This window comes from Microbacterium testaceum StLB037, assembly GCF_900104345.1.
Taxonomy (GTDB): Bacteria; Actinomycetota; Actinomycetes; order Actinomycetales; family Microbacteriaceae; genus Microbacterium; species Microbacterium testaceum_A.
The window spans coordinates 165,818-222,911 of sequence record NZ_FNJN01000007.1 but is presented as its reverse complement, the minus strand read 5'-3'; the positions used below and the strand labels follow the sequence as shown (position 1 = coordinate 222,911).

Annotated in this window: 49 protein-coding genes and 1 tRNA gene (2 of these 50 cut by a window edge); 15 read left to right on the top strand and 35 right to left on the bottom strand. The window is 70.5% G+C overall.

What is annotated here, in order from left to right; translation table 11 throughout:
- The 3 genes from BLS25_RS15225 to BLS25_RS15215 form a co-directional block, all read right to left on the bottom strand.
- A protein-coding gene (locus BLS25_RS15225) for a ribose-phosphate diphosphokinase (protein WP_056228656.1) crosses the window boundary here: on the bottom strand, positions 1-434 show its 5' portion. Its footprint begins 601 nt before the window's first position; 434 of the gene's 1,035 nt are visible here — the first part of the coding sequence; it begins with the start codon at positions 432-434; its stop codon lies off the left edge, out of view.
- Positions 424-1,872, bottom strand: a complete 1,449-nt coding sequence (glmU, locus tag BLS25_RS15220; RefSeq protein ID WP_074696780.1) for a bifunctional UDP-N-acetylglucosamine diphosphorylase/glucosamine-1-phosphate N-acetyltransferase GlmU — start codon at positions 1,870-1,872, stop codon at positions 424-426. Before glmU ends, BLS25_RS15225 begins: the two co-directional genes overlap by 11 nt.
- A gap of 1 nt (position 1,873) precedes the next feature.
- Positions 1,874-1,945: transfer RNA gene (locus BLS25_RS15215), tRNA-Gln, on the bottom strand.
- A gap of 148 nt (positions 1,946-2,093) precedes the next feature.
- Here BLS25_RS15215 and BLS25_RS15210 point away from each other — a divergent pair.
- Entirely contained in the window at positions 2,094-2,546 is a 453-nt protein-coding gene (locus BLS25_RS15210) for a MarR family winged helix-turn-helix transcriptional regulator (RefSeq protein ID WP_056229771.1), read from the top strand.
- Entirely contained in the window at positions 2,543-3,055 is a 513-nt protein-coding gene (locus tag BLS25_RS15205; RefSeq protein WP_074696778.1) for a hypothetical protein, read from the top strand. Before BLS25_RS15210 ends, BLS25_RS15205 begins: the two co-directional genes overlap by 4 nt.
- A 47-nt stretch (positions 3,056-3,102) precedes the next feature.
- Here BLS25_RS15205 and BLS25_RS15200 read toward each other — a convergent pair whose 3' ends face one another.
- Positions 3,103-3,840, bottom strand: coding sequence for a hypothetical protein (locus BLS25_RS15200; RefSeq protein WP_074696776.1), 738 nt, complete (start codon positions 3,838-3,840; stop codon positions 3,103-3,105).
- A gap of 154 nt (positions 3,841-3,994) precedes the next feature.
- Between BLS25_RS15200 and BLS25_RS15195 the strand changes: the two genes are divergently transcribed.
- The gene (locus tag BLS25_RS15195; RefSeq protein WP_074696774.1) at positions 3,995-5,662 is read left to right on the top strand and encodes a PHP domain-containing protein; all 1,668 of its coding nucleotides are present in this window, start codon (positions 3,995-3,997) and stop codon (positions 5,660-5,662) included.
- A 67-nt stretch (positions 5,663-5,729) separates the two neighbouring features.
- On the opposite strand, the gene BLS25_RS15190 is transcribed toward BLS25_RS15195, so the two are convergent.
- The 7 genes from BLS25_RS15190 to BLS25_RS15160 all read right to left on the bottom strand — a co-directional run bounded on the left by BLS25_RS15190 (position 5,730) and on the right by BLS25_RS15160 (position 12,354).
- On the bottom strand, positions 5,730-7,523 hold the full coding sequence (locus BLS25_RS15190) for an ABC-F family ATP-binding cassette domain-containing protein (protein ID WP_056228673.1): 1,794 nt from the start codon (positions 7,521-7,523) through the stop codon (positions 5,730-5,732).
- A 230-nt stretch (positions 7,524-7,753) separates the two neighbouring features.
- Positions 7,754-8,671: an ABC transporter substrate-binding protein gene (locus BLS25_RS15185; protein WP_056228676.1), complete on the bottom strand. Its 918-nt coding sequence runs from the start codon at positions 8,669-8,671 to the stop codon at positions 7,754-7,756.
- Positions 8,672-8,709: 38 nt separating this feature from the next.
- Entirely contained in the window at positions 8,710-9,471 is a 762-nt protein-coding gene (locus tag BLS25_RS15180) for an ABC transporter permease (RefSeq protein WP_056228679.1), read from the bottom strand.
- On the bottom strand, positions 9,468-10,148 hold the full coding sequence (locus BLS25_RS15175) for an ABC transporter permease (RefSeq protein WP_056228682.1): 681 nt from the start codon (positions 10,146-10,148) through the stop codon (positions 9,468-9,470). The genes BLS25_RS15180 and BLS25_RS15175 overlap by 4 nt, the downstream gene beginning before the upstream one ends.
- The gene (locus BLS25_RS15170) at positions 10,145-10,969 is read right to left on the bottom strand and encodes an ABC transporter ATP-binding protein (RefSeq protein WP_056228686.1); all 825 of its coding nucleotides are present in this window, start codon (positions 10,967-10,969) and stop codon (positions 10,145-10,147) included. Before BLS25_RS15170 ends, BLS25_RS15175 begins: the two co-directional genes overlap by 4 nt.
- Positions 10,970-10,983: 14 nt before the next feature.
- Entirely contained in the window at positions 10,984-11,286 is a 303-nt protein-coding gene (locus tag BLS25_RS15165; RefSeq protein ID WP_056228689.1) for a DUF427 domain-containing protein, read from the bottom strand.
- 135 nt (positions 11,287-11,421) lie between these two features.
- The gene (locus BLS25_RS15160; protein WP_056228692.1) at positions 11,422-12,354 is read right to left on the bottom strand and encodes a 4-(cytidine 5'-diphospho)-2-C-methyl-D-erythritol kinase; all 933 of its coding nucleotides are present in this window, start codon (positions 12,352-12,354) and stop codon (positions 11,422-11,424) included.
- Positions 12,355-12,595: 241 nt separating this feature from the next.
- Here BLS25_RS15160 and BLS25_RS15155 point away from each other — a divergent pair, with 241 nt between their 5' ends.
- On the top strand, positions 12,596-14,176 hold the full coding sequence (locus tag BLS25_RS15155) for a stealth family protein (protein WP_056228695.1): 1,581 nt from the start codon (positions 12,596-12,598) through the stop codon (positions 14,174-14,176).
- On the opposite strand, the gene BLS25_RS15150 is transcribed toward BLS25_RS15155, so the two are convergent.
- Together BLS25_RS15150 and rsmA are read right to left on the bottom strand one after the other, a co-directional pair.
- Positions 14,127-15,062, bottom strand: coding sequence for a phosphodiesterase (locus BLS25_RS15150; RefSeq protein WP_056228699.1), 936 nt, complete (start codon positions 15,060-15,062; stop codon positions 14,127-14,129). The genes BLS25_RS15155 and BLS25_RS15150 overlap by 50 nt on opposite strands.
- Before the next feature lie 288 nt (positions 15,063-15,350).
- On the bottom strand, positions 15,351-16,193 hold the full coding sequence (rsmA, locus tag BLS25_RS15145; RefSeq protein WP_056228703.1) for a 16S rRNA (adenine(1518)-N(6)/adenine(1519)-N(6))-dimethyltransferase RsmA: 843 nt from the start codon (positions 16,191-16,193) through the stop codon (positions 15,351-15,353).
- A 67-nt stretch (positions 16,194-16,260) separates the two neighbouring features.
- On the opposite strand from rsmA, the gene BLS25_RS15140 reads away from it, so the two are divergent.
- Positions 16,261-17,721, top strand: a complete 1,461-nt coding sequence (locus BLS25_RS15140) for a sugar porter family MFS transporter (RefSeq protein WP_056228707.1) — start codon at positions 16,261-16,263, stop codon at positions 17,719-17,721.
- Between the two features lie 97 nt (positions 17,722-17,818).
- On the opposite strand, the gene BLS25_RS15135 is transcribed toward BLS25_RS15140, so the two are convergent.
- The 3 genes from BLS25_RS15135 to rsmI all read right to left on the bottom strand — a co-directional run bounded on the left by BLS25_RS15135 (position 17,819) and on the right by rsmI (position 21,356).
- The gene (locus tag BLS25_RS15135; protein WP_074696854.1) at positions 17,819-18,709 is read right to left on the bottom strand and encodes a TatD family hydrolase; all 891 of its coding nucleotides are present in this window, start codon (positions 18,707-18,709) and stop codon (positions 17,819-17,821) included.
- A 107-nt stretch (positions 18,710-18,816) separates the two neighbouring features.
- Positions 18,817-20,391, bottom strand: a complete 1,575-nt coding sequence (metG, locus tag BLS25_RS15130) for a methionine--tRNA ligase (RefSeq protein WP_056228710.1) — start codon at positions 20,389-20,391, stop codon at positions 18,817-18,819.
- Between the two features lie 146 nt (positions 20,392-20,537).
- Entirely contained in the window at positions 20,538-21,356 is an 819-nt protein-coding gene (gene rsmI / locus BLS25_RS15125; RefSeq protein ID WP_056228713.1) for a 16S rRNA (cytidine(1402)-2'-O)-methyltransferase, read from the bottom strand.
- 23 nt (positions 21,357-21,379) lie between these two features.
- Between rsmI and BLS25_RS15120 the strand changes: the two genes are divergently transcribed.
- Both BLS25_RS15120 and BLS25_RS15115 read left to right on the top strand, forming a co-directional pair.
- On the top strand, positions 21,380-22,951 hold the full coding sequence (locus BLS25_RS15120) for a dolichyl-phosphate-mannose--protein mannosyltransferase (RefSeq protein ID WP_074696772.1): 1,572 nt from the start codon (positions 21,380-21,382) through the stop codon (positions 22,949-22,951).
- Positions 22,952-23,057: 106 nt separating this feature from the next.
- Entirely contained in the window at positions 23,058-23,819 is a 762-nt protein-coding gene (locus BLS25_RS15115; protein WP_056228721.1) for an AAA family ATPase, read from the top strand.
- A gap of 6 nt (positions 23,820-23,825) precedes the next feature.
- On the opposite strand, the gene BLS25_RS15110 is transcribed toward BLS25_RS15115, so the two are convergent.
- Both BLS25_RS15110 and BLS25_RS15105 read right to left on the bottom strand, forming a co-directional pair.
- Positions 23,826-25,643, bottom strand: coding sequence for a thioredoxin domain-containing protein (locus BLS25_RS15110; RefSeq protein ID WP_074696770.1), 1,818 nt, complete (start codon positions 25,641-25,643; stop codon positions 23,826-23,828).
- Positions 25,644-25,662: 19 nt separating this feature from the next.
- The gene (locus BLS25_RS15105) at positions 25,663-26,499 is read right to left on the bottom strand and encodes an aldo/keto reductase (protein ID WP_074696768.1); all 837 of its coding nucleotides are present in this window, start codon (positions 26,497-26,499) and stop codon (positions 25,663-25,665) included.
- 104 nt (positions 26,500-26,603) lie between these two features.
- Between BLS25_RS15105 and BLS25_RS15100 the strand changes: the two genes are divergently transcribed.
- From BLS25_RS15100 to BLS25_RS15090, 3 genes are all read left to right on the top strand, one after another.
- Positions 26,604-27,857 (top strand): LCP family protein, encoded by a 1,254-nt coding sequence (locus BLS25_RS15100; RefSeq protein WP_074696766.1) that lies wholly within the window; start codon positions 26,604-26,606, stop codon positions 27,855-27,857.
- 64 nt (positions 27,858-27,921) lie between these two features.
- Positions 27,922-29,073, top strand: coding sequence for a glycoside hydrolase family 3 N-terminal domain-containing protein (locus tag BLS25_RS15095; protein ID WP_143017972.1), 1,152 nt, complete (start codon positions 27,922-27,924; stop codon positions 29,071-29,073).
- Between the two features lie 157 nt (positions 29,074-29,230).
- The gene (locus tag BLS25_RS15090; RefSeq protein ID WP_074696764.1) at positions 29,231-33,517 is read left to right on the top strand and encodes a DUF3418 domain-containing protein; all 4,287 of its coding nucleotides are present in this window, start codon (positions 29,231-29,233) and stop codon (positions 33,515-33,517) included.
- Between the two features lie 63 nt (positions 33,518-33,580).
- Here the strand turns inward: BLS25_RS15090 and BLS25_RS15085 are convergent, their stop codons facing one another.
- Entirely contained in the window at positions 33,581-34,072 is a 492-nt protein-coding gene (locus tag BLS25_RS15085) for a MarR family winged helix-turn-helix transcriptional regulator (RefSeq protein WP_074696762.1), read from the bottom strand.
- A gap of 39 nt (positions 34,073-34,111) precedes the next feature.
- On the opposite strand from BLS25_RS15085, the gene BLS25_RS15080 reads away from it, so the two are divergent.
- On the top strand, positions 34,112-34,999 hold the full coding sequence (locus BLS25_RS15080; protein WP_074696760.1) for a DMT family transporter: 888 nt from the start codon (positions 34,112-34,114) through the stop codon (positions 34,997-34,999).
- A gap of 15 nt (positions 35,000-35,014) precedes the next feature.
- On the opposite strand, the gene BLS25_RS15075 is transcribed toward BLS25_RS15080, so the two are convergent.
- The 8 genes from BLS25_RS15075 to BLS25_RS15040 all read right to left on the bottom strand — a co-directional run bounded on the left by BLS25_RS15075 (position 35,015) and on the right by BLS25_RS15040 (position 44,903).
- On the bottom strand, positions 35,015-35,839 hold the full coding sequence (locus BLS25_RS15075) for a hypothetical protein (RefSeq protein ID WP_074696758.1): 825 nt from the start codon (positions 35,837-35,839) through the stop codon (positions 35,015-35,017).
- Positions 35,836-36,501: a LuxR C-terminal-related transcriptional regulator gene (locus BLS25_RS15070; protein ID WP_074696756.1), complete on the bottom strand. Its 666-nt coding sequence runs from the start codon at positions 36,499-36,501 to the stop codon at positions 35,836-35,838. Before BLS25_RS15070 ends, BLS25_RS15075 begins: the two co-directional genes overlap by 4 nt.
- A complete protein-coding gene (locus BLS25_RS15065; protein ID WP_081349880.1) occupies positions 36,489-37,817 on the bottom strand; it encodes a sensor histidine kinase in 1,329 nt (442 codons plus the stop codon). The genes BLS25_RS15070 and BLS25_RS15065 overlap by 13 nt, the downstream gene beginning before the upstream one ends.
- A 213-nt stretch (positions 37,818-38,030) precedes the next feature.
- Positions 38,031-39,296, bottom strand: coding sequence for a multiple monosaccharide ABC transporter permease (gene mmsB, locus BLS25_RS15060; protein WP_176786392.1), 1,266 nt, complete (start codon positions 39,294-39,296; stop codon positions 38,031-38,033).
- Positions 39,283-40,809 carry a multiple monosaccharide ABC transporter ATP-binding protein gene (gene mmsA / locus BLS25_RS15055; protein ID WP_056229786.1) on the bottom strand — a complete coding sequence of 509 codons (1,527 nt, stop codon included), beginning with the start codon at positions 40,807-40,809 and terminating at the stop codon, positions 39,283-39,285. The genes mmsB and mmsA overlap by 14 nt, the downstream gene beginning before the upstream one ends.
- Before the next feature lie 160 nt (positions 40,810-40,969).
- Positions 40,970-42,073, bottom strand: a complete 1,104-nt coding sequence (chvE, locus tag BLS25_RS15050) for a multiple monosaccharide ABC transporter substrate-binding protein (RefSeq protein ID WP_081349887.1) — start codon at positions 42,071-42,073, stop codon at positions 40,970-40,972.
- A 329-nt stretch (positions 42,074-42,402) separates the two neighbouring features.
- Positions 42,403-43,428, bottom strand: a complete 1,026-nt coding sequence (locus tag BLS25_RS15045; RefSeq protein WP_074696849.1) for a LacI family DNA-binding transcriptional regulator — start codon at positions 43,426-43,428, stop codon at positions 42,403-42,405.
- Positions 43,429-43,580: 152 nt separating this feature from the next.
- A complete protein-coding gene (locus BLS25_RS15040; protein WP_074696754.1) occupies positions 43,581-44,903 on the bottom strand; it encodes a M20/M25/M40 family metallo-hydrolase in 1,323 nt (440 codons plus the stop codon).
- Between the two features lie 110 nt (positions 44,904-45,013).
- Between BLS25_RS15040 and BLS25_RS15035 the strand changes: the two genes are divergently transcribed.
- Together BLS25_RS15035 and BLS25_RS15030 are read left to right on the top strand one after the other, a co-directional pair.
- Positions 45,014-45,997: a Gfo/Idh/MocA family protein gene (locus BLS25_RS15035; RefSeq protein ID WP_074696752.1), complete on the top strand. Its 984-nt coding sequence runs from the start codon at positions 45,014-45,016 to the stop codon at positions 45,995-45,997.
- A gap of 47 nt (positions 45,998-46,044) precedes the next feature.
- Positions 46,045-46,905 (top strand): NYN domain-containing protein, encoded by an 861-nt coding sequence (locus tag BLS25_RS15030; protein WP_074696750.1) that lies wholly within the window; start codon positions 46,045-46,047, stop codon positions 46,903-46,905.
- Positions 46,906-46,915: 10 nt separating this feature from the next.
- On the opposite strand, the gene BLS25_RS15025 is transcribed toward BLS25_RS15030, so the two are convergent.
- On the bottom strand, positions 46,916-47,542 hold the full coding sequence (locus tag BLS25_RS15025; protein WP_074696748.1) for a hypothetical protein: 627 nt from the start codon (positions 47,540-47,542) through the stop codon (positions 46,916-46,918).
- A 4-nt stretch (positions 47,543-47,546) separates the two neighbouring features.
- A complete protein-coding gene (locus BLS25_RS15020; RefSeq protein WP_074696746.1) occupies positions 47,547-49,094 on the bottom strand; it encodes an ATP-dependent DNA ligase in 1,548 nt (515 codons plus the stop codon).
- 203 nt (positions 49,095-49,297) lie between these two features.
- On the opposite strand from BLS25_RS15020, the gene BLS25_RS15015 reads away from it, so the two are divergent.
- A complete protein-coding gene (locus BLS25_RS15015) occupies positions 49,298-50,947 on the top strand; it encodes a RecQ family ATP-dependent DNA helicase (RefSeq protein WP_074696744.1) in 1,650 nt (549 codons plus the stop codon).
- 9 nt (positions 50,948-50,956) lie between these two features.
- Here BLS25_RS15015 and BLS25_RS15010 read toward each other — a convergent pair whose 3' ends face one another.
- Positions 50,957-51,364, bottom strand: a complete 408-nt coding sequence (locus BLS25_RS15010; protein ID WP_074696742.1) for a DoxX family protein — start codon at positions 51,362-51,364, stop codon at positions 50,957-50,959.
- Positions 51,365-51,400: 36 nt separating this feature from the next.
- Positions 51,401-51,997, bottom strand: a complete 597-nt coding sequence (locus BLS25_RS15005; RefSeq protein ID WP_074696740.1) for a DUF1349 domain-containing protein — start codon at positions 51,995-51,997, stop codon at positions 51,401-51,403.
- Positions 51,998-52,060: 63 nt separating this feature from the next.
- Here BLS25_RS15005 and BLS25_RS15000 point away from each other — a divergent pair, with 63 nt between their 5' ends.
- A complete protein-coding gene (locus tag BLS25_RS15000) occupies positions 52,061-52,552 on the top strand; it encodes a GNAT family N-acetyltransferase (protein WP_176786391.1) in 492 nt (163 codons plus the stop codon).
- A gap of 22 nt (positions 52,553-52,574) precedes the next feature.
- On the opposite strand, the gene BLS25_RS14995 is transcribed toward BLS25_RS15000, so the two are convergent.
- The 4 genes from BLS25_RS14995 to BLS25_RS14980 all read right to left on the bottom strand — a co-directional run.
- Entirely contained in the window at positions 52,575-53,351 is a 777-nt protein-coding gene (locus tag BLS25_RS14995) for an LLM class flavin-dependent oxidoreductase (protein ID WP_074696738.1), read from the bottom strand.
- Positions 53,348-54,229 carry an LLM class flavin-dependent oxidoreductase gene (locus BLS25_RS14990; RefSeq protein WP_074696736.1) on the bottom strand — a complete coding sequence of 294 codons (882 nt, stop codon included), beginning with the start codon at positions 54,227-54,229 and terminating at the stop codon, positions 53,348-53,350. The genes BLS25_RS14995 and BLS25_RS14990 overlap by 4 nt, the downstream gene beginning before the upstream one ends.
- A gap of 235 nt (positions 54,230-54,464) precedes the next feature.
- Positions 54,465-56,981 (bottom strand): ATP-dependent Clp protease ATP-binding subunit, encoded by a 2,517-nt coding sequence (locus BLS25_RS14985; protein WP_074696734.1) that lies wholly within the window; start codon positions 56,979-56,981, stop codon positions 54,465-54,467.
- 87 nt (positions 56,982-57,068) lie between these two features.
- A protein-coding gene (locus BLS25_RS14980) for a hypothetical protein (protein ID WP_074696732.1) crosses the window boundary here: on the bottom strand, positions 57,069-57,094 show its 3' portion. 805 nt of this gene lie beyond the right edge of the window; 26 of the gene's 831 nt are visible here — the last part of the coding sequence; the start codon falls outside the window, past its right edge — the gene reads right to left on this strand; the stop codon is at positions 57,069-57,071.

The window sequence follows — 57,094 nt, the reverse complement described above, 5'->3', positions numbered from 1 at the left end:
GCACCCGCGGTCTTGAGCAGGTCGGCGACCAGGCGGGCGCTGATGGGCTCGCGACCGCGGCCCTTCTTGTCCTGACGCGAGTACGGGAAGTACGGCGCGACGACCGTGATGCGCTTGGCCGAGGCCCGCTTGAGGGCGTCGAGCATGATGAGCAGCTCCATGAGCCACTCGTTGACCGGAGGACCGAACGACTGGACGACGAACACGTCGCAGCCGCGGATCGACACCTCGAAGCGGGTGTAGATCTCACCCGAGGCGAAGGTGCGGTGCTCGGTGGGGGCGAGCTCGGTGCCGAGGTGCTCGGCCACCTGCTTCGCGAGTTCGGGGTGCGAGCGGCCCGAGGCGACGACGAGTCGCTTCTTGGTCTTGGCGACGAGCCCGGGGGCGATGCCGTTGTCGCGGTCGAGGTCTACACGATTCTTCTTACGAGCCATCGGCCGCTTCCTGTTCAGCCCGAGCCTGAGCGGCCACGTCGGCCGCTCTGGTGCCCGGTCGGTTCTTCTCGACCCACCCCTCGACGTTGCGTTGGGGTGCCACGCTGAGCGCCAGCGCACCGGCCGGGACATCCTTGCGGATCACCGCGCCGGCACCCGTCTTGGCGCCCGCTCCAATCGTAACCGGCGCGACGAAGACGTTGTGCGATCCGCTGTGGACCTCGTCGCCGATGACGGTGCGGTGCTTGGCGATGTCGTCGTAGTTCGCCGTGATCGCACCGGCACCGAGGTTGACGCCGCGTCCGATCTCGGTGTCGCCGATGTACGACAGGTGCGGGACCTTGCTCCCCTCGCCGATCGAGGAGTTCTTCACCTCGACGAAGGTGCCGACCTTGCCGTTCACGCCGACGCGCGCGTTCGCGCGGAGGTAGGCGAACGGGCCGACCGTGGCGCCGGCCTCGACGACCGCGAGGGTGCCGTCGGTGCGGGTGATCGTCGCGTTCTCGCCGACCTCGCAGTCGACGAGGCTCGTGTCGGGGCCGATGGTGGCGCCCGAGGCGATGACGGTCGCCCCGCGCACGTGCGTGTTGGGGAGGATCGTGACGTCGGGGGCGAGGGTCGCGGTCACGTCGATCCACGTCGTCGCCGGGTCGACGACCGTGACGCCCTCGAGCTGCCAGCGGCGCACCGTGCGCGCGTTGAGGGTGCGCCCGGCCTCGGACAGCTGTACACGGTCGTTCACGCCGAGTGCGGCGGACGCATCGCCGGTGACGGACGCCGCGACCCCCATCTCCGCGTCGCGCAGGAGCCCGACCACGTCGGTGAGGTACTTCTCGCCCTGGGCGTTCGCGGTCCCGACGAGGGCGAGCTGCGCACGCAGCGGACCGGCCCGGAAGACGTAGACCCCCACGTTGATCTCGGTGACCGCGGCCTCGTCGGCCGTGGCGTCCTTCTGCTCGACGATGCGGCGCACGCCGTCGGTCTCGTCGCGCAGGATCCGGCCGTACCCGAAGGGCTGGTCGACCCGCGCACTCAGCAGGGTGACGGCGGTGCCGCCGCTGCGGTGGGTCGCGAGCAATTCGGTGAGCGTGCCGGTCTCGAGCAACGGCACGTCGGCGCTGAGCACGAGGACATCGCCCTCGAAGCCGTCCAGCGCGTCGAGGGCGACCTCGACCGCGCGACCCGTGCCGGGCACCTCGTCCTGATCGACGATTACGACGCCCGGGGCGAGCTCCGCCACGGTCTCGGCGACCATCTCGCGCTCGTGACGCACGACCACGACGATGCGGGCCGGATCGAGGGATGCCGCGGTGTCGAGCACGTGGCCGACGAGCGGGCGACCGCCGACCGGGTGCAGGACCTTCGGTGTGCGGGAGCGCATGCGCGTTCCCTGACCCGCAGCGAGGACGACGACGGCCAACTCGGTCGGTGATGTCATGCTCCGCCGCCAGGATTCGAACCTGGACCTAACAGCTCCAAAGGCTGTCGTGCTGCCGTTACACCACGGCGGACCGTGCCCGAGGGCACCGGTCAAGTCTGCCAGACCCGGACGCCGGGCGTTCCGCCCGCCCGCGCGCGCCGACCGACCCGCCGAGCACTCGACATAATGAGACCGTGACCCGGGACAGCGACGAAGTCGACCGCATCGTCGATGCGTGGATGCGTCAGCGCCCCGATCTGGACTTCTCGCCCCTCGAGGTGCTCTCGCGCGTCGCACGCCTGTCGCGACACCTCGACTTCGCCCGCAAAGAGGCGTTCCGCCGCAGCGACATCGAGTCGTGGGAGTGGGACGTACTCTCGGCGCTGCGCCGGGCGGGCGAGCCGTACCAGCTGAGCCCGAAGCAGCTGCTGCAGCAGACGCTCGTCTCGAGCGGCACGATGACGAACCGTATCGATCGTCTCGTCGCCCGCCGTTTCGTGCGTCGCGAGGCCGACCCCGGAGACGGACGGAGCATTCTGGTGACGCTGACCGACGACGGACGAGTACGGGTGGATGCCGCGATCACCCGCCTCGTCGACGCCGAGGCCCTCTTGCTCGAGGGACTCTCGCGCGGCGACCGCGAACGACTCGCCACCCTGCTGCGCAAACTGAGCCTGGGATTCGACGCGTGAGCGCGCCGGCGGAGTCGCTGTCGTGCTGGGCGCGCGTCCGGGCGTGGTTCGGCGTCCGCTTCCGCTCCCCCGCGGCGATCTACGGCCTGATCGTGTTCGCGGCGTTCGTCTCGATCGCCGACGACCACACCGAGAACGTGTGGGAGGTGATCGGCAGCGCCTCGCTGTCGCTCGTCGTCTTCTTCATCGCGCACGTGTTCGCGCACACCCTGACCGAGCACGCCACCCACGGGCTCCGCCGCGCGACCCGCGAGGGCATGCGGCACGGGGCGGGGATGCTCTACGCGTCAATCCCCTCGATCCTCGTGCTCGTCTGGGCCGGGATGACCGGCGTCTCGGTGAGCGACGCGTTCGAGTTGTGCATGTGGGCGACCTTCGCCGTGCTCGCCCTGCTCGGCTACGGCGCGTACGCCCGGCGGAAGGCGTCGATCCCCGTCCGACTCCTCGGCGCCTTCGCCACCGCCTGCCTCGGCGTCTTCATCGTGGTGCTGGAGTACGCGGTCCACTGACGCCGACGGGGCCGCCGCAGCAGCGACGACCCCGAGCGGACGGGCGATCAGTCCTGCGCCGCCGCGCGACGACGAGCGCGCGCACGGAACACGAGACCGGCGGCGACGGCGAGCACGGCGCCGACGCCCGCAACGCCCGCCACCTGTGCACCCGTGACCGCGAGGTCCGAGCCGGAGGCCGCGGCCGCAACCGGGGTGGCCGAAGTCGAGGGGCCAGGGGTGGCCGAGGCGGCTGCCGCGGGGTCGGGGGCGGCCGATCCCGAGGCCGACGGGGACGGCGCGGGGCCGGTCGGCGACGTGGTCGGTGAGGGGCTCGGCTGACCGGGGACCGCCCAACCCGACGCGGACAGGGTGACCGGCAGGCTGGCGACGGGGAGGATCGACGAGGGCACCCCGGACGACAGCGCGAGGCACTCCAGGCTCAGGGTCGCGCTCGTCGTGCCCATGGGAACGACCGCCGTGAACGAGGAGCCCATCGGGACGCTCACCGCCGCGCCCGCGGTGACCGGCACGGTCGCCGAGACGACGACGGTGCTGCCTCCGGCCGCCACCGACAGGCGCGCCCCATCGCTCGTTCCGGAGGGGCAGCCATCGGCGAAGGTCGCGATGCCGAAGGAGGGATACGCGGCGGCGTCACCCGAGAAGACGGCCGTGCCCGCGGCATCCCGCAGCACGAGGGGGCTCGCCGCGGACGCGGCCAGGGCACCGAGCGGCACGAGACCCGTGACGAGGACCGCGGCTGCGGCGAAAGGGAGGAGGCGGGTGGGCACGGGGGTGGACGACATGGCTGCTCTCGATCGGGTGGTGAGGTCGAACGGACTGTGCCGCACCGTGCGGTCCACCGGGTGAATGGATGGTGACGTCAACATCACCGCGCGTCCACCCGCGATTCATCCGCGGCCCCTACGTTCCCGGCGACCCCTCTCACGAAAGTCTGCGATGCCCTCTCACACCCCATCCGGCTTCTCCCGCCGCACCTTCCTCGCCGCAGCCGCCGCCGCGGTCACGACCGCGTCCGCCGCATCGTCGTTCGGGCCCGCAGCCGCCGCGAGCGCCGTGGCCGCGACCACGCCCACGGCCGTGACCGACCCGAAGGCCCTGCGCTGGCTCGTCTTCGACCATCACGTGCACTCGGTCTACTCGCACGACGCCAAGTACGCGATGACGACGATCCTCGACCAGGCGCAGCGTTTCGGGGTGGATGCCATCGCCTTCACCGAGCACAGCAACGTCGGCCACGCGAACGTCGGCGGCGTCTTCAACGCGGCGCGCGAGATCGAGGCGGCGCGAACCGCCCGACCCGATCTCCTCGTCTTCCAGGGCCTCGAGTGGTACATCCCGGCCGCCGAGCACGGCACCGTGCTGGTCGCCCCCGGCCCCCGCGTGACCGAGGTGCTGCGCAACTTTGAGCTGACCTACGACGGCAAGCTCAACCAGTGGGAGAAGCCCCGACCCAACACGAGCGACGCCGCCGACTGGCTGCAGCACGCCGTCGACGGGATCTCGTGGCTCGGCCAGCAGCGCAAGGTGGGCCTGGTCGACGACGTGCTCGTCCTGGCCAACCATCCCAGCCGACTCGGCATCGACTCCCCCGGCGAACTGCGCGCGTGGCAGGATGCCGACCCCGACGTCTTCGTGGGCTTCGAGGGGGCTCCGGGGGCGCAGGCCTCGGGTCTCGCGGCGAACACCACCGACCGTTCGCAGCGTGGCGAGTACGAGAACTCCCGCAGCGACTACTCGTTCCCGGGATTCCCCGCGAGCGCGTACCGGGCGCACGGCGGATTCGACTGGATGACCGCGGTCGTCGGCGGCATGTGGGACGCCCTGCTCAGCGAGGGCCGGCGCTGGTGGATCACCACGAACAGCGACCTGCACCTGAAGAACTTCGACAACACCCGCGTGGGCGACTTCCCCACCGGCTCGGGGTGGGACAACGGGGCCACGCTGGCCAACTTCAACCGCGCGGGTCGCCGACCCGACCCCGTGTCGACCGCCTCCCCGCAGGGCGGCAGCGACCTGTGGCCGGGCGAGTTCAGCCGCACCCACGTCGGCGCCGCCGACAAGACGCACACCGCCGTCCTCGACGCCGTGCGCGCGGGACGCATGTGGGTCGACCACGGGCACCTCGTCGCCGGACTCGCGGTCACCCTGCGCGCCGCCGACGACACCGCCAACACCGCCACACTCGGCGGGACCCTGCGCGTACCGACGGGCACGAAGATCGAGATCGTCATCGACGTCGAGCCCACCACGGAGCGCAACTCCGCCGGCATCCTGCCCCGTCTCGCGCACCTCGACGTGATCCGCGGCGAGATCACGGGCGCCGCGAGCGACCGCGACACGATGGTCGCTCCCCGAACCCGCGTCATCGAGCTGCGCGACGTGAGCGACCGCAGCGGTTCGGCGTTCCAGATCGTGATCCCAGTGGGCACCGCCGACGTCGACGGCTACGTGCGCGTGCGCGGAAGCGACGGCAAGGTGCACGGCACCGGCCCGCGCGGGGCGGACGTGGACCCGCGGGCCCCGCAGCCGCACGCGGCCGGTCAGGGGAACCCCTGGCTTGACACGTGGCTCTACACGAACCCGATCTTCGTGTCGGTGCGCTGATCGTCGATCGAGGACGGCCCGTTCCCTCCGGGGGACGGGCCGTTCGCCGTCGCGGCGTCCCGAGGGCTCAGCCGATGGATTCGGTGAGCTCGAACCAGGTCATCTCGAGTTCGTCGCGCTCGCCCTCGAGGGCCGAGATGCGCTGCATCTCTTTGCCGAGCCCCTCGTAGTCCGCCTGGTCGTGGTCGGCCAACGCCGCCTTCGCCTTGTCGATCTGCTGCTGCAGCTTCTCGATACGGCGTTCGACGGCGGACGCCTCCTTCTGCGCGGCGCGGAGCTCGGCGCCCTGCAGGCCCGGGGTCGCGGAGGCACCGGAGGACGTCGCGGACCGTGAGGGTTCGGCATCCTGCAGCGCCCTCAAACGCAGGTACTCGTCCACGCCCCCGGGAAGATGACGGAGCTTGGCATCGAGGATCGCGTACTGCTGGTCGGTGACGCGCTCGAGGAAATAGCGATCGTGCGAAACGACGATGAGGGTGCCGGACCACGAGTCGAGCAGGTCTTCCATCGCCGCGAGCATGTCGGTGTCGAGGTCGTTGGTGGGCTCGTCGAGGATCAGCACGTTCGGCTGATCGAGGATGACCAGCAGCAGCTGCAGGCGCCGCTTCTGGCCACCCGAGAGGTCTTTCACCGGCGTCGAGAGCTGCGCGCTCGAGAAGCCGAGGCGCTCGAGCAACTGCCCGGGGGTGAGCTCCTGCGACTTCGAGCCGGCGCCGAACGCGTAGGTGGTGCGCAACCCGGCGATGACCACGCGCACGGGGTCGTTCAGGTGCTGGTCGAGCTCGTCGAGGCGCTGGGTGAGGGTGGCGACCTTGACCGTCTTGCCGCGCTTGACGCGGCCGCTGGTGGGCTCGAGGGAGCCGGTCACCAGGCTGAGCAGCGTGGACTTGCCCGCACCGTTCACGCCCAGGATGCCGGTGCGCTCCCCCGGCGCGATCCGCCACTCCACGTCCTTCAGAACCGTCTTGTCGCCGAAGGTGACCCCCGCGTCGAGCAGGTCGACGACGTCTTTGCCCAGGCGGGCGACCGCGAGCGACTGCAGGGCGACCTTGTCGCGGATCTCGGGCACATCGGCGATGAGCTCGTTCGCCGCGTCGATGCGGAACTTCGGCTTCGACGTGCGCGCCGGCGCCCCGCGGCGCAGCCACGCGAGCTCCTTGCGGGCCAGGTTCTGACGGCGTTGTTCGATGGATGCCGCCTGCCGGTCGCGCTCCACGCGCTGCAGGATGTACGCCGCGTAGCCGCCCTCGAAGGGCTCGACGATCCGATCGTGCACCTCCCACGTCGCGGTGCAGATCTCGTCGAGGAACCACCGGTCGTGCGTGACGACGAGCAGGCCGCCGGCCGAGGGCGCCCACCGCTTCTTGAGGTGACCCGCGAGCCACGTGATCGCCTCGACGTCGAGGTGGTTGGTGGGCTCGTCGAGGAACAGCACGTCCCAATCGCCCGACAGGAGCTTGGCCAGCGCGACACGGCGCCGCTGACCACCTGAGAGGTCCCCCAGACGGGCGTCCCAGGGCAGATCGCCGAGCAGGCCCGCGATCACGTCGCGCGTACGGGAGTCGCCCGCCCACTCGTGCTCGGGTCGATCGCCGACCACCGCGTGGCCGATGGTGTCGTCGTCGTCGAGGGTGTCCTGCTGGTCGAGCACGCCGACGGTCACCCCGCCGCGCACGGTCACGCGCCCGCCGTCGGGCTCGCGGATACCGGCGAGCATGCCGAGCAGACTCGACTTGCCGTCACCGTTGCGGCCGACGATCCCGATGCGATCGCCCTCGTTCACGCCGAGCGAGACGGAGTCGAAGACGATCTTGGTCGGGTATTCCAGGTGCAGGGCTTCGCCCCCGAGCAGATGTGCCATATCCGTCCCAGGCTACGCGGTGCCCGAGGCGATCGCGCGCGCCGGGGTGCCGGCATCCACCCGGCCCTCCCCGTGCGAGGCGCTCGGGCGGGTTTCCCTGCGCCGAGACGGCAACCTCCTGACGAATCAGGCGCGATCTGATGCCGACATGTCAGCGGGGTGCCGTCTCGCGGGCGAAAACGACGGCGGGGCCGCCCGGTACCCCGGACGACCCCGCACGACGAAGAGACTCAGAAGCCGTTGGCCGAGAGCCACTCCTTGGCGATGTCGGCGGACGACTTCTGGTCGACCGTGGACTCGACGTTCATCGCGACCAGCGCGTCCTCGGTGAGGGCGGCGCTGACCTTGTTGAGCACATCCGACACCTCGGAGGCGACGTTCGAGTTGACGACCGGCACCACGTTCGACGCCAGGAACAGGCCCTTGGGGTCGGTCAGCGTGAGCAGGTTGTCGGTCTTGATGCGGGGATCGGCCGTGTAGACGTTGGCGACCTGGATGGTGCCCGCCACGAGGTCGTCGACCGTGGTCTCGCCCGTGGGCGAGAACTGGACGTTGACCCCGTAGGTCGACTGCAGTCCGGCCGGCCCGTACGGACGCTCGGCGAGCTCGGCGTTGCCACCGAGCGTCAGGCCCGAGGTCACCTTCGACAGGTCGGCGATCGAGGTGAGGCCGTTGGCGTCGGCGAAGGCCTTCGTGACGGTGTACGAGTCCTGGTCGGTGGCCTGCGACTGGTCGAGGACCTCGAGACCCTGGGGCAGAGCCGCCGGGAGAGCCGCGTAGACGTCATCGGACGTGCGGGCGGTGGTGTCCTTCTGGAAGAACTGCAGCAGGTTGCCGGTGTACTCGGGGAACACCGAGACGGTGCCGTCTTCGAGCAGCGGGATGTACGCATCGCGCTGACCGATCTGGAACTGACGCTTCACGGTCTTGCCCGCGCCCTCGAGCGCCTGAGCGTAGATCTCGGCGATGATCTCGTTCGAATAGTAGGCCTGCGAGCCGACGACGATCGTGTCGGACGACGCCGAGGCGTCACCGCCGCCGTTGCTGAGGGGGTCGCTCGATCCGCCGCTGCAACCGGCGAAGGCGAGGGAGGCGACCGCGAGGCCTGCGACGAGGCCGAGGCCCTTCTTGGTTCGTGCTGTGAACATGGGTGCTCTCTTTTCTGGTGATTCGGGAATCGGGTGGGTCAAGGGGTCGCCGGAGGCGCCGTGGGCGCCCCGACGGCGAGGGCTTCCGCGCGACGCTGACGAGCGGAGCGCGGCTGCGGCTGGGCGGACCCCGCGGCACGGATGCCACGGGGGACGACCAGATGCTGGAGAAGGGCGAAGAGGCCGTCGATGACCAGCGCGAGGACGGCGACGAGGATCGCCCCGCCGATCAGGATGTCGAAGCGGCGGAGGGGGATCGCGGCGATGATGTACTGGCCGAGCCCGCCGAGACCGATGTACGCCGCGATCGTCACCGTGGCGAGCACCTGCAGGGTCGCCGCGCGAATGCCCCCGACGAGGAGCGGCAGCCCGAGGGGCACCTCGATACGCCACAGGATCTGCGACTCGGTCATCCCCATCGATCGACCCGCGTCGATCACGCGGCGGTCGATCGCCTCGAAGCCGGTGTAGGCCCCGGCGAGGAGGGACGGGATGGCGAGGACCACGAACGAGATGATCGCCGCTTCCGGCTTGTGCAGCACACCGAGAAGGAGCGTCAGCAGAATGAGCAGACCGAACGACGGGATGGCACGAGCGGCGCCCGAGATCGCGACGGCCGTCTCGCGTCCCTTGCCGGTGTGACCGATGTACCACCCCAGCGGGACGGCGATCGCGCCGGCGATGAGCACGGCGACGACCGTGTAGAGCAACTGCACGCCGATCGCGACGGGGATGGCGTCGAAACCTCGACCGGGATCGCCCGAGAAGATCCACCCGATCGCGTCGCCGAGGAGGTTCATGCCTTCACCAACGTCCGGTTGGCCTGCCGTGAGACGGTCTTCGTCCCGCGCGTCCACGGCATGAGCAGGCGCCCCGCGATCACCAGCAGCAGGTCGATCACGAGGGCGAGCACGACGACCGCCACGACGCCCGCGAAGACCTCGGGGATGATGCGCCGCTGAAGCCCGTTCGTGAACAGGTAGCCGATGTTCTGGATGCCGACGAGGATGCCGACGGTGGCCAGAGCGATGGTGCTCGCCGAGGCGACGCGGAGCCCCGCCAGCACGACGGGACCGGCGAGGGGGAATTCGACCGCCCAGAAGCGCCGGAAGGAGCCGTAGCCGATGGCCGTGGAGGCTTGACGCACCCCGGCATCCACCGAGTCGAGTCCGTCGGCGACCGCGCGGACGAGGATCGCGACGGCGTAGATGGCCAGGGCGACGATGAGGTTCGTCTCGCTGACGATGCTGTACCAGCCGGTGACGACGGGCACGAGGATCAGCAGGGCCAGCGACGGGATCGTGTACAGCAGCCCGGTGATCGTGATGACGCCGCTGCGCACGAGACGATAGCGCCACGCGACCCACCCGAGCGGAACGCTCAGCACGAAGCCCGCGATCAACGCGACGATGCTCTGACGCAGGTGGATCAGCGTCAGTTCCCCGATGAGGTCGAGATTGTTGCCTACCCAGTTCACGGGTGGGAATCCTCCACGAGCGCCCCCTGCGTGCGACCCTCGGCATCGACGACGACCGTCCCGGTCGGGGTCTGCTTCAGGTGCAGCGCGCGCTTTCCCTTCACCGCTCCGATGAAACTCGCGACGAAGTCGCTGGCGGGGTTCTCGACAATCTCGCTCGGCGTGCCGACCTGGGCGATCTTCGCGCCCTTCTCGAGGATGACGACCTGGTCGCCGAGGAGGAACGCTTCGTCGATGTCGTGCGTGACGAAGACGATGGTCTTTCCGATCTCGCTCTGCAGCCGGATGAGCTCCTGCTGCAGTTCGTCGCGCACGATCGGGTCGACCGCGCCGAAAGGCTCGTCCATGAGCAGGATGTTGGGGTCGGCGGCGAGACCACGGGCCACGCCCACGCGCTGCTGCTGCCCGCCCGAGAGCTGGCTCGGATAGCGGTCGGCCATGGCGCTGTCGAGACCGACGGTCGCCATGAGCTCGAGGGCACGCGTGCGGGCGGCCTTGCGGCTCTGGCCCTGGAGCACGGGAACGGTCGAGATGTTGTCGGCCACGGTGAAGTGCGGCAGCAGACCCGAGTTCTGCATGACGTAGCCGATGCTGCGACGCAGCTGCACCGCGGGCTTGCCGCCGATGTCGGCACCGTCGATGGCAATCGTGCCCGACGAGGGCTCGACCATGCGGTTGATCATCCGCAACAAGGTCGTCTTGCCGCAACCGGACGAGCCCACGAAGACCGTGGTCTTGCGCGAGGGGATGACGAGGTGGAAGTCGTCGACGGCGCGGGTGCCGTCGGGGAAGACCTTGGAGACGGCCGAGAACTCGATCATGTGCTCACCCGACCTCAGTCGGAGACCACGACCTTCCGGTCGAACGCGACGAATCCGGCGAAGTCCTTGCCCACTCGTTCCACGGCTCCCGGGTAGAGGTCGGGGTACGACCACGCGCCGTCGGTCAGCTCGGCACCGTCGAGTGAGACGTTCCAATACTGGGCGGCACCCTTCCAGGGGCAGGTGTACGGGGTGGGGCTCTTGTGCAGCGCGCCCTCGCGGACGGACTGCGGCGGGAAGTACCAGTTCCCCTCGATCGAGGCCAGGTCGTCGCGGTCTGCTTCGGCGATCACGACGCCGTCGAGCACTGCCTTCATGGGAAACCCCCTTCGTGGCACCCCGCGGGCACGGCACCCAGCGGTGGCGGTCCACCTCGACTGAGGCTAACCAGGTGGTCGGCACGAAAAGCGAACATTGCTCCGTGTGTCGACCTCGGCTATGGTGCGGCGCGGTCAGACCACACGAGCACCCGGCACGGGCCCGTGCACGTGCAGAGCGACGAGGCCCGCGGCACTGAGGGTGACCTGCAGGTCGATCGCGGAGGATTCGTCGGCGGCCAGGAACGCGAGGGTCGGGCCGGATCCCGACACGATCCCGGCCAGCGCTCCCGAGCTCTCTCCGCGTTCGAGGACGCGGGCGAGGTCGGGACGCAGGTGCAGGGCCGGCGCCTGGAGGTCGTTGCGAAGGGTTGCGGCGAGCATCCCGGCGTCGCCCTGGCGCAGAGCGTGCAGGACGTCGCGATCGACCGCGGGAACGCGGGGCGCGGGCCCGATGTCGACGGCGTGGCGCCGACGGTGCGCGTCGAGCTCGCCGTAGACGACGGGGGTCGACATGCCCGTCTCGTTCGGCACCAGCACCCAGTCGAAGCGTCCGCGCGCGAGCGCCGGGCTCAGCTGATCGCCGCGACCGGTTCCGACGGCGGTTCCGCCGAGCAGGGCGAAAGGCACGTCGGCGCCGAGGCGAGCGGCCAACCGGACGAGCTCGCTCGTCGGCATCCCGAGTCCCCAGAGGGCATCGCACGCGATCAGTGCGGCGGCCGCGTCGGCGGAACCGCCGCCCATGCCGCCCGCGACGGGAACGGCCTTGCGGACGGCGAGGTGGGCACCGCGGTCGATGCCCGCGGTCTGCGCCAGAAGTCGAGCCGCGCGGACGGCGAGGTTGCGATCGTCGGTGGGGACGCCCTCGATGTCGACCGGACCGCGCGCCGAGACGTCGATCGTGATCTCGTCCGCGGGCGTTGCGACCATCTCTTCGTAGAGCGAGACCGCCTGGAACGCCGTGGCGAGCTCGTGATACCCGTCGTCCTGGACGTCACCCACCTCGAGGAACACGTTGATCTTGCCGGGGGCGCGGACGCGGACGGATGCCGGAGTCTGCGCACTCATCGCGACGACCGCCGTCCTGCGCGCCGGGGGCTCTCGCCGTGTGCGAAACTGGAACGTCGGCCTGCTTCCCGCCGTCGCTCGCAAGGCGGTACGGGGAGGTCCGGGCCGGAGCGAGCGATCTGAGTCACTCTTCGACAGTAGTGCTCCGCTCCCCGTCGTTCGGCGCTGAGGCCGAAACGTCTTCGTAACCCCGGAACCATACGGTGACCGGATCCCATGCACCCACCCCCGAGGAGGCAGAATGCGCCCGATGGTCCCCCTGTCGATCGACACCGACCCCTGGCGCGCCCTGCTGTCCCGGTCCGACATCCGCATGCACGACGGCATCCTGCACGTCGTCGACGACTCGTCGACGCCCGCGATGGCCGAGCGCGACGACCTGCTCACCGCGGCGTCCGCGATCGAGGCGGCCGGTGTGAAGGTGCTCCTCGTGCGCGACGCGAACCGTCGCCCCAAGCTCGTCGTCGACACGGCGGATGCCGAGGCGGCGCTCACCGCTCTGCGCGACCCCGAGCTGGGCCCGGTGTACCTGAAGGCCCGCGGCGAGGACCCCGTACCCGCGCACAGCGTGCACCCCGCGCCCGGATCGGTCCAGGCGTACGCGGTGTTCCGCCCGCGCACCTCGACCGAGGGGTCGTACCGCTACGGTGCCTCTCTCGCTCCGCGACTCGAGCTGTGGCGCTTCGGCGAGAAGACCATCGAAGCCCCGCGCCCGAGCGCCCTCACCCGCCGCAAGTTCGCCGCGGCCGACCTCGACCTCGTCGAGGTGGAGCGGTACGGGCGCCGGTGGATGACCGTCTCGGGGATGTTCGACCCGCACCCCAACGAGTTCACGGCCGACGTCGACATGGTCTTCTCGTGGGTCGACGGCTCGTCGAGCGAGTTCCAACGCCAGCGTGCCGCTCGCATGAAGGGCTACGTCGTCGGCGACGGCGACGACAACGCCGCGCGCTACCGCCAGGTCGACGAGCTGCGTTACGCGCTGCGCAGCGTGCACATGTACGCGCCGTGGGTGCGCCGCATCTTCATCGCGACCGACTCCCCCACCCCCGAGTGGCTCGCCGACCACCCCAAGGTGACGATCGTGCGCAGCGAGGAGTTCTTCGCCGATCCCTCGGTGCTGCCCACGCACAACTCCCACGCAGTCGAGGCGCAGCTGCACCGCATCCCCGGGCTGGCCGAGCACTTCCTGTACAGCAACGACGACATGTTCTTCGGCCGCCCCGTCACCCCCGAGCTGTTCTTCAGCGGCGGTGGGGTCAGCCGGTTCGTCGAGAGCGGCGTGCGCATCGGCAGCGGCCCGGCGCACATCGAGCGCTCGGGCCACGACAACGGCCTGCGCGTGAACCGCGCACTGCTCAGGGAACGCTTCGGCCGGGTCATCACGCTCGACCTCGAGCACTGCGCCACCCCGTTGCGTCGCTCGGTGGCGTTCGAGCTCGAGAAGGAGTTCGCCGACGACTACGCCCGCACCGCCGCGAGCCGGTTCCGTTCGGCCACCGACATCTCGGTGACGAACAGCCTGTACCACTACTACGCGCTGGCGACCGGGCGCGCGATCATCACGACCGAGCCCCGCACCCGCTACGTGCAGACCACGCAGCTCGACTCGCTGCGCACCATGGAGCGTCTCGTCTCGCGCCGCGACACCGACATGTTCTGCCTCAACGACGGCAGCGTGCCCGAGATCCCCGAAGAGGTGCGCGTCCCCGCGCTCCGGGCGTGCCTCGAGCGCTACTTCCCGGTCGCCGCCCCGTGGGAGAAGACCTCGGTCAGCGAAGGATCGGCAGCGGCGTCGTCGGCGGCGACACCGGTCCGCTGAACGCCCGCGAAGTCGGGACGACGATCCCGGCATCGCGCAATCGACGCTGGGACTCCTCGGCATCCACGTACTGGAGGGCCGCGCTGGCGGCCAGGGGCACGACCGAGTGCACCACCGTGTCGTCGTAGACGTGCACGATGTTGAAGCCCTGGGCCGCGTCCTGAGGGCGCGTCCCGCCGACCGGGACCATGAGGTCCTGCGTGTAGCAGGTGGCGGATGCCACGGACACGGGGATTCCTGCGAACGTGGCGAACGTGGAGTAGTGCAGGTGACCGGCCAGGATCGCGCGCACGTCGCTGCCGCGCAGCACCCCCGCGAGGCTCCGCTGGTCGCGCAGCTCGACGGAGGCTGCGAGGTCGAGCACGCTGGGTACGGGCGGGTGGTGCATCGCGAGGATCGTGCCGAGCGGGGCCGGCGTCGCGAGCACCTCGGCGAGCCACTCGCGCTGCGCGGCGGTGACCTCGCCGTGGTGCGACCCGGGCACCGAGGTGTCGAGGGTCACGATGCGCAGGCCGTCGAACTCGTCGACGCGATCGACCGGGGCGGTCGCCTCGGCGTCGTCGGCGGGAAGCAGCCGCGACCGGAAAGCCGCTCGATCGTCGTGGTTGCCCATCACCCACACCACGCGGGTCCGCAGGCGCTCGGCGAGCGGCTCGACGAGGGCGCGGACGCGGTCGTACGCGTCGGTCTCACCGAAGTCGGCGAGGTCGCCGGTGAAGACGAGGGCGTTGGGGCGGATTCCCGACGTCTCGATCGCCTCCACCGCGCGGGCGAGGTAGGCCTCGGAGTCGACGTCGTCGTAGAGCGGTGCACCGCCGGCTCGGAGATGGGTGTCGCTCAGGTGGAGCAGCACACGTTCGGCTCGGGGGTACTCGGCGTAACGCATCTCGATCCTCTCGGGCCGTCGGGTACGACCTCGTCACCGGCGTGATGCTCCCGGTTGGCTCGAAATGTTACAGACATGTTTCGGGAACGCGTGATGAACACGGCGGGAATTCACCCCGCGCCGGATCTGGCTCGGCCGCAGCGCAGTGGGCTGAGCACAACCGCGGACGTCGTCGTCGACACGCCGCGTACCGGCCGGCCCGCACGGCGAGTCGCCGAACGCCCCGCCGTCGGGCACACGCGGGCCGCCTGCCGCGCCCCGGCACGGCGGCCGCGATCAGCCGAACCGTCAGGACGACGCGGCGATGCGGGCGTAATCCTCGACCGTGAGCTGCTCTCCGCGGAGGGTCGGGTCGACCCCGGCCGCCTCGAGGCGCGCCGAGGCTTCGGCCGCGGTGCCGCCGAGCACGCCCGACAACGCCTGACGGAGCATCTTGCGGCGCTGCTGGAAGGCGGCATCCACGATCTGGAAGGTGCGCAGCCGGTGCTCCTCGGTGCCCCGGGGCTCGGCATCCCGATCGAAACCGACCAGCACGCTGTCGACGTTGGGCACGGGCCAGAACACCTGACGCGACACCGTGCCGGCCAGACGCCACGAGCCGTACCAGGCGGCCTTGACGCTCGGGGCTCCGTAGACCTTCGACCCGGGAGGGGCGGCCAGGCGCTCCCCCACCTCGGCCTGCACCATCACGACACCGCGCTGCAGATAGGGGAAGGTCTCGAGGAAGTGCAGGAGGACCGGCACCGACACGTTGTACGGCAGGTTCGCGACCAGCACGCTCGGCTCACCGGGGAGCTCGTCGACGCGCAGGGCATCGGCGTCGATGACCGTGAGGCGATCGGCGGGAACGTCGTGCGCGGCCGCCGTGGCCGGAAGACGCTCGGCGAGGCGGTGGTCGATCTCGACGGCGACGACCGAGGCGCCCGTCTCGAGGATCGCGAGAGTGAGGGATCCGAGGCCCGGACCGATCTCGACGACGCGATCGGATGCCGTCACCTGGGCCGCCTGCACGATCTTGCGGACGGTGTTGGCGTCGACGACGAAGTTCTGCCCGAGCTTCTTGGTGGGAGTGACGTCGAGGTCGGCGGCGAGCCGACGGATCTCGGCGGCACCGAGCAGGGAAACGGGCATTGTTCCACTGTAGTCAGCGATCCCGCCAGTACCCGCCGCGTCGGATACGCAGGAGTAGCGTGATGAGGTGAGTCAAACGCAGTCCATCCCCTCGAACGCCTTCACCCTCAGAAGTCCCTACGGGCGACGAGCCATCGGCCTCTCGGTCGCGGCCGCGGTGGGCGGTTTCCTCTTCGGCTTCGACTCCTCCGTCATCAACGGCGCGGTCGACGCGGTCGACGGCAACTTCGAGCTGGGGCAGGTGCTCACCGGTTTCGTCGTCGCGGTGGCCCTGCTGGGCTGCGCGGTGGGAGCCATCATCGCCGGCGCCCTCTCGGACCGCTGGGGCCGGTTGAAGGTCATGCTGCTCGGCGCGGTGCTGTTCTTCGTGTCGTCGATCGGTGCGGCCCTCACCTTCAGCGTGCCCGACCTGATCCTCTGGCGCGTGATGAGCGGCCTGGGCATCGGCATCGCCTCGGTGGTCGCTCCCGCGTACATCGCCGAGGTCGCGCCCCGCCAGATCCGCGGCTCGCTCGCGTCACTGCAGCAGTTGGCCATCACCCTCGGTATCTTCGGCGCGCTGCTGTCGGACGCCCTGCTCGCCAACTCGGCCGGCGGTGCGGCGAACCAGCTGTGGCTGGGCCTCGAGGCTTGGCGCTGGATGTTCCTCGTGGGCGTGATCCCCGCCGCCGTCTACGGCATCCTGTCGTTCACCGTCCCCGAGTCGCCGCGCTACCTGCTCGCCAAGGGCAAGCGCGACGAGGCGAAGGCGATCTTCGCGCGCCTCGTTCCGCCGGCCGATCTCGACAAGACGATGAACGAGCTGTCGAACACGATCGAGGCCGATCGCAAGAACAAGAACGTGTCGCTGCGCGGACCCGTGCTGGGCCTTCAGGGCATCGTCTGGACCGGCATCCTGCTGTCGATGTTCCAGCAGTTCGTCGGCATCAACGTGATCTTCTACTACTCCACGACGCTCTGGAAGGCCGTCGGCTTCGACGAGAGCAACTCGCTGCTGATCTCGGTGATTACCTCGATCACCAACGTCGTGGTCACCTTCGTCGCGATCTTCCTGGTCGACCGCGTCGGCCGGAAGCCCATTCTGCTGACCGGCTCGATCCTCATGACCGTCTCGCTCGGAGCCATGGCCCTGTCGTTCGCGTTCGCGACCGGCTCCGGCCAGGACGTCTCGCTTCCCGCCCCGTGGGGAAGCGTCGCGCTCGTCGCCGCGAACGTCTTCGTCGTCGGCTTCGGAGCCTCGTGGGGCCCGCTCGTATGGGTGCTGCTCGGCGAGATCTTCCCGAGCCGCATCCGCGGCAAGGCGCTCGGTGTCGCCGCCGGCGCGCAGTGGATCGCCAACTTCGCCATCACGGTGTCGTTCCCGGCGATGTCGAGCTGGTCGCTCCCGCTCACCTACGGTATGTACGCGCTGTTCGCCGGGCTGTCGTTCGTCTACGTGCTGCTGCGCATTCCCGAGACCAAGGGCATGGAGCTCGAGCAGACCGAGACCCTTTTCGTCCGCAAGCCGAAGGACAAGGCCAAGGCCTGATCCCGGATGCCAGAAGGCCGGCGCCCCGCGGGGTGCCGGCCTTCGTCATTCTCAGGGTGGCGTCGAGGGCGAAACCCCGACGGAGATCCGCGCGCGCTCAGTCCTCGAACGCGCCGTAGACCTCCAGCGTGTTCGCGGCGACCTGGGCGCCGAGCTCGTCGGCATCCATCGCCAGCTCTGCCGCGAGGAAGCGGAGCGTCACCGGGATCAGGTACGGCGCGTTGGGGCGGCCGCGGTACGGCACGGGTGTCAGGAACGGGGCGTCGGTCTCGACGAGGATGCGGTCGAGGGGCGTCACCGCGAGCGCGTCGCGCAGGTTCTGCGCGTTCTTGAACGTGACATTGCCGGCGAACGAGAGGTAATAGCCGCGGTCGGCGGCGATGCGCGCCATGCCGGCGTCGCCCGAGAAGCAGTGGAAGACCGTCTTGTCGGGAGCACCGACGCGCAGCAGGGTCTCGAGCACGGCGTCGTGGGCGTCGCGGTCGTGGATCTGCATCGCGATCCCGTGCTTCTTCGCGAGCGCGATGTGCGCCTCGAACGAGCGGATCTGGGCCGGGATGCCGTCGGCCTCGGTGCGGAAGAAGTCGAGCCCCGTCTCGCCGATGGCCCGCACCCGCGGCTCGGCGGCGAGCTCGTCGATGACGGCGATCGCGGCATCCAACTCCCCCGCCTGCTCGTACGCGGGAGCCTCGTTCGGATGGATCGCCACGGCTGCGAGCACGCGCGGGTGCGAGCGCGCGGCCCACGCCGACCACCGCGAGGAGTCGATGTCGCCGCCCGCCTGCACGACCCCGTGCACGCCGACCGCGAGAGCGCGCTCGAGCTGCTCGTCCAACGAGAGGCCGGTCTCGCCGTCTTCGATCTCGAGGTGCGTGTGATTGTCGTAGACCGGGATGCCGAGAGGCTCGGGCGCCGGCGGATAGCTGACGTCGCGACGCCCGTCGACCGAACGCTCGCGCACGTACTGGCTCGGATCGCCGTCGCCGATCGTGTCGCGGGGACGCTCGACCGGCGTCGAGCCGGGGGCTGCGGCCGCTGCGGAGGATCCTTCGACGGACCCAGGGACCGCCGCCGCCGACTCGGAGGGCACCTGCGTCACGCCTGCTCGACGCGCGGGAAGAGCGGGGTGAGCGACGTGACCGTGGCGCCCGCGGGCAGCAGGCCCCAGGCGCCCGCCTGGCGGATCGGCTGCGCGACGAGAGCGCCGAGGCCGTCGGCCGCGCCCAGCGCGACCCACAGCTTCGACGTCGACTCGGGCATGATCGGCGACAGCAGCACCGCGAGGGCGCGCAGGCCCTCGGCCGCGGTGTACAGCACCGTGCCCAGGCGCTCGCGCGTCGACACGTCCTTGGCCAGGGCCCACGGCTCGTTCTCGGTGATGTAGCCGTTCAGCGCGTCGACGATCGTCCAGATCGCGGCGATCGCCTCGTCGGTGCGGAATCGCTCGATGGCCGCGTCGGCGGTGGTCGCGGCATCCGCCACGATCTTCTGGATGGTCAGGTCGCTGTCGGTGTACGCGGCCGGCGCCGGCACGACGCCCTCGAAGTACTTCGAGATCATCGCGACCGTGCGCGAGGCCAGGTTGCCGAAGCCGTTGGCGAGCTCGGCCTGGTAGCGGGCCGACAGGTCTTCCCACGAGAACGAACCGTCCTGGCCGAACGCGATCGCCGAGAGGAAGTAGAACCGGTACGCGTCGGAGCCGAAGACGTCGGTGATCTCGGTGGGCGCGATGCCGGTGAGCTTCGACTTCGACATCTTCTCGCCGCCGACGAGCAGCCATCCGTGCGCGAAGACGCCGCGCGGCACGTCGAGGCCCGCGGCCATCAGCATGGCCGGCCAGATCACGGCGTGGAACCGCAGGATGTCTTTGCCGACCACGTGGAACGCCGGCCAGCGACGCTCGAACTCGGCGGGGTCGGTGCCGTAGCCCACGGCGGTGGCGTAGTTGAGCAGGGCGTCGACCCACACGTAGATGACGTGCGAGGGGTCCCACGGAACCGTGATGCCCCAGTCGAACGCCGAACGCGAGATCGAGAGGTCCTTCAGACCGCTACGAACGAACGACACGACCTCGTTGCGCGCGGACTCGGGGCGCACGAAGTCGGGCTCCGTCTTGTACAGCTCGAGCAGCCGGTCCTGGAACTCGCTGAGCTTGAAGAAGTAGTTCTTCTCCTGCAGCAGCTCGAGGGGCTTGGAGTGGATCGCGCAGACCTTGAGGCCCTCGAAGGGGCCGGTTCCGTCGACGATCTCGGCCTCGGGCTTGAACTCCTCGCAGCCGACGCAGTACAGCGCCTCGTACTCGCCCGCGTAGATGTAGCCGCGGTCGAAAAGCGCCTTCACGAACTGCTGCACCCGCTCTTCGTGGCGGGGCTGCGTGGTGCGGATGAAGTCGTCGTTGGCGACGTCGAGCGTCTCGAGCAGCGGGAACCACGACTCGGTGACGAGCTTGTCGACCCACTCCTGCGGGGTGACGCCGTTGGCGGCGGCGGCGCGGAGCATCTTCTGCCCGTGCTCGTCGGTGCCGGTCAGCATCCAGGTGTCGTCCCCCGCCTGGCGATGCCAGCGGGCGAGCGTGTCGACGGCGACGGTCGTGTACCCGTGCCCGATGTGGGGCAGATCGCTGGGGTAGTAGATCGGCGTCGTGATGTAGAAGGATCGGCCGGAAGTCACCTGGAGATTCTACGGGGAGCCTTCGACACGGCCGACCGTGTGACGGGCCCGCCGGCGCTCCTCGCGCGTGAGGGGTCAGTTGGTGTCGCCGAGAAGCGCGCCAGGCGACACATATCGACCCCTCACGCGAAGACGCGCGGAGACGCTCAGCGCTTCACGGCGAGCGCGGCCTGGTACAGCTCGCGCGACGAGTGACCCGTCTGCGACGCCACCTCGGCGGCGGCCTCTTTGAGCCGCGTGCCGCCGCGCACGAGCTCGAGCACCTGGGTCACGGCATCCGGGAACGCCACCTCGCGCGCCGAGGCGCCGCCGACGACGATCGCGATCTCCCCACGCACGCCCTCGGCCGCCCACGCGGCGAGCTCGGCCAGGGTGCCGCGCTTGACCTCTTCGTACAGCTTCGTGAGCTCGCGGCAGACGGCGGCGGGACGATCGGCGCCGAACGCGCTCGCGAGATCTTCGAGAGTGGATGCCAGGCGCGAGGGCGACTCGAAGAAGACGAGGGTCCGCTCCTCCGAGGCGAGCTGCGCGAAGGCCTTGCGGCGCTCCCCCGGCTTGCGACGCGGGAAGCCCTCGAAGGCGAAGCGGTCGGTGGGGAGCCCGGCGACCGCGAGCGCGGTGACGACGGCGCTCGGCCCGGGGATGGCCGTGACGGTCACGCCGGCGGCGGCCGCAGCCGCGACGAGCCCGAAGCCCGGGTCGCTGACGGTGGGCATTCCCGCGTCGCTCAGCACGAGCAGGTCGTCTTCGCGCGCGAGTTCGACGAGCTCGGCCGCGCGCTCCTTCTCGTTGTGGTCGTGCAGGGCGATCAGGCGCGGGCGGTTCTCGACCCCGAGGCCGGCGAGCAGGCGCTGCGTGGTGCGGGTGTCTTCGGCCGCGACGACCGTGGCGTTCTCGAGCGCCTCGATCAGACGCTTCGAGGCGTCGCCCAGGTTGCCGATGGGGGTCGCCGCGAGGATGATCACCGTTCCACCTTAGGCTGGGGCCCGTGACCACCGCCGTCCCTCCGCTGCTCCCCGTCGTCGAGCAGACGCGCATCGACCGGTGGCGCGACGCCCTGCTCGCGAGCCCCCGCGGATCCCGCCTGTGGCGCTGGCTCGCTCCCCTGCTCGTCACCGTCGTCGCGGCGGTGCTGCGGCTGATCGACCTCGGCAACCCGCACCAGCTGGTGTTCGATGAGACCTACTACGTGAAGGACTCGTGGAGCCAGTGGGTGCTCGGTTACCCCTCCACCTGGCCCGACGGCGCCGACGCCAGCTTCGTCGCGGGTGACACCGACGTCTTCACCGGCATCGGCAGCTACGTCGTGCACCCCCCGCTCGGGCGCATCCTCATCGGCGCGGGCATGGCGCTGCTGGGCCCGGACTCCGCGACCGGTTGGCGCATCTCGGCCGCGGTCTTCGGCACCGCGACCGTGCTGCTGGTGTACCTGCTCGCGCACACGCTCACCCGCTCGATCCCGTTCGCGACCGTGGCATCCGGTCTGATCGCGATCGACGGCCTCGGCATCGTCCTGAGCCGCATCTCGCTGCTCGACATCTTCTTGACGTTCTTCGTCGTGCTGACTTTCTGGTTCGTCGCGCTCGACCACCGCCGCACCGCCGACCGCCTGCGGGCCGCGATCGCGGCCCTCCCGGGCGAACGGCACACCTGGGGCCCCGTGCTGTGGAACCGTCCGTGGTTGGTCGCCGCGGGAGCCGCCGCCGGAGCCGCCACCGCCGTGAAGTGGTCGGGGCTGTACGTGCTGGCCGCCGTCGGCCTGTACGCCGTGATCACCGACGCGCTCGCCCGTCGCCGCGCGGGGATCGATCAATGGCCGATGGATGCCGTCCGCCAGGGGCTCGCATCGTTCGTGCTGCTCGTACCGGTCGCGGTCGTCGTGTACGTGGCGAGCTGGTCGGGTTGGCTGTTCACCACCGGCGGGTGGATGCGCGGCACCCCGGTCGCCGCGACGGGTATCTGGGGGTGGATCCCCGAGCCGCTTCGACAGCTGTGGGCGTACCACCAGGAGATGTACAACTTCCACGTCGGACTCGTCACCCCGCACAGCTACGCGAGCCCCGCCTGGCAGTGGCCGCTGCTCATCCGCCCCACCTCGATGTACTGGCACCAGGACCAGACCGGGGTCAACGGGTGCGCCCTGCCGACGGGGTGCACCGAGGCCATCTCGAGCATCGCGAACCCGATCATCTGGTGGGCCGGGGTCGCGGCATCCCTCTACCTGCTCGTACGATTCGTCGTCGTCCGCGACGGGCGCTTCGCTCTCGTGCTGACCGGGCTCGCCGCCACCTACGTGCCGTGGCTGCTCTACCCCGAGCGCACGATCTTCCAGTTCTACACGGTGGCGATGCTGCCGTTCCTCGTGCTCGCCCTCGCCTTCGCGCTGCGCGATGTCGCCCGCGGAATGAAGGACGCCTCGAGAGCGAGCGGGCAGGTCCTCGTGCTGGTGTTCCTGGGACTCTGCCTCGTCATCTCGGCGTTCTGGTACCCGGTGTGGGCGGGTCTTCCCGTCCCGTACGAGTTCTGGCGCCTGCACAACTGGCTGCCGACCTGGATCTGAGCCGGATGAGCGGGCGGCGGGAGCGGACGGGTGGAGTGCATCCGGCGCGCCGGGGGCTCGGCATCCGCCGCTCTGCTCGCCACCGACCGACCACCGGGTGGGGGCGATGACCCGCGGGGATGAGTGGCTGAACGATCCGCGGCCGGTGCAGCGGGTCAAGGCGTTCAGCGATGCCGCCGTGAACCCCGCCGCGTGGCCGGCCACCGTTCCCGCGGTCGCGCAGTTCCTCGAGGTGGCGAGCGGCGAGGGATGGGAGTTCGGGCCCGGCGTGACCTTCCTCGTCGGTGAGAACGGGTCGGGCAAGTCGACGCTCATCGAGGGCATCGCCGAGGCGGCCGGCCTGCCGGCCGAGGGCGGCTCGACCAACGGCGGCGGCGAGACTCGGCGAACCGAGAGTCCGCTCGGCGAGTGGCTGCGCATCGAGCGGAGCCCGCGCGCCCCGCGGTGGGGGTTCTTCCTGCGGGCCGAGACGATGCACGGCTACTACAGCTGGAGGGACGACCTGGACGGCCCGGCCCCGAGCCTGCACACGATGAGCCACGGCGAGTCCTTCAACGCCTTGCTCGACGAGACGCTCGACCACCCGCACTATGTCTCGGGCCTCGCCTGCCTCGACGAGCCCGAGGCGGCGCTGTCGTTCTCATCGACGCTGCGCTGGCTCGCCTCCCTCGACCGCATGCGCTCCCGCGGCACCCAGGTGATCTGCGCCACCCACTCCCCCGTGCTGGCCGCGTTGCCCGGGGCGACGATCCTCGAGCTGGGCGACTGGGGCATCCGCGAGAGCGCCTGGGAAGACCTGGAGCTGGTGCGGCTGCAGCGCGGGTTCCTCGAGTCGCCGGGGAGGTACCTGCGGCATCTGTTGGAGTGACCGCCCTCAGCCCAGCCGCCCCGCATCCGTCGTCGGCAGCGCGCAGGCGAAGGCGCGGCAGTCGTACGCCGTCGCCTCGCCGCCGAGTGCGACCTTGCCCTCGAACAGCGTGAACCCGGCCTCGGCGAAGGCGAGAGCCTGCGCGGGCGACACCACCGCCACGACATCGGCCGCGACGCGGCGCGCGGCCTCCGCGATCTCGGCATCCGTCTCGCCCACCACGACAAGCTGGCGCGGGGCCGACGCCAGGCCGAGGGCGACCTCGAGGATCGCTCCGTGCGCCAGCGGCGACGCCAGCGCGGCATCGGCGGCGGCGCGCACGAGCGTCTCGGCCGCGGTGCGGTACGACTCCCCCGCCCCGAGGCGCCAGAGGTCGAGAGCGGCCGCGGCGAACACCGACGGGCCCGAGGGCGAGGCGCCGTCGGTGGGCACGGCGTGCGACTGCATGCCCTGAGCGACGAGCACGGGGTCGCCGCCGCCCGGAGGATGGATGCCGTCTGCGCCGAGGCACAGATCGACCAACGCCCGAGCCCGCGACGCGTAGGCGACCTCGCCGGTCGCGCGAGCGAGCGCCAGAAGGCCTCGAGCAAGACCGCCGTAGTCCTCCAGCGTCGCCGGGGCTGCAGAGCGGACCTCGTCGAGCGAAGCCCGTCGGAGGGTTCCGTCGTCGGCGACGTTGCTCTCGAGCACGGCGTCGGCGGCCCACCGGGCCGCCTCGAGGAAGCGCGGGTCGGTGCGGGTTCCGGCGGCGGCGAGAGCGGCGATCGCGTGTCCGTTCCAGCCGGTGACGACCTTCGCGTCGAGCGCCGGAGGCTGCAGCCCCGAGCGATCGGAGGCGCGGTAGTACCCGCCCTCGGTGCGGACCCCGTCGATCACCGACTCGGAGTCCTGGGCTGCGGCGATTCCGCCCGAGGGCAGCTGCAGCACGTCGACGAGGAACCGCGCGGCATCGGTGGCGACGGCGTCGTCGCCCGCGGCGAGCGCCACCTCGACGAGACCCGCGTTGTCGGTGAGCATGCGCTCGTAGTGCGGCACACTCCAGTCGCGGCGGGTGGCGTAGCGGAAGAAGCCCCCCTCGACCAGGTCGTGCAGGTCGGAGCGGGCCATGGCGGAGAGGGCGCGGGATGCCACGTCAGCGGCATCCGGAGCATCCGCCGTCAGAGCCGGGTGCTGCAGGAAGCGCAGAACGGGAGTGTTCGGGAACTTCGGGGTCTCGAACGCGGGCCCGGCGGCGAAGCCGGAGTACTCGCGGTCCTCGCGGGCCACGACGGTCCGCGCCGCGGCGGCGAGTTGCTCGAGGGAGGGAGGAGCGTCTGCCGCTGCGGTGGCGGCGGCGGCCAGAGCCTCGCGGAGGGAGGAGCCCGTGGCATCCACTTCGTTCCGGCGTTCGGTCCACGCCTCGCGGACCGCGGCGAGCACCTGACGAAACGAGGGCTGGGGAGGGCGCGGGGCCGGCGGGAAGTAGGTGCCGGCGTAGAAAACGCGCCCCTCGGGCGAGGCGAAGACCGTCAGGGGCCACCCGAGGTGCGGGGTGAAGGCGGATGCCGCGTCGAGATAGGCGGCGTCGACGTCGGGATGCTCCTCGCGATCGACTTTGATCGACACGAAGCCGGCGTTGAGTTCGGCAGCGGTCTCGGGGTCTTGGAACGACTCGCGCGCCATCACATGACACCAGTGACAGGTGCTGTACCCGATCGAGACCATCACGGGGACGTCTCTCTCGGCCGCGAGCGCGAACGCCTCGGCCCCCCAGGGGAACCACGCGACGGGATTGTCGGCGTGGGCCCGCAAGTAGGGGCTCGAGGCGTTCGCGAGGCGGTTCATGCGCGCGGGTGCGCCGACCTCAGTTGAGGTCGTCGGGGTGCGTGCCCACGCGGCCCGAGCCGTCGCCCGGGTCGACCGCGTCGATCGCGGCCATCTCGTCGGCCGTGAGCTCGAAGTCGAACAGGTCGAAGTTCTCCTCGAGGCGCTCGCGGCGCACCGACTTGGGGAACACGATGAACCCGTGCTGGATGTGCCAGCGCAGCACGGCCTGAGCGGGGCTCTTGCCGTGGGCTTCGGCGGCATCCTTCACCGCGGGGAGCTCGAACAGGTCGTACTTGCCCTGGCCGAGCGGGCCCCACGACTCGATGTGCATGTCGTGCTCCTGGCCCCAGGTCGCGATCTCGCGCTGGCTGAGGGCGGGGTGCAGCTCGATCTGGTCGACCACGGGGGTCACACCGGTCTCGGTGACGATGCGGTCGAGGTGCGGCACGAGAAAGTTCGAGACGCCGATCGAGCGGGCCTTGCCGGCCTCGCGGATCTCGATCATCTTCTGCCACGCGTGGACGTAGTTGTCGTTCTTCGGCGTCGGCCAGTGGATGAGGTACAGGTCGACGGCGTCGAGCTGGAGCTTCTGCAGGCTCTCGTCGATCGCGGCGAGCGGCTCGTCGCCGTCGTGGCGGTCGTTCCAGAGCTTGGTGGTGATGAAGAGCTCGTCACGAGGGATGCCGCTGGCCGCGATCGCGCGGCCGACACCCTCTTCGTTCTTGTAGATCGCGGCGGTGTCGATGTGGCGGTAGCCCACCTCGAGGGCCTCGGACACGGCACGCTCGGCGTCGTCGGCGGGCACGAGGAACACGCCGTAGCCGAGCTGGGGGATGGAGTTTCCGTCGTTGAGCTGAACTGAAGGAACGGTCATGAGAAGAGCCTAGGAGCGGTGTCTCGAAGGGTTCTCGGGGTTGACGCGCGGGTCGAGTCCTTTATCCCCCGCCTTCTCGCACCCCGGCGTGGTTGACTACCGAAATGACGCCGCAGCCTCCCACCCGGCACGCTCGACGCGACCCCTCCTCGGCCTGGCGTCGGGGAGCGAAGCTCGTCGCCATCGCCGTGACCGTCGTGCTCGTCGCGGCCGTGGCGGTCGGAGGGTTCTACGCGTTCTCGCTGTCGCAGCGTCTGCAAGACGCCGCCGTTCCCCTCAAGGACGCCCCGGCCGAACCGCCCGCGCTGAGCGCCTACAACGAACCCTTCGCGGTGCTCGTCGTCGGTACCGACGAGTGCGACGACCAGGTGAAGGCGGCTTTCGGCGCGCGCTGCTCCGACCCGGGCAACGAGGGCACCCGCAACGACGTCAACATGCTCGTGCACGTCTCGACGAACCCCCGTCGCGTTACCGTCGTCTCGTTCCCCCGCGATCTGCAGATCGGCATCCCGGAGTGCACGGGAGCCGACGGCTCGACCTCGTCGGCGTCGTACAAGGCCCCGATTAACTCCGCGTACGAAGCCGGCGGACTGACCTGCGTCGCAGACACGGTCTCGGAGCTGAGCGGACAGAGCATCCCGTTCGCCGCGAAGGTGAGCTTCGGAAACGTCGTCAACATCACCGACGCCATCGGCGGCGTGGAGGTCTGCATCGGCGGCGACGGCATCGACGACCCCGACGCGGGGATCGACTGGGAGCCGGGCCCGCGCGTCGTCAAGGGCTACGATGCCCTGGCGTTCCTGCGCACACGCAAGGGCATCGGCGACGGCAGCGACCTCGCCCGCATCGGAAACCAGCAGCAGTACCTCTCGCGGCTGATCAACAAGCTGCGCAGCGACGAGGTGCTCTCGAACCCCGGCACCCTCATCGGGCTCGCCAACACCGCGGTGAACAACATCGAACCGAGCGAGAGCCTCGCCGACCCGATCCGCATCGCTCAGCTGGCCTACACCCTCAAGGACGTGCCGTTCAGCGACATCACGTTCGTGCAGTTCCCGGTGGTCGACGACCCCGCGGACAACAACCACGTGATCCCCGACCAGGCGTCGGCCGCAACCCTGTGGGAGGCGCTCGACACCAACGCCCCTCTGCAACTGACCGGCGAAGAGGGAGCCAACGGCGGAGTTATCACCGACCCCTCGGCCCCGACCCCCGCGCCGAGCGAGCCCGCCCCCGAGGCGAGCACCCCCGCACCGGATGCCACGGACTCCAGCGCCGCGCCGGGCGTCGTCGAACTGCCGAGCAACGTCAGCGGAACGAAGGCAAACCAGGCCACCTGCTCCGCCGGCAACGGGTGATCGCCGCGCGCGGATCAGCGTCAAGACCCGGGGACCGTCCAGAGTCATCGGCGACGATCGAGGGGTGAAAACCGCCACGTGCTCGACGACCCTCCTCCTGCTCGCGGCCCTGACCCTCACCGCGTGCGCCCCGGCCGCGGCGCCCGCGCCGACGGCATCCCCCTCTCCGTCCCCGACGCCGACGCCCACCGCGACCCCGGATCCCCTCGCGGGGATGAGCCTGCAGGACAAGGTCGGCCAGATGTTCATGGTCGGCACGTCGGTGGAGGGCGCCAACCCCACGACCCTCGCCGCCGTGCGCGACGATCACGTGGGCGGGATCTTCCTGCACGGAAGGTCGGATGCCGGCACCCAGGCCACCGCAGACCTGATCGGGCAGTTCACCTCCACCGTCGGCGCGGCCGCTCCGCAGCTGTGGGTCGCCACCGACCAGGAGGGCGGCACCGTCCAGGTGCTGAAGGGTCCGGGCTTCGACCGCATCCCCTCGGCCGTCGAGCAGGCCGCCCAGACCGACGCGGCCCTGCGTTCCTCCGCCGCGACCTGGAGCACGCAACTCGCGCAATCGGGGGTGAACATGAACCTCGCTCCGGTCGCCGACATCGTCACGAGCCCGGAGTTCGCGGCATCCAATCCTCCGATCGGCGCGCTCGCGCGCGAGTACGGCTACGACGAGACCACTGTCGCCGCCAAGGTCGGCGCGTTCGCCGCCGGCATGCGCGACGGCGGCGTGATGCCCACGCTCAAGCACTTCCCGGGCCTGGGGCACGTCGACGAGAACACCGACACCCGCACGGGCGTCACCGACGACACGGTCACCGCCGACGGCGCAGACGTGGGCGTGTACGCGAGCGTCCTGCCCCAAGGGGACGCGATCGTCATGATGTCGACCGCGATCTACGCCCGGATCGACCCGAGCGCGCCCGCCGCGTTCTCACCCGCGGTGGTGGACGTGCTGCGCGACCGCGTCGGGTTCGACGGCGTGATCACCGTCGACGACCTGTCGGCGGCGCGCCAGGTGCAGCCCTGGTCTCCGGCCGATCGCGCCACCCTCGCCGTGGACGCCGGGGTCGACCTGCTGCTGGTCTCGGCCGACCCCTCGGTGTACCCCGACATGCACCAGGCGGTGCTGTCGCGCGCCGAGAGCGACCCCGCGTTCGCCGCGAAGGTGGATGCCGCGGCCCGGCGGATCGTCGAGCAGAAGGCGTCGATGCCGTAGGCGCTCCCCCCTGAGGAGTCGCTTTGTGTCGCCCCGGCACGGGCCAGGCGACAGGAAGTGGCCCCTCGCGCGAGTCGCCAGGAAATGTCGCTTCGAGCAGCCCCAAGCGACGGAAATTGGCGACTCGCGCGATGGGTGGGCGATACGCTGGAAGGCTGTGTCTGTCGAACCCGTCATCGTCTACCCGCCCGAGCTGCCCGTCAGCGCCGCGCGGGACGAGATCGCGCGCGCGATCCGCGACCACCAGGTCGTGATCGTCGCCGGGGCCACCGGCTCGGGCAAGACCACGCAGCTGCCCAAGATCTGCCTCGAACTGGGCCGCACCTCGATCGCTCACACGCAGCCGCGCCGCATCGCCGCGCGCACGATCGCCGAGCGCATCGCCGACGAGATGCAGGTTCCCCTCGGCTCGACCGTCGGCTACAAGGTGCGCTTCACCGACAAGGTGTCGGCCGACACGCGCGTGGCGCTGGTCACCGACGGCATCCTGCTCAACGAGATCCACCGCGACCGACTGCTGCGCCGCTACGACACGATCATCGTCGACGAGGCGCACGAGCGCTCGCTCAACATCGACTTCCTGCTCGGCTACCTGCGCCGCATCCTGCCGAAGCGCCCCGACCTCAAGGTCATCGTCACCTCGGCGACCATCGACCCCGAGAGCTTCGCGCGCCACTTCGCCGCGGCCCCCACCGAGCCCGGCGGTGAGCCGGTGCCCGCCCCCGTCATCGAGGTGTCGGGGCGCACCTACCCGGTCGAGATCCGCTATCGGCCGGTGAGCGGCGACGACGAGGCGGGCGAAACTCCTGAGAATTCGGATGCCGACGACCTCGACGGCCCGCCATCCCGCGGCCGCGCCGGGGCGGGCCCGCAGAAAGTCCGGAGTTCGGCCCGGCCCGCGGCGAAGCCCGGCCGTGCCGACGACGACGTCGACGAGGTCGGAGCCGTCGTCGCTGCTCTCCGCGAGCTCGATCGCGAGGCCCCGGGCGACGTGCTCGTCTTCTTCCCCGGAGAGGCCGAGATCCGCGATGCGGCGGATGCCATCCGCGGGGCGTACCAGAAGGACACCTCCCCCACCGAGGTCCTGCCCCTGTACGGGCGCCTGTCCGCGGCTGAACAGCACCGCGTGTTCGAGCGCTCGAGCGTCGCGGGCGTGCGTCGCCGCGTCATCCTCGCCACGAACGTCGCCGAGACGAGTCTCACCGTCCCCGGCATCCGGTACGTCGTCGACACCGGAACCGCCCGCATCTCGCGCTACAGCAACCGGTCGAAGATCCAGCGCCTGCCGATCGAGGCCGTGTCGCAGGCGTCGGCGCAGCAGCGCTCGGGGCGAGCGGGGCGCACCTCGCCCGGTATCGCGATCCGGCTCTACTCCGAAGACGACTTCACGCGTCGCCCCGAGTACACCGAGCCCGAGATCCTGCGCACCTCGCTGGCATCCGTCATCCTCCAGATGCTGTCGCTCGGCTTCGGCGACATCCAGGCCTTCCCGTTCCTCACCCCGCCCGACTCGCGGGGCGTGAAGGCCGCGTTCGACCTGCTCGTCGAGCTCGGCGCGGTGAAGCTGCCCGCCCCCGGCACGCGCGGTGCCGACACCTCACGCGAGCGCGACGTCCGCGGCGACGGCGACCCGTCCCGGCACCGCGGCGGACGGGGTCCGCGCGAGGACGGCCCCCGCCTCACCGAGATCGGCCGCGAGATCGCGCGCCTGCCGATCGACCCGCGCTTCGCCCGCATGCTCATCGAGGCGCGCCGGAACGACGTGCAGCCCGAGGTGCTCGCGATCGTGTCGGGCATGTCGATCCAGGACGTGCGCGAACGGCCCGAGGAGCGCCGCGAAGAGGCGGACCGCTTCCACGCGCGGTTCACCGATCCCACCAGCGACTTCCTCTCTCTGCTGAACCTGTGGGACTACCTGCAGGAGAAGCAGGCCGAGCTGGGCTCGAGCGCGTTCCGGCGCCTGTGCCGCAGCGAGCACCTCAACTACGTGCGCGTGCGCGAGTGGATGGACGTGCACCGGCAGCTCCGATCGCTCGGCGGCGAGCGCGGGTCGGGCGAGGGCGGCGCGCGTGGGTCGGGCGACGGCGGCGCGCGGGACTCCGGCGACGGAGGCCGTCGCGGCGGGCGCTCGAGAAACCATGTCCCACTTTCGGCTGGTTCAGACCCCTCCAGGCCGCACAATTCGGGACATGCAGCGCGAAAATCGGGACATGGTTCGACAGCCGCCGACCGGAACGCCGCCCCCGAGGGGCACGCCGCCGGCGACGCGATCCACCGCGCGATCCTCTCCGGGTTGCTGTCGCACCTCGGCATCCTGGATCCCCGAACCATGGCGCAGGCCAAAGACCGCAAGGCGCCGGGTGATGCCCGCCCCACTAAGGGCGAGTACATCGGCGCGCGCGGGGCGCGGTTCGCGATCTTCCCGGGCTCGGGGCTGAAGAAGAAGCGCCCCTCGGCCGTCATGGCCGCCGAGCTCGTCGAGACCTCGCGCCTGTTCGCCCGCACGGTCGCCGCCGTCGACCCGGCGTGGGCGGAGGATCTCGCCCCCGACCTGGTCAAGCGCTCGCTGAGCGAGCCGCACTGGTCGAAGGATGCCGGCTCCGCCGCCGCCTACGAGAAGGTCACCCTCTTCGGGGTCGAGCTCGTCGGGCGTCGCCGGGTGCAGCTCGCGCGCTTCGACCGGCCGCTCGCGCGCGAGATGTTCGTGCGCCACGCGCTGGTCGAGGGCGAGTGGGACCCGTCGGTGCTCGACAAGCGCCTCACCGCGTTCCTCCGCCGCAACCAGGAGCAGCGCCGCCTGCTCGAGAAGATCGAGGAGCGCGAGCGTCGCCGCGACATCCTCATCGGTGACGAAGCCGTGTTCGCGTTCTACACCTCCCGCATCCCGGCCGACGTCACTGACGTGCGCTCGTTCGAGACGTGGTGGAAAGACGCTTCGAACCGCACCCCGTACCTGCTCGACCTGCGCGAGTCCGACCTCACCGGCGACCGCGCCCAGGGCGACGACCGGGCCTTCCCCGCGCGCTGGCGCCAGGGCGATCAGACGCTCAACCTCGCGTACCGCTTCGAGCCGGGAGCCCCCGATGACGGCGTGACGGTGGTCGTGCCGCTGCCCCTGCTCGCGCAGCTGCGGCCCGACGGGTTCGACTGGCAGGTCCCCGGCATGCGCGACGAGCTGGTCACCGCTCTGCTGCGCGCGCTGCCGAAGACGATCCGCCGCAACGTCGTGCCCGCCGCCGACTGGGCGGAGAAATTCTCGGCCGAACTCGCCGAGAAGGGCCCCGAGCACGCGAACGGCCTGCCGAAGACGACGCTCGTCGACGCCCTCGCCGCCCTCGTGCAGCGCGTGGCGAACCAGCGGGTGAGCGCCGCCGACTTCGAGCTCGAGCGGGTTCCCGGCCACCTCACGCCGTCGTTCCGCGCCGTGGATGCCCGCGGCCGCGCGATCGGCAGCGACCGCGACCTGGCGACCCTGCAGCGCCGTCTCGCCGACAAGGCCCGGTCCAGCGTCGAGTCGACGATCGCCCGCCCGGCGCAGAGAGCCGCGAAAGTCGCCGAGGCCTCCCCCGCTTTCGCGTCGCGCTCGAAGCTGACGACCTGGGATCTCGACGAACTCACCGAAGTCGTCGACACCCCCGTCGCCGGTGGCGTCGTGCGCGGCTACCCCGCCCTGGTCGATGAGGGCGACAGCGTGGCCCTGCGCGTGGAGGCGACCCCCGAAGACGCGGCGCGGCACACGCGGGCCGGCATCCGGCGTCTCCTGCTGCTGGCCGTCCCCTCCCCCGCGACCTACGTGCTCGACCACCTCACCGCGAACGAGAAGCTCGCGCTGGCTGCCTCGCCGTACCAGAACGCCAAGGCGCTCATCGAGGATGCGCGCGTGGCCCTCGCCGACGACGTCCTGCTGCGCGAGGCGCCGAGCGGCGTCGTGCGCACGAAGGCGGATTTTGAACGCGTGCGCGACGCCTTCTCCACGGCATCCGTCGACCGCACCTTCCAGACGGTGTCGCTCGCGGCGAGGATCCTGCTCGCGCAACGCGAGGTCGACCGCGCGATGAAGGACGCCTCGTCGATCACGCTGCTGGGCGCGCTGAACGACGTGCGCGGGCAGGTGAAGGGCCTGATCTTCCCGGGATTCCTTTCGCGTACGGGCCTCGCGCGCCTGCAGCACCTCCCGCGCTATCTCGCCGGAGCGCTGGAGCGGGTGAAGACGCTGTCCGACAACCCCGGTCGCGATCGCCAGCGCATGACCGAGTACGAGCGCGCGGCCACGGGCTTCGTCGAGGCTGGGGGCGCGGTTCCGCTTCCCGCCGATGCGACGGCGAACCTCGTGCAGACGCGCTGGCTGCTCGAAGAGCTGCGCGTCAGCCTGTTCGCTCAGCGCCTCGGCACGGCAGAGCCCGTGTCGCCGCAGCGTATCGCCAAGGCGCTCAAGAGCGCCTGATCCGCCGTCTTCTGTCGCTTCCGGGGCCGGGAGGCGACAGAATCCGTCGAGGCGCACGAGGGGTCAGACGCCGAGCGCCCGTCCCCACTCTCGCAGCAGCGCCTCGAGCGTGCGTCGCTGATCGGCGTCGAGCCCGGACAAGAGCCGCTCCTCATTGGTCAGGTGGGCGACGACGGCCTCGTCGATGACCCGGCGGCCTTTCGCGGTGAGCGAGATCACGCGTCCGCGCCCGTCGTCGTCGCTGGCGCTCCGGGACACGAGACCGGATGCCACGAGCCGGTCGACGCGTTTCGTCACCGCGCCCGTGGTCACCATCGTGTGACGCGCCAGCTCACCCGGCGTGCGCGCGAACGGCTCGCCGCCGCGGCGGAGGGTCGCGAGGATGTCGAACTCCCCCTCGCCCAGGCCGAACCGGCGGAAGACCTCGAGCAACTCCGCGTCGAGGTGAGCGGCGATGCGGCTCAGCCGACCGACGACCTGCATGGGTGAGGCGTCGACGTCGGGGCGTTCGGCGGCCCAGTGCTGGACGATCTCGTCGACGTGGTCGGCATCCATTTCCCCATTCTATCTTCCACGGAAGCTAGACTGTCTTCCATGGAAGATAAGTGGCGTCTCGTCGCGATCACCGCCGTCGCTCCTGTGGCCTGGGGCGCGACCTACGTGGTGACCCGACACCTGCTGCCCGCCGACGCTCCGCTGTGGGGAGCCGCACTGCGGGCCCTCCCCGCCGGCCTGTTGCTCTGGGCGCTCGCGCGCCGTCGTCCGCGCGGCGATTGGTGGTGGAAGGCGCCCGTTCTCGGTCTGCTGAACTTCGGCGCCTTCTTCGTGCTCGTCTACATCGCGGCGCAATTGCTGCCGTCCTCGATCGCCGCGTCGATCATGGCGCTGGCCCCCCTGGCTCTCGCGGGGCTCGCCTGGCCCCTGCTCTCGCAACGGCCCACGGCGCGATGGGCCGTCGGCGCGCTCCTGGGTCTCGTCGGCGTGCTGTCGGTGGTGGGGCTCGGCACCGGAACGATCCCGGTCGCGGGGGTCGTGGCATCCGTGATCGCACTGCTGGCGTCGTCGCTGGGAGCGATCCTCACCACCCGCTGGAGGGACGAGACGCCCCTGCTCGCGACCACCTCGTGGCAGCTGACCGCCGGGGGTGTCGCCCTGGTCGCGGTGGCGGCGATGGTCGAGGGCCGACCACCCCGAGTGGATGCCGCGGGCCTGCTGGCCTCCGTCGGCATCGCGGTCATCGCGACGGCACTGGCGTTCGTGTGCTGGTTCACCGGACTGCGTCACCTGCCCGCGGGCACCGTGGGGCTCATCGGATTGCTGAACCCCGTGACCGGGGTACTGCTCGGGGTGGCGGTGGGCGGCGAGTCGCTCGCTGTGCCGCAGGTGGGGGGCATCGTGCTGGTGCTCGCGGCGATCGCCGTCACGAGCGGCGCGAGGGGTCGGAATCTGTCACCCGAACGGTCCGTCGGCGACAGATCATGACCCCTCGCGCGGTCGTCACGACCGCAGCGACACCTGCCCCAGAGACGCTTCGACGTCCACGACCGCCGTCGCCGACGACGAGGTGCGCAGGCGGTTGTCGATCCGACCGAGACCGCTGTCGGTGGTGACGTTGTACTCCTCGTCGGGCAGGGTGATGTCGGCGGAGCCGGCGGTGACCGTGATCCTGGTGCGCGCGGGGGCGTCTCCCGCCAGCGTCGAGGCGAGGCTGCCGCCGGCGACCTCGAAGGTCGCGTCCCCCACCCCCGTGAGGGTCCCCGACGCCGACCCGCCCGAGACCGACACGTCGAGGGTGCGGACGTCTCCGGCGAGATCCACGTCACCTCCGGCGAGTTGCACGTTCAACGACCCGAAGTCGGCGTCGACCGACAGGGCGCCGCCGGCGACCTGGATCCGCGCGTCGAGGTTCGTCGTGGCGGAGGCCCGGGGCAGCACCAGGGTGGCGGATCCGGCGCCGTTCGACCAGCCGACGAAGTTCGTCTGCGGAGAGCTCACCCGCAGGGTGCTGCCCTTCCGTTCGAACGTCCACCCGTCCGCCCCGCTCCCGACGTCGAGCTGCGCCTCCGAGACGTCGCCGTACGCGATGGTGAGCGAACCGCCCGCCACATCGACGTCGAGATCGGTGAGTCCGTCGGTCGCGGTCTCACTCATCGCGTACCCCGACCCGCTGTCGCGCAGCGTCGCGGCCGCGGTCACGCCCGTCCCGATGACCGTGCCCGCGAGCACGCATGCCCCGACGACGATCGTGGCGAGCGAGACGAAGAAGGGAACCCCGTGACGAGAGGGCGCGGTCGGCGGCGTGAGAGGGGTCGGCGAGGTCATGAGGTGGCTCCGGTGTGGTCGTGGCCCAGGTGCACGAGGGCGGCGATGACGCGGCGGTTGCCGGTCTCGTCCTGCTCGAGTCCGAGCTTGGTGAAGATGGCGGTGATGTACTTCTCGACGCTGGCCTCTGAGACGAACAGCGCCTGGGCGATCGCCTGATTCGAGCGCCCCTCGGCGATCAGCGAGAGCACGGAGCGTTCGCGCTCGGTGAGGCTCTGCAGCCGCTCGTCGCGGCGGCGCCGCGCCAGCAGCTGGCCGACGACCTCGGGGTCGAGCACGGTCGCTCCCCCGGCGATGCGGGCCACCGTGTCGAGGAAGTCGCGCACGTCGGCGACCCGGTCCTTGAGCAGGTACCCGAGCGAGCCCTGCCCGTCGGCGATCAGGTCGCTCGCGTACTGCTCCTCGACGTACTGCGACAGGACGAGGACCGAGAGACCGGGATGCCGGGACCTCAGCGCGATCGCAGCACGGATGCCCTCGTCGGTCCAGGTCGGCGGCAGACGTACGTCGAGGATGCACAGGTCGGGGGTGGTCTCCGTGACCGCGGCCTCGAGGCCCTCGGCATCGGGCAGCGCCGCGACCACCTCGTGGCCGTCGTCCGCGAGCAGGCGCACGAGCCCCTCGCGCAGCAGGACCGAGTCCTCGCAGATCAGGATGCGCACGGGACGCTCACCTCCACCGTGGTCGGCCCGCCCTGCGGGCTGTCGATGCGGGCGGTGCCGCCGGCCGCGGTGACCCGGTTGACGATGCCGTCGAGGCCGCCACCGGGCACGATCCGCGCCCCGCCGAGGCCGTCGTCCTCGACCCGGGCCCACAGGGTCCCGTCATCCCGCAGTCGAACGTGGACACGGCATCCGGTCGCCCGGGAGTGCTTCGCCGCGTTCGTCAGCGCCTCGGCGATCACGAAGTACACCGCCGCCTCGGCCGGACGCGAGCACCGCCGCGGCACTCGCACATCGAGTGTCACCGGGATGTGAGATCGTGACGCGAGCGCCGAGAGGGCGGCATCGAGTCCCCGATCGTCCAGGACCGAGGCATGGATGCCGCGAGCCAGCTGCCGCAGCTCGGTGATGGCCGATTTGGTCGAGGCGTGCGCCTCGGCGACGAGGGCCTTCGCGGCCTCGGGATCGTCGTCGATCTTGGTCTGCGCCAGGCCCAGCGTCATGCCGATCGAGACGAGCCGCGGCTGGACTCCGTCGTGCAGGTCGCGCTCGATACGGGTGCGTTCGACCTCGGCCGCCCGGACGGCCCCGGCGCGGCGCGTGTCGGAGGTGCGGGCCTGCTCTTCGAGCTGCGCCTCGCGGGAGGGGACGAGGATCGCGCGCGAGATGACCCCGTGGAGCACCGCTAGGCCCACGATCGCCGCGAGCGAGGCGACGAAGACGAGCAGACCCACGAGGGGAGCTGCCACTCCCTGCAGGGGCACGAAACCGAGCAGACGCGGGTGGGACCACCCGAAGATCGGGCTGATCATCAGACCCAGCCCCCACGAGGTGAGCCCGGCGACGCCGAGCGTGGCGAGACCCAGGATCGTCGCGATGGTGAACGATGCCACCGCCCGCCACTGACCCGGATCGATGGCCTGCAACCAGATGGTGTGCGCGACGCCGGTGAACCCGGTGCGCGGGCTGTGGCGGGGACGCAGGGGCGGCAGACCCAGGCGGTAGAGGCCGTCGAGACGGGCGCGTTCGAACCATGCGATCGCGAAGAGCGCGTAGACGAGGGCGACCAGGGCGATCACCCCGATGAAGAGGGCGGCGAGCAGCCCCACGCCGGCGCCGAAGAGCCCGAACAGGGTTCCCAGGATGCCGGGGCCGATGACGCCGAGCGCGGCGAGATGCACCACCGCACCGGCGATGCGACCGGGCGAGGCGATGCGCACCCGCGGCGCGAGGGGCTGGTCCACCCTCGGAACGGGAGCGCCGGCGACGGGCGCGGGCGTCGGCGGAGGAGGCGGAAGAACGGATGCCGTGGTCATGGGTTCCACGCTAGAGGTGGGCCCCGCGCCGGCGCCGCCCGGTCAGCCCCCGCGCGCTTTCGGGTTATCCCGAAAGATCCGCGTGAAGGGTCGGTTCCGGTCGCCGAGGGCGATCCTCGGCGACACGAAACGACCCCTCGCGCGGGCAGCGGCCGCGCACGAACGAACGCCCCGCCGCACGAGGCGACGGGGCGTTCGACGAAAGAGCGTGGATCAACCGCGCGTGCGGTTCTTGTTCCACACGTCGAAGGCCACGGCCAGCAGGAGCACGAGGCCCTTGATGAACTGCTGCACGTCGGTCGAGATGCCCATCAGCGACATGCCGTTGTTGAGCACACCCATGACCAGACCACCGGCGATCGCGCCGACCACGCGGCCGACACCACCCTGGACGGCCGCTCCACCGATGAACGAGGCGGCGATCGCGTCGAGCTCGAAGAGGTTACCGGCACCCGGGCCGGCCGAGTTCAGGCGACCCGTGAAGACGATGCCGGCGAGAGCCGCGAGGACACCCATGTTCACGAAGAGCATGAAGTCCACGCGACGGGTGTTGATACCCGAGAGCTTCGCGGCGGTGCGGTTGCCGCCGAGGGCGTAGATGTGGCGGCCGAAGACGCTGCGGCTCATGACCGTCGAGTAGCCGATGATGAGCAGCGCCAGGACGACGAGCACGATGGGCGTGCCGCGCGATCCGGGAGCCACACCGAGCAGGTAGGTGAGGTAGGCGATCAGCGCGCCGCCACCGATGACCTTGACCAGGAACGCCACCTGCGGCTCGTTCTGCAGCTCGAGCGCGGCGCGCTTCGCACGCTGGCGAACCTGCGACACGACGAAGAGGACGAGGGTCAGGGCGCCGAGGGCGACCGTGATCCACTCTGCGGGCGAGGTCGCCGCCGGGAACAGGTCGGGGAACAAGTATCCGCCACCGAGAGCGCGGTACTCGGTCGGGAACGGCGTGATCTGCGTGTTGCCCAGGGTCATCTGCGTCAGACCGCGGAAGAGGAGCATGCCCGCGAGGGTCACGATGAACGCGGGGATGCCAATGTAGGCGACCCAGAAGCCCTGCCACATGCCGACCACGGCACCGAGGAGCAGCGAGAGGACGATGCCGAGCCACCAGGGCAGACCCCACTGCACGATGAGCACACCCGAGACGGCACCGACGAAGGCGGCGACCGATCCGACCGACAGGTCGATGTGGCCGGCGATGATGATCATCACCATGCCGATCGCGAGGATCAGGATGTAGCTGTTCTGGACGATGATGTTCGACACGTTGCCTGCGGTGAGCAGACGGCCGCCGGTCAACGCCTGGAAGAGCAGCACGATCACGATCAGCGCGATGAAGATGCCGATCTCGCGCAGACGCGACGTGAAGAACTGCACGATGCCGCCGGCACCGCTGCCGGCGGCGCCGCCGACGGGGCCCTTCGGCGTGGCGGGACCCTGGGGGGTCACGGTGTTGTCAAGCGCTGACATGGTCGGCTTCCTTTTCCTTCGTCATGAGCACCATGAGTGCCTCGGGAGTGGCCTCTTCGATGGGCAGCTGGCCGGTGATGTGGCCTTCGCTGAGGGTGTAGATGCGGTCGCAGATGCCGAGGAGCTCCGGCAGCTCCGAAGAGATGACCAGCACCCCCTTCCCCTGCGCCGCGAGGGAGTTGATGATCGTGTAGATCTCGTACTTGGCGCCGACGTCGATGCCGCGGGTCGGCTCGTCGAGGATGAGCACCTCCGGGTCGGAGTACAGCCACTGCGACAGCACGACCTTCTGCTGGTTGCCGCCCGAGAGCTTGCCGACGACGACATCGACGCTGGGCGCCTTGATGTTCATCGACTTGCGGTAGCGGTTGGCGACCAGGTACTCCTCGTCGCCGTCGACCCAACCGCCCTTGACGAGCTTGCGCATCCCGGCGAGCGAGATGTTGCGCTTGATCGTGTCGATCAGGTTGAGACCGGCGCCCTTGCGGTCCTCGGTCACGTAGGCGAGACCGCTACGGATCGCGGCGGGCACCGTCGAGGTGTCGGCCTTCTGACCGCGGATGTAGACGTTGCCCGAGATCTTCGAGCCGAAGCTCTTGCCGAACACGCTCATCGCGAGCTCGGTGCGTCCGGCGCCCATCAGGCCGGCGATGCCGACGACCTCGCCCGCGCGCACGTTCAGGTTGGCCTGGTGGATGACGGTGCGGTTCGCGTCGGTGGGGTGGCTGACGTTCCAATCCTCGATGCGCAGGACCTCGTCGCCGATCTCGACGTCGCGGTCGGGGTAGCGGTTCTCGAGCTCGCGGCCCACCATTCCGCGGATGATGCGGTCTTCGCTGGTGCCGCCCGTGGCCACATCGAGCGTCTCGATCGTGCGACCGTCACGGATGATCGTGACCTCGTCGGCGATCGCGCGGATCTCGTTGAGCTTGTGGCTGATGATGATGCACGTGATGTTCTGGCCGCGCAGGTGGCGGATCAGATCCAGCAGGTGCTCGGAGTCGTCGTCGTTGAGCGCCGCGGTCGGCTCATCGAGGATGAGGAGCTTGACGTCCTTCGACAGCGCCTTGGCGATCTCGACGAGCTGCTGCTTGCCGACGCCGATCTCGTTGACGGGAACGTCGGGGCTGTCGCCCAGGCCCACGCGGGCGAGGAGCTTGGCCGCTTCGCGGTTCGTGGCGTCCCAGTCGATGAGACCGCGGTGCGTGATCTCGTTGCCGAGGAAGATGTTCTCGGCGATCGAGAGGTAGGGGCTCAGGGCGAGCTCCTGGTGGATGATGACGATGCCGGCCGCTTCGCTGTCGCGGATGTCCTTGAACTCGACGGTGTTGCCGTCGAAGACGATCTCGCCGCGGTAGTCGCCCGCGGGATACACACCGCTGAGCACCTTCATGAGGGTGGACTTGCCGGCGCCGTTCTCACCGCAGATGGCGTGAACCGTCCCGCGCTCGACGGTCAGTGACACGTCGGCGAGCGCGATGACGCCGGGGAACTCCTTGGTGATCGAGCGCATCTCGAGGATGGTGCTCACGAGGTCCTCCTTGCAGAACCGGCGCGTGGCCGGTCGGAATGTGGGGCGGGCGCGGGATGCCGCGGACCCGCAGGAGCCTCCGCCGCGACCCGGGGGGCCGCGGCGGAGGCGGGGCGGAGGGACGGGGAGCCCCTCCGGGGGATTACTTCAGGTCGGCCTCGGTGTAGTAACCGCTGTCGATGAGGACTTCCTTGTAGTTGTCCTTGGTGACGATCGTCGACTGCAGGAGGTACGAGGGAACGACCTTCTTGCCGTTGTCGTAGGTCTTCTCGTCGTTGACCTCGGGCTTCTCGCCCTTGCGGATGTCGTCGACCATGGTCACGGCCTGCTTGGCGAGCTCGCGCGTGTCCTTGAAGATCGTCGAGTACTGCTCGCCCGCGATGATCGACTTGATCGAGCCGGCCTCGGCGTCCTGACCCGTGATGACGGGGAGGTCGCTGGCCGAGTAGCCACCCGAGGTGAGGGCCGAGATGATGCCGATCGACAGACCGTCGTAGGGCGAGAGCACACCGTTGAGCTTGGTGCCGCCGATGACGGTGAGGATGTTCTCCATGCGCTTCTGCGCCGTCTCGGGCAGCCAGCGGAGGATGGCCGCCTGGCCGAACTCGGTCTGGCCGGAGGGAACCTTCAGCACACCCTTGTCCATGTAGGGCTTGAGGGTGTCCATCGCGCCGTTCCAGAAGAACGTGGCGTTGTTGTCGTCGGGGCTACCGGCGAACAGCTCGACGTTGAAGGGGCCGGCGGCGCCGGTCTCCTTGCCCGAGGCGTCGAGGACGCCGAGGCCGGTCAGGAGCGAGGTGGCCTGCTGGACGCCGACCTTGTAGTTGTCGAACGTCGTGTAGTAGTCGACGTTCTCGGTGCCGTTGATGAGGCGGTCGTACGCGATGACGGGGATGTTCGCGTCCTTGGCCTGCTGCAGCACGTCGGTGAGCGTGGTGCCGTCGATCGAGGCGACGATCAGGGCCTTGGCGCCCGTGGTGATCATGTTCTCGATCTGCGAGACCTGGGTGGGGATGTCGTCGTTCGCGTACTGCAGGTCGACCTGGTAGCCGAGCTCTTCGAGCTGCGACTTGACGTTGTTGCCGTCGGCGATCCATCGCTCCGACTGCTGGGTCGGCATGGCCACACCGATGGTGCCGCCAGCCTCCTGCGAGTCTCCGCTGCCGGCGCCGGTACGGTCACCGGCGCAACCGGCGAGACCGATGCCGAGCGCGAGGACGCCCGCTCCCGCGATCGCCTTGAGCATGCTGTGCTTCTTCACTCTGGTTCCCTCCATTGGGTGTTTGTCGCGGCGCTCCCCCTGGAGCACACCGCGGGCAGTGCTGACGGCGCAGGTCGGGCGCACGGTCTCGGGGGCGAAACGAAAGGCCCTCGGCGAGGCGGTCAACCCGCGTCGTTCGAAACGTCTTCGTCTCGACGGATCCGCTCCGCAGCGAGTCCCGTCGGCCGTGTGACCCGGTCATGTGACCGTTCACATTGTGTGAGCGATGCTACCTCCAAGCACGGCACGACTGTCAAGTCCCGACGCGCTCGAAGTCCAGCCGTTGCCGAAACGTGACGTGAGCGCGTCGCGGATCAGGACCGCGGCGGGGCCGTCGACGACCTCACGATGAGGCGGAGGTGGTCGGGTTCGACCACGCCTCCGTCGTCACCGCTCTCGCCGAGCGATGCCAGCAGGTCGGTGACGGCACGCGTGCCAATACCCACGAAGTCCTGTCGGACGGTGGTCAGCGGCGGCCAGAGGTGGGCGGATTCGGGCACGTCGTCGAAGCCGACCACCGAGAGGTCCTCCGGCACCGAGCGACCTATGGCCCGGACGGCATGCATGAAGCCGAGCGCCATATGGTCGTTGCCCGCGAAGACCGCGGTGGCATCCTCCGTCCGCAGCAGCTCGAGGCCCGCCTCGAATCCGAACTGCGCCGTCCAGTCGCCCAGGATGGGGGGACGCGGCGAGAGGTCGTTGGCATCCATCTCGGCGAGATACCCGCGCATGCGGTGATCGGCCTCGACCCAGTCGCGCGGACCCGCGATGTGAAGGATCCGCGAATGCCCGAGCTCGATGAGGTGGCGGACGGCCGCTCGCGCCCCGGCGCTCTGGTCGTTGCGGGTCGTCGAGGTGCCGGTCGAGGTGACGATCTGCACCGGAACGGGCAGCTTGAGCTCGTCGAGGATCGGCACCACCCGCGTCTGCGGTGCGACGGCGATGAGTCCCTCGATGGACTGCTGCATGAGGTGGTCGATCGAGGAGCGCACGTCGTCGGGGGCGCTGGTGGCGAGGTTCGTGAGGGTGAGGCGGTACCCGGCGGACCGCGCCGCCGACTCGATCGCCTGCACCATCGCCGAGGTGCCGTGGGTCGTCGCTCGCGGTCCCAGCACACCGATCAGGCGCGAGCGGCTCGTGGCGAGGGCGCGCGCGGCCTGATTGGGGACGAACTTCAACTCGGCGATCGCCGAGCGCACCTTGGCCGCGGTCTCGGGGCGGAGCTGAGTGCTGTTGTTGATCACCCGCGAGACGGTTTGGTACGACACTCCCGCGAGCCGGGCGACGTCGCGGATGCTCGGGGCACGCCCCGTGGCCTCCGGGGTATCGGTGTCGCTCATCATCCGCCTCATTGCGGGTCGCGCACTGTTGCGTGACCGGTCACACGAGAATAACCGACGCCAGCAGAATCGCCCGCCGCGGAGGAAGAATCACCCATTCGGCGCGGAACGGCGGCCTCGCGGTCCTCCGCACGCGGTCGTCTCGGCCCGCGTCAGCCCTCGATCAGCGCGCGATAGAACCGGATGCCACGCAGCCACACCTCGACGCGGATGCGCTCGTCGGGAGCGTGCAACGCGTCGCGTTCGGACCTCGTGAGGTGGAACGGCGCGAACCGGTACACCGCGTCGGTGAGACCCGTGTAGAAGCGGCTGTCGCTGGCCCCGAGCTGGAGATACGGCAGGGGGACGGTGTCCGCGCCGAGGGTGTCTGTGACGGCGCGGGACAGCCGTCTCCACGCCTCCCCCTGCCAGGGCGAGACCGGCGAGGGGTCGTCGCCGTGGCGCAGCTCGATGTCGACGAGCGGGTCGGCGACCGCTCGGCGCAGGTGGATCGAGACATCGGCGAGCGTGTCGCCGGTGAGCAGGCGCACGTTCACGCTCGCGCGCGCCGAGGTGGCGAGCACGTTCTCGCCCGCCGAGCCCTCGAGACGTGTGACGACGGCCGTGGTCCGAACGAGCGCATTGGTCTCGGGACCGAGGAGCGACAGGGCCGCGGTCACGGCCGGCGCTGACACGGACGTGCGGCGGAAAAGCGTCGCCAGGGGCTCCCCGGCGTGCGATGCGGCCGTGGCGAGCATGGCACGGACGGGCGGGACAAGTCGTCGGGGGAACGGGCGACGGCGGAGGCGATCGATCGCGCGGGCCAATCGGGCCGTCGCCGGCATGCGCGGCGGGGTCGAGGCATGCCCGCCGGCCTCTCGGGTCACGAGGTCGAAGGTGGCGACGCCGCGCTCGGCGACACCGATCATCGCCGTGGGCGCAGCCACCCCCGGGACGGCGCCCTCGACGACCGCTCCCCCCTCGTCGAGCACCAGAGCGGGACGGATGCCGCGCGCAGCCAGCAGCGCCGCTATCGCTCGGGCGCCGGTGCCGCGCGTCTCTTCGTCGTGTCCGAAGGCGAGCCACACGTCCGTTCGCGGCGTGATCCCCTCGGCCAGTGCCCCCTCGACCGCCTCGAGGATCGCGACGAGCGCCCCCTTGTCGTCGATCGCGCCGCGCGCATGGATCGTCGCCTCTGCTCCCTCACCGACGAGGTCGGCGGCGAAAGGCGGATGCCCCCACTCCTGCCCGTCCACGGGCACCACGTCCTGGTGGGCGAGGAGCACCAGGGGCTCGACGGGGCTCTCCCCCGCCCAGCGGTAGAGCAGCGACCGTCCCTCGACCACCTCTCGCTCAAGACGCGCGTGGACGAGCGGATAGAGCCGTTCGAGAGCCGCGTGGAAGTCTTCGAAGGCCGAATCGTCGACCTCCGCCGGGTCGACACGCGACACCGTCGGGATGGACAGGAGCTCGCGGAAGCGCTCGACGGCCGTCATGCGACGAGCCTAGGACGATGCCGGCATCATGAGACACGGGATGCCGGCATCCGGGGCCCTTCGAGACTCGCGCGACGCCGATGTCGGCGGGCGCCGCTACGGTGGAGCGCATGACCGGACTGCACTGGGGCATCCTCGCGACGGGCGGCATCGCCCACGCCTTCACCTCCGACCTGCGCACCGCGGGCCTCGACGTCACCGCCGTCGGCTCCCGCCGCATCGACAGCGCTCGGGCCTTCGCCGAACAGTACGACATCGCGCACGCGCACGGCTCGTACGAAGAACTGGTCGCCGATCCGGACGTCGACATCGTCTATATCGCGACCCCGCACCCCGCGCACCTCGAGAACGCCCTGCTCGCCCTCGACAACGGCAAGCACGTGCTGGTCGAGAAGCCGTTCACCCTCAACGCCGCCGAGGCGGCGGCCATCCGCGACAAAGCGGCCGAGAAGGGTCTCCTCTCCATGGAGGCGATGTGGACCCGATACCTGCCGCACATGGTGCGTATCCGCGAGATCCTCGCCGCGGGCACCCTCGGCGAGATCCGCGTCGTGTCGGCCGACCACACCCAGAAGATCTCCACCGACCCGGCGCACCGCCTCAACGATCTGGCGCTGGGCGGGGGCGCCCTGCTCGACCTTGGCATCTACCCGATCTCGTTCGCGATCGACGTCCTCGGCCTGCCGGAGCGCATCACCGCCCTGGCTCGTCTGTCCGACGCAGGCAGTGACGCCGAAGTGGCGACCAGCTTCGTCCACGCGGGCGGTGCCCTGTCGACCAGTGTGTCGTCGTCGCGCGGAGCGGGGATGAACGTCGCGCAGATCGTCGGAACCGAGGCCCGCATCGAGATCGACCGCGTCTGGTACACCCCGACCTCGTTCCGCGTCGTCTCGCCCGACGGAGACGTGATCGAGGAATTCACCTCCGAGGTCCCGGGGCGCGGCATGCAGTTCCAGGCCCAGGCCGCCGAGCGTTTCGTCGCCGCCGGAGCGGACTCCCACGACATCCTGTCGATCGACGAGACCGTGGCGATCATGGGCGTGCTCGACGAGGTGCGCCGCCAGATCGGCGTGGTCTACCCCGGCGAACGGTGAGGGGCGAGGGCTACCCGGTCGCGGGCGCGACGGGTCAGACTGGACGTATGCCCGACACCCAGACCGCCCGCGTCGCCGTCTACCTCGACTTCGACAACATCGTCATGTCCTGGTACGACCGTGTGCACGGGAGGAACGCCTACTCGCGTGACCGGCAGAAGATCGCCGAGAACCCGACCGATCCCGACATCGCCGAGCGCCTGACCAAGGCGACCATCGACGTCGGCGCGGTCATCGACTACGCCGCGTCCTTCGGCACCCTGGTGCTCACTCGGGCCTACGCGGACTGGTCGTCGCCGGTGAATGCCGAGTACCGCTCGCAGCTCGTCGCGCGCGCCGTCGACCTGGTGCAGTTGTTCCCCGCCGCCGCCTACGCCAAGAACGGCGCCGACATCCGACTCGCGGTGGATGCCGTCGAGGACATGTTCCGCCTCCCCGACCTGTCGCACGTGGTCATCGTCGCCGGCGACAGCGATTACGTTCCCCTCGCCCAGCGCTGCAAGCGGCTCGGTCGCTACGTCGTCGGGGTCGGGGTGGCCGGGTCCACGGCGAAGTCCCTGGCCGCGGCGTGCGACCGCTTCGACGCGTACGACTCGCTCCCCGGCATCCCGAATCTCGCCGAGACGAAGAAGGATGCCGCTCCCTCGCGGCCGCGCGCACGCAAGCGCTCTAAGGATCCGGCGGTCGACCTGCTCGAGCGCGCCATGCAGCTCGAGGCGGAGCGCGCCGACGGCGAGTGGCTGCACGCCTCGGCCGTGAAGGACCTGATGAAGCGCCTCGACCCCTCGTTCAGCGAGAAGGCGCTCGGGTTCCGCAGCTTCTCGGACTTCTTGAAGGCGCAGACCGACCACGTCGAGGTCGATGAAGAATCCAACGTCGTGCAGGTCAAGGCCGTCCCTCGCGGCTGAGGGGCGGGCCTCAGCGGCGTTCGGCGCCCGGGGCGACGTGCGCCAACACGCGTGACCACACCGACGTCAGCGTGACCTGACCGTCGACCGAGCCGATCTCATCGGGATGGACGACCTCGGCGGTGCCCGCGCGGAGGCGATCGACGTACCACGTCGCATCGCTTCGCCCCGCGGGGCCGTCGCCGCCCACGACGACGAGCACCTCGGCCGCGAGGTCGTCGAGCAGGGGGGTCCGCAGGTCGCGGCTCAGCGGGTCGGAGGGGCTCTCGACGCCGACGATCGCGACCCGATCGACGACACCACCCATCGCCGCGGCGAGGTAGAGGGCGATCGGTCCGGCGGCCCTTTCGCCGACGACTCCCACGGTGGCCCCGGGCGCTTCGCGTTCGAGCAACGCCTTCAGCGCCTCGACCGTCAGCCCGGCCGGGGTCTGCCCACCGAAGACCGGTGGGTCCTCGAGCTCGGGCGCATCGAGGCCGACCGCGACGATCCGCACGTCGAAACCCGAGGTGACGCGGGCATCGGGATCGGTGGTCGCGATATCGCCCGTGCGCAGGACGAACACGGCCCGCGGGGCTCCCGGGGTTCCGAAACTGCGGTAGCCGAGCTCGCCGTCGAGCCAGGGGGCCAGACTCATGGCTTCATCCTTCCGTCGCCGCTTCGCCGCCGCCGGGCAGCAACGCGCGCAGGGTCTCGATGGTGTCGGCCTCTGCCGCGGTCTTGTCCGAACGGTAGGTCTTCACCCGGGCGAAGCGCAGCGCCACGCCGCCCGGATACCGCACGGACCGCTGCACCCCGTCGATCGCGATCTCGACGACGGTGTCGGGCGCCACGCGGATGCCGCCCGGCAGGTCTGCGGTCTGCCTCTCGGCGAAGTGCGCCGTCTGCCACTGCAGCAGTTCGTCCGTCAGTCCTTTGAACGTCTTGCCGACCATCACGAAGCTGCCCGGGTCGCCGAAGCGGCCGTGTGGATCCCGCGCTCCGAGATGCAGGTTCGACAGCCAGCCGGAGCGTCGGCCCGATCCGTACTCCACCCCGAGGACGACGAGGTCGAAGGTGTGCACCGGCTTGACCTTCAGCCAGCTTTTGCCGCGGCGCCCCGCGGTATAGGGGTCGTCGATCCCCTTCACCATCACTCCCTCGTGGCCGGCGGCGAGAGCGTCGCGCGCGAAGGCGTCGGCGACGTCGACGTCGTCCGTGAGCACGGCGGGGATGCGGTGCTCCGCCGCCACCCGTTCGAGCTCGGCGAGGCGCGTGGCGAGGGGTTCGTCGACGAGGTCGCGACCGTCGAGATGGATCAGGTCGAAGAACCAGGGGCGCAGGGCGATCTCTCGAGCCGTCTCGGCGCCGAAGCGGGCCATCGTGTCCTGGAACGGGCGAGGACCGCCGTCTTCGTCGAGCGAGAGGGTCTCGCCGTCGAGGATGATGTCGTGGACGGGGAGCGAGAGCGCCACCTCGACGATCTCGGGCACCCGGTGGGTGATGTCGGCGAGTGTGCGGGTGAAGACGCGCACCTCGTCGCCGTGGCGATGCACCTGCACCCGGGCCCCGTCGAGTTTGTACTCCACCGAGGCTCGGCCGGTCACGGCCATCGCCTCGGCGACGCTCGTCGCGGGAGACGCCAACATCGGCTGCACGCCGCGCCCCACCACGAGCCCGACCGCGGCGAGATCCTCGGGGGTCCCGGTCAGGGCGATGCGGGTCGTCCCACCCAGATCCCCCGACAGCATGGCGGCACGACGCACCAGGGCACCGTCCCGCTCGGCGGCTCGGGCCACGGCATCCAGGAGCACTCCCTCGAGGGCGCCCGTGCGCAACTCGCCCGTCACGATGCGAACGAGCAGGTGCCACTCCGTCGCCGTCGCGCGCCCCGCGAGGTCGTCGAGGAGGCGCGTTCGGACGGCCGCGGAACCCGGCCCACCGATCCCGGTGAGCGCGCTGAACGCGTCGTCGACGTCGCCGATCGTCAGGTTCGAGGTGTCGGCGTGATCACCGGCGCGGGCGGAGAGCGTCCGCCACCCCACGCCGAGGCGTCCCTGGCGCGGGGCCGCGGTGAGCAATCCCACCGCGGGCTCGATCTCGTCGGGATCGAGCCCGCGCAGAAGCGCCGCGAGGGCCTCGATCTTCGCCAGGCGCGAGCGCGTGTTCGTCACCGTCGCGAGCGCGGTCTCGATGTCGCCGAAGAGCATGTCGGCATCCTGGCATCCCCCTCCGACATCGGGTGGACGCTTGTGCGGATCAGGCGCGAGTGCCATGACCACGGCGCTTTTCGGAGACCTTCAGCGTTCCACGGCCACCCACTCGCGAGAACAGATCCGGGCCGCCCTCGCAACCCCCGGGGCGATGTCGGAAGTCTGAGGTGTGCTGAGACCTCTCCCAGGAATGAGGCTTCGTGAACGCTCCCGCCACACTCGAACAGTCCGCCCGCACCGCCCGTGAGGTGTTCGGATGGGACGACCTGCTGCCGGGTCAGGCCGAGGCGATCGACGCGGTGGTGAGCGGCCGCGACACTCTCGTCGTGTTCCCGACCGGAGCAGGCAAGTCGGCGGTCTACCAGATCGCCGGATGTGAGCTGGGCGGGACCACCGTGGTCATCTCGCCCCTGCTAGCCCTCCAGCGCGACCAGATCGACTCGATCGACGCCGCCCCCGATGCCCCCGCCGCGGTCGCGCTCAACTCGCGCACCGGCGCCGCCGCCAAGAAAGCCGCGTGGGCCGCGATCGAGGGACCCGACGCCGTCTACGCCTTCCTCGCCCCCGAACAGCTCGCCAACGCCGAGGTGTTCGATCGTCTCGCGAAGGCCGATGTACGCCTCGTCGTCATCGACGAAGCCCACTGCGTCTCGGCGTGGGGCCACGACTTCCGCCCCGATTACGCGCGCATCGGCGACGCCATCGAAGCCCTCGGCCATCCCCCGGTGCTGGCGCTGACCGCAACGGCATCCGCTCCCGTCCGCGACGACATCGTCTCGAGCCTCGGCATGCGCGAGCCCCACCTCGAGGTGCGCGGCATGGATCGTCCCGAGATCCACATGGCCGTCCGCCGGCACGAGCACGACGCGGACAAGCGCCGCGCGGTCGTGGCGGATGTCCAGGATGCCGGCGGCCCGGCGTTGCTGTACGTGGCGACGCGCAAGGGTACCGACTCCTACGCCGAAGAACTCCGCGAACTCGGCCTGCGGGCGGCGGCGTACCACGGAGCCATGGCGCAGAAGAAGCGCGACGAGGTGCACTCCGCGTGGAGCGCGGGAGAGCTCGACGTGGTGGTGGCGACCTCGGCGTTCGGCATGGGAGTGGACAAGAGCGACGTGCGCCTGGTCGTGCACGCCGATGTCACGGAGTCGCTCGATTCGTACGCCCAGGAGATCGGACGCGCCGCCCGCGACGGGCAGCCCGCGCGGGCGATCCTGCACTACCGCGCCGAGGACTTCTCGCTGCGCTCGTTCTTCGCGGGCGGCCACACCAAACGAGCCGACATCGCGGGCGTTTGGGACGTTCTGCAGCGGACCAGCACGCCGGTGCGCGCGAAAGACGTCGCCGACGAGAGCGGCCGCTCGGTCCGGGCGATCGGCCGGGTGCTGAACCAGCTCGTGGCCTGCGAGCTCGCCGTGTCGGGCCCCGACGGAGTGTCGGCGCTTGCGAAGGTCTCGGCGGGCGACGCGGTGAGCGCCGTGCGCGAGCGCGACGAGGCCGAAGAGCGCATCCGGGCCTCTCGCATCGAGATCATGCGCGGGTACGCGGAGACGACTCACTGCCGACGGCGGGCGCTGCTCGAGTATTTCGGCGTCGAGACGCCGAGCCAGTGCGCCTCATGCGACCGGTGCGACGCCGGCGCGGTGGTGCCGGTCGAGCCCTCGGCCGAAGACGCCGAGTCCGGCGGCATCCGCATCGATTCCACCGTCGAACACGGTGAGTTCGGTACCGGTACGGTCATGGCCATCGAGGACGACCGGCTGACGGTCTTCTTCGCCGACCACGGCTACAAGGTGCTGGCCCGCGCGGCGTTCGAGAACGGCATCCTCGAGCTCGGCGAGGCGGCGTAGGCGCGGCCGTCAGCTCCGGCGCGTCGACCACCAGGCCCAGGCGACGAGCGGCACCTGGAGGAACAGTCGGAGGAAGCGCGAGCGGTCGGTGTTCAACCCGGGCGCTGAACGCCCGGTCCGCCACTGGTGCACGTTGCCGGGGAACACCGCGACGAAGAACGCGGCGATGGCCGCGCCGATGCGCCCGCGCTCCTGCGGCAACGCGACGAGAGCGACGCCGAGGATCACTTCGACGGCCCCGGATGCCACGACGATGGCGTCCTTGTCGGTGCGGAGCAGCCGCGTCGCCCACCCGGGAACGACGATCCGGTAGCCACGGCGACCCCACGTGACATGGCTGACGCCGGCCCCGATGAGCAGCAGGGCGAGTGCCCCGCGGGCGACGGAGCGGACGGTGAGACCTGTGCGACGCGGCATCCGGTCAGTCTGTCATCCGTATGCTCGGCTGGGGCCTCAGCTCAGGTCGCGCAGGTCGCGGAGCGATGAGCGATCGAACCGGATCTCGTCGAAGACGGCGGTCGCCCCCGCTCCCATCGGCGCCTGAGCCAGGAAGCCGACCGAGAGGGTCGAGGAGTCGGCGTCCAGACGGAACACGCGCAGGAAGGGCCAGGACTCGCCGTCGAGCGAGTAGTGGAACGCGAAGGCCGCCCCGACACGAGCGATTCGCAGGAAGACCGCGTCGGTCGCGAAGACCGCGCCGTTGGCGTCGTCGGAGAAGTCGTTCGTCACGACGCTCACGACCATGCTGTCGCCCTGGGGTGAGAACTCGTTGCAGACCTTCGCCCACCTCTGCGGACCCGACCACAGCGCGAGCGCTCCGGCATCGAACGTCGAGCGCTCCCCCGTCACGCGCACCCGGGCCGACAGGGTGAAATCTCCCTCGGGAGCCGCGAAGGCCAAGGCGGTCGCGGCGTGCTGGGCCGGACCGCCGGTCGCGTCGTTCGTCCAGTCGACCCCGCCCCGGGATGTCAGCGTCAACGCGCCGCGAGCGTCGACGCGGGCGTCGCCCTCGACGCCGGTCCAGTGCAGGTCGGGAAGCGACAGCGCCATGAGGGGAGACTATCCAGCGCGCCTCGCGCGGACCCCATCGGGCCGTGTTCCTAGACTCGCGTCATGGAACGATCGCGCGCGACCCTCCGGATCCGACCCGCGATCCCGGCCGACGCGGTCGCGATCGCGACCGTGCACGCCCAGTCGTGGCGCGAGACCTACGGACGGTTCGTCGACGATCCCGACACGAACCCGTGGTTCGATGTCGGGCGCCGGATCGGGATGTGGCGTTCCTCACTCGAGGAAGAGGAGCTGAACGTCGTCGTCGCCGACGCCGACGGGTCCATCGTGGGCTTCGCCGCGACGCACCTCACCCCGGGGGCGGACGCGGTCCGCCCCGAGGAACTGCAGATGCTCTACGCCGTCGAGTCCTCGCACGGGAGCGGAGCGGGCCAGGCGCTGCTCGACGCGGTCCTCGGGGACCGGCCCGCGTCGCTGTGGGTCGCGGCGGACAACCCGCGCGCTCACGCGTTCTATCTCCGCAACGGGTTCCGTCCCGACGGCGCGGAGTCGTCGTTCGGCCCGATCCCCCGCACGGTGCGCCTGGTGCGCTGACCGCGTCGATCGCGGGTCATGCTCAGCGCGGCGACGGCGCCGTCCTCCTCGCGAAGTCGACATACGCCTCGACGGTGTCCTCCGCCACGATCGCCCGCAGCACGACCTCGTCGGCGGCCGCGGTGTAGGCCTCGAGAGCATCCCCCAGCTCGGTGACGTCGCGGATCGTCGTGTCTGCGGCATCCACCCCCATCCGCTCGAAGTTCGCGGCGTAATTCGGGAACGAGGCGTATCGGGCTGTCTCCGCCTCGAGCCGTTCGCGCGCCGCGGGGGCGATCGCCGTGCGCACGTAGACGGCGATGTGCGCGTCCGGCGCGGTCGCGTGCAGCACCTCGGCCTGATTGCGGGCCTCGATCGGAGGCACCCAGTTGAGCAAGACGCCCTCGGCGAGCTCGACGCCCGTTCGTCGCATCTTGGGGCCCAAGGCCCCGACGAGAACGCGCGGCACCCCGGCTTCGTGCAGCACCGAGACGGCCTCGGTCACCCGGGCGAGAGCCCCCTGTTTGGCCATGCCCGAGCCGATGCCGAGCGTGAGACGGTCGAGGGGAAGAGCCAGGGATGCCACGTCGGCGGCGATCGCCTCGGCGGGTCTGCGGTCGACGGGCACGACCCCGGTCGCGAGACGGAGCCGGTCGGTCACGCGCGCTGCGGCCGCCAGCGCCGCCAGGGCGTCGCCGTCGGGGGTGTCGTTGATCCACAGCGTGTCGAAGCCGGCGCTCTCGACGACCGGGGCGATCCGGGCGACGGCGTCGGGGCCCAGGGAGCCGGCGAGACCCAGCGAAACGGTTCCGCGCGTCACGACACGCCTCCCGCGTGGGGAACAGCCTGAGCGACCTGGCCGACGGCCGAGAAGAACGCGGCGAGATCGACGTCGTCGGTCGGCAGCAGCACGACGTCGTCGACGCCCGCCGCTTGGAAGCGCGCAACGCCCTCGGCGACCTCGCCCACCGATCCCGCGAGCACGCGGTCGGTCGCGTCCTCGCGATCGGACATGACCGCCGTCGCGCGCTCTCGCGCATCGGGACCGAACGCGGTCAGCACGTACGCGACGATGTCGGCGCGGCCTTCTCGACCGGCTTCTGCGCGCCCGGCCTGCACGGTCTGCACGGCGGTGGCGATCTCGGCGACGGTGTGCCGACTGTCGAGCACCACCCCGTCGGCCACGGCGCCGGCGAGGCTCAGAGTCTTGGGCCCTTCGGCGGCGGCATAGACGAGGGGAGCCTGGGCGGGCGGCCAGTCGAGGGAGACGTCGCGGAGTCTCACGTAACGTCCCTCCGTGGTGACGGTCTCGCCCGCGAGCAGGGAACGCAGCGCGGGCAGGTGCTCACGCATGAGCGTCAAGGGAGACGCGGCTTTCGCCCCGACCTGTCGCATCCAGTCCTGCACACCGTGACCGAAGCCGGGAAGAAGGCGACCGGGGAACATGCGCTCGATCGTGGCGACCTCCATGGCCGAAGCGGCGATGTTGCGCAGCGGAAGCGGGGCGATACCGACGCCGATGCGCAGATGATCCGTCACGGCGAGCGCCGCGGCGGCCGCGGCCCAGGCCGAGGAGCGGAAGCAGTCCTCCCAGAGCCAGAGTTCTTCGACACCGGCGTCTTCGGCCGCGCGCGCGGCGTCGCGCAGCTGCTCGGGCGGATGCGGGTACGGGCTGAAGATCGTGCCGATACGACTCATGGTTCTACTCTGCCGCCAACCTCGGACATCGGGGCGCGACAGCACGCGGGTCGCAGGTCCTTGCACATGCCGAAACCGCATTCGTTCGTCGAGGACGCAGAAGAGCGCGGCCGACCGGGTGCGTCCTCGCCGAACGTATACGTCCTCGTCACGTGCGCGTCCGCTCGAGGGCGAACAGTCCGCGCGCACGGCGAACGCCCCGGAGCCGAAGCCCCGGGGCGTTCATCTCATCGTTCTACGCGGCGAGCGCCTGCACGGCGGCCGAGACGCTGAAGCCCGCGGCAGTGGCATCCACCGTCACCGCTCGCCCATCGCTCAACTCACCCGAGACGAACAGGTCGGCGATGCGGTCGTCGACCTCGCGCTGGATGACGCGGCGCAGCGGCCGCGCACCGTACTCGGGCTCGTAGCCGACCTCGGCGAGACGGTCGATCGCGGCATCCGTCACCTCGAGCGTGACCTCGCGAGAGGCGAGCCGGCGCGAGGTCGCGTTCAGCAGCAGACGCACGATCTGGCGCAGCTGCCCCTTCTCGAGCTTGCGGAACAGCACGATGTCGTCGATGCGGTTGAGGAACTCCGGCCGCATCGCCTCGCGCAGCGTGCCCATCACGCGGTCGCGCAGGTCGTCGTCGGCGAACTCGCGCCCCGTGGTGGTGAAGCCGATGGCCCCCGACCGGGATGCCAGGAACTCGGCGCCCAGGTTGGACGTCATCACGATGACGGTGTTCCGGAAGTCGACCGTGCGGCCCTGGCCATCGGTCAGGCGGCCGTCGTCGAGCACCTGCAGCAGCAGGGTGAACACATCGGGGTGGGCCTTCTCGATCTCGTCGAACAGCACGACGGCGTAGGGATTACGGCGCACGCGCTCCGTGAGCTGGCCGGCCTCGTCGTAGCCGACGTATCCGGGAGGGGCGCCGATCAGACGCGACACGGTGTGCCGCTCGCCGAACTCGCTCATGTCGAAGCGGATCACGGCGCCGTCGTCGTCGAAGAGCGACCCGGCCAGGGCCTTCGCCAGCTCGGTCTTGCCGACGCCGGTGGGGCCGAGGAACAGGAACGACCCGACCGGGCGGTTCTCGTCGCCCATGCCCGTGCGGTTGCGACGCACGGCCTTGGCGACGGCGGCGACCGCGTCGTCCTGACCGATCACGCGAGCGTGCAGCTCGGCCTCGAGGTCGGCCAGGCGGCCCCGCTCGGTGGCGGTGAGGCGTGCGACGGGGATGCCGGTGGCCCGGCTGATCACCGCGGCGATCTCGGGCTCGTCGACGACGGCGGCGGCGCGCGGGCCGCTGGTCGCCTCGTCGAGTCGCTGCTGCACGGTGACCATCTCGTCGCGCAGGCGCGAGGCTTCTTCGTAGTGCTCGGCCGAGACGGCGGCGTTCTTGTCGGCCTCGAGGGTCGCGAGACGCTCGAGCAGCGACGAGGTGTCGACCGCCACACCGAGGCGCAGGCGTAGTCGCGCCCCGGCCTGGTCGATCAGGTCGATGGCCTTGTCGGGCAGCACGCGATCGGGCAGGTACCGGTCGCTGAGCTCGACCGCGGCGCGCAGGGCGTCGTCAGTGTAGGTGACGGCGTGGTGCTCCTCGTACGCCGAGCGGAGTCCGCGCAGGATCTCCACGGCATCCGTGATCGAGGGCTCCCCCACGCGCACGGGTTGCAGGCGCCGCTCGAGGGCGGGGTCCTTCTCGATCGTGCGATATTCGCGCAGGGTCGTCGCACCGATCAGGTGCACGTCGCCGCGGGCGAGGCGGGGCTTGAGGATGTTGCCGGCGTCCATCGATCCGTCGCCACTGCCACCGGCGCCGACGAGCGTGTGCACCTCGTCGATGAAGACGACGAGCTTGTCGGAGGCCGCGATCTCGTCCATCGTCTGGGTGAGGCGCTCTTCGAAGTCGCCGCGGTAGCGGGCGCCCGCGAGCATCGCGGCGAGGTCGAGCGAGACGACGCGGGTCTCGCGCAGCTGCTCGGGAACCTCGTTCGCGACGATCGCGCGGGCGAGACCCTCGACGACGGCGGTCTTGCCGACGCCGGCCTCGCCGATCAGCACCGGGTTGTTCTTGGTGCGACGGCTGAGGATCTCGATGGTCTGCTCGATCTCGTCGGAGCGACCGATGACCGGGTCGAGTTCGCCGGCCGCCGCGCGGGCGGTGAGGTCGATGCCGAAACGGTCGAGGTTCGGGGTGACGGATGCCGACGCGCCGGTCATCTCGTCCTGCTCGCCGCCCATGACGGTCTCGCGCACCCCCTGGGTGAGGGCCTCGGCGGTGACGCCGGCTTGAGCGAGGATCTGCCCGGCGGGCGCATCCTGCGCGAGCACGAGCGCGAAGAAGAGGTGGTCGGGGTCGACGTAGGTCGAGCCCGCGGCACGCGCGACCTGGAAGGCGTGGAAGAGCGCGCGCTGCACGGAGCCGGCGACGACGGCGCCGTCGACGTTCGCGGGGGTCGCCGCCGCGGGGAGGCGGCTCTCGGCCGCGCGGGCGATGGCGGCTGGGTCGGCGCCGAGTCGGGCGACGGCCTCTTTCGCGGGCGATCGTCCGACCAGGACGTGGAGCACGTGCAGGGCGTCGAGCTCGCGCTGACCGCGGCCGAGCGCGAAGCGGCCGGCCTCTTGGAGGGCATCCTGGGTGCGGGCGCTGAGGAATCGGCTGAGGTCGATGGAGCGCTCGGCGCGCGCCTGCTCGCCCGCGAGGTAGCGGGCGAGGAACTCGTCGAACGACTGGGCGCCGTCACCGGGGGTGAAGTCTTCGGGCAATTCCGTCTCCTGAGATACGTGAGTGCGGTTCGCTCAAGTTTGCTTCTTGAGCGCCGTCGTATCAAGTTCAACGCGGGGGTCTCGGGTCTATTCCCGCAGCGTCGGGTCGGCCT

What these genes read in the sequence shown, in the direction of transcription:
- rsmA (WP_056228703.1), bottom strand. Translation starts at nt 16,193, where the DNA reads ATGCCCGTTTCCCTGCTCGGTGCCGCCGAGATCCGTCGGCTCGCCGCC.
- BLS25_RS15045 (WP_074696849.1), bottom strand. Translation starts at nt 43,428, where the DNA reads ATGAGCGACACCGATACCCCGGAGGCCACGGGGCGTGCCCCGAGCATC.
- mmsB (WP_176786392.1), bottom strand. Translation starts at nt 39,296, where the DNA reads ATGTCAGCGCTTGACAACACCGTGACCCCCCAGGGTCCCGCCACGCCG.
- chvE (WP_081349887.1), bottom strand. Translation starts at nt 42,073, where the DNA reads ATGCTCAAGGCGATCGCGGGAGCGGGCGTCCTCGCGCTCGGCATCGGT.
- BLS25_RS15185 (WP_056228676.1), bottom strand. Translation starts at nt 8,671, where the DNA reads ATGTTCACAGCACGAACCAAGAAGGGCCTCGGCCTCGTCGCAGGCCTC.
- glmU (WP_074696780.1), bottom strand. Translation starts at nt 1,872, where the DNA reads ATGACATCACCGACCGAGTTGGCCGTCGTCGTCCTCGCTGCGGGTCAG.
- BLS25_RS15020 (WP_074696746.1), bottom strand. Translation starts at nt 49,094, where the DNA reads ATGCTCTTCGGCGACATCGAGACCGCGCTCGCGACGGTGACGAACACG.
- BLS25_RS15085 (WP_074696762.1), bottom strand. Translation starts at nt 34,072, where the DNA reads ATGGATGCCGACCACGTCGACGAGATCGTCCAGCACTGGGCCGCCGAA.
- BLS25_RS15195 (WP_074696774.1), top strand. Translation starts at nt 3,995, where the DNA reads ATGCCCTCTCACACCCCATCCGGCTTCTCCCGCCGCACCTTCCTCGCC.
- BLS25_RS15010 (WP_074696742.1), bottom strand. Translation starts at nt 51,364, where the DNA reads ATGCCGCGTCGCACAGGTCTCACCGTCCGCTCCGTCGCCCGCGGGGCA.
- BLS25_RS15080 (WP_074696760.1), top strand. Translation starts at nt 34,112, where the DNA reads ATGGAAGATAAGTGGCGTCTCGTCGCGATCACCGCCGTCGCTCCTGTG.
- BLS25_RS15200 (WP_074696776.1), bottom strand. Translation starts at nt 3,840, where the DNA reads ATGTCGTCCACCCCCGTGCCCACCCGCCTCCTCCCTTTCGCCGCAGCC.
- BLS25_RS15100 (WP_074696766.1), top strand. Translation starts at nt 26,604, where the DNA reads ATGACGCCGCAGCCTCCCACCCGGCACGCTCGACGCGACCCCTCCTCG.
- BLS25_RS15210 (WP_056229771.1), top strand. Translation starts at nt 2,094, where the DNA reads ATGCGTCAGCGCCCCGATCTGGACTTCTCGCCCCTCGAGGTGCTCTCG.
- BLS25_RS15190 (WP_056228673.1), bottom strand. Translation starts at nt 7,523, where the DNA reads ATGGCACATCTGCTCGGGGGCGAAGCCCTGCACCTGGAATACCCGACC.
- BLS25_RS15025 (WP_074696748.1), bottom strand. Translation starts at nt 47,542, where the DNA reads ATGAGTCTGGCCCCCTGGCTCGACGGCGAGCTCGGCTACCGCAGTTTC.
- BLS25_RS15150 (WP_056228699.1), bottom strand. Translation starts at nt 15,062, where the DNA reads ATGCGTTACGCCGAGTACCCCCGAGCCGAACGTGTGCTGCTCCACCTG.
- BLS25_RS14990 (WP_074696736.1), bottom strand. Translation starts at nt 54,229, where the DNA reads ATGAGTCGTATCGGCACGATCTTCAGCCCGTACCCGCATCCGCCCGAG.
- BLS25_RS15075 (WP_074696758.1), bottom strand. Translation starts at nt 35,839, where the DNA reads ATGACCTCGCCGACCCCTCTCACGCCGCCGACCGCGCCCTCTCGTCAC.
- BLS25_RS15165 (WP_056228689.1), bottom strand. Translation starts at nt 11,286, where the DNA reads ATGAAGGCAGTGCTCGACGGCGTCGTGATCGCCGAAGCAGACCGCGAC.
- BLS25_RS15005 (WP_074696740.1), bottom strand. Translation starts at nt 51,997, where the DNA reads ATGGCGCTGTCGCTTCCCGACCTGCACTGGACCGGCGTCGAGGGCGAC.
- BLS25_RS15115 (WP_056228721.1), top strand. Translation starts at nt 23,058, where the DNA reads ATGACCCGCGGGGATGAGTGGCTGAACGATCCGCGGCCGGTGCAGCGG.
- BLS25_RS15035 (WP_074696752.1), top strand. Translation starts at nt 45,014, where the DNA reads ATGACCGGACTGCACTGGGGCATCCTCGCGACGGGCGGCATCGCCCAC.
- mmsA (WP_056229786.1), bottom strand. Translation starts at nt 40,809, where the DNA reads ATGCGCTCGATCACCAAGGAGTTCCCCGGCGTCATCGCGCTCGCCGAC.
- BLS25_RS15000 (WP_176786391.1), top strand. Translation starts at nt 52,061, where the DNA reads ATGGAACGATCGCGCGCGACCCTCCGGATCCGACCCGCGATCCCGGCC.
- BLS25_RS15170 (WP_056228686.1), bottom strand. Translation starts at nt 10,969, where the DNA reads ATGATCGAGTTCTCGGCCGTCTCCAAGGTCTTCCCCGACGGCACCCGC.
- BLS25_RS15065 (WP_081349880.1), bottom strand. Translation starts at nt 37,817, where the DNA reads ATGACCACGGCATCCGTTCTTCCGCCTCCTCCGCCGACGCCCGCGCCC.
- BLS25_RS15180 (WP_056228679.1), bottom strand. Translation starts at nt 9,471, where the DNA reads ATGAACCTCCTCGGCGACGCGATCGGGTGGATCTTCTCGGGCGATCCC.
- BLS25_RS15160 (WP_056228692.1), bottom strand. Translation starts at nt 12,354, where the DNA reads ATGAGTGCGCAGACTCCGGCATCCGTCCGCGTCCGCGCCCCCGGCAAG.
- BLS25_RS15105 (WP_074696768.1), bottom strand. Translation starts at nt 26,499, where the DNA reads ATGACCGTTCCTTCAGTTCAGCTCAACGACGGAAACTCCATCCCCCAG.
- BLS25_RS15030 (WP_074696750.1), top strand. Translation starts at nt 46,045, where the DNA reads ATGCCCGACACCCAGACCGCCCGCGTCGCCGTCTACCTCGACTTCGAC.
- BLS25_RS15040 (WP_074696754.1), bottom strand. Translation starts at nt 44,903, where the DNA reads ATGACGGCCGTCGAGCGCTTCCGCGAGCTCCTGTCCATCCCGACGGTG.
- BLS25_RS15110 (WP_074696770.1), bottom strand. Translation starts at nt 25,643, where the DNA reads ATGAACCGCCTCGCGAACGCCTCGAGCCCCTACTTGCGGGCCCACGCC.
- BLS25_RS15155 (WP_056228695.1), top strand. Translation starts at nt 12,596, where the DNA reads ATGCGCCCGATGGTCCCCCTGTCGATCGACACCGACCCCTGGCGCGCC.